Below are 57,294 nucleotides of genomic sequence, written 5' to 3'. Positions count from 1 at the left end.
TGGATATTTCTAGAGACCCGCGTTGGGGAAGAGTGATGGAAGGCGCTGGAGAAGATACTTATTTAGGATCCAAAATTGCGTATGCCAGAGTCAAAGGATTTCAAGGAAACTTGGGCGATGTGAATTCGGTTATGGCCTGTGTCAAACATTTTGCTGCTTATGGAGCAGCCGTTGGTGGACGAGATTACAACTCGGTAGATATGAGCAACAGAATGCTTTGGGAGACGTATTTGCCTCCTTTTAAAGCGGCTGTGGATGCAGGTGCTGCCACTTTCATGAATTCGTTCAACGACCTTAACGGAATACCAGCTACTGGAAATGTGTATCTGCTTAGAGATATATTGAAAGGGAAATGGAATTTTCAAGGATTCGTGGTTTCAGATTGGGGTTCAATTGGCGAAATGGTGAGTCACGGTTATGTAAAAGACAATAAAGACGCCGCTCTTTCTGCTATTACTGCTGGTAGCGATATGGATATGGAAAGCAATGCGTATCGCTACAATTTGGAACAATTGGTAAAAGAAAATAAAGTTCCAATTGCTTTAGTAGATGATGCTGTAAAAAGAATTTTGAAGAAGAAATTTGAATTGGGATTGTTTGATGATCCTTATAAATTTTGCAATCCTGAACGCGAACAAAAGGAACTCAATAACCCAGAACATACTAAAGCAGCCAGAGAAATAGCCACCAAGAGTATTGTGCTGCTGAAAAATGAAAGAGATGTTTTACCTCTTTCCAAAGGGTTAAAAACGATCGCTTTTATTGGACCAATGGTAAAATCCAAAAGAGACAATCACGGTTTTTGGGCTGTTGATTTAAAGGATGTGGATTCGACTTACATTGTTTCGCAATGGGAAGGATTGGAGAATAAAGTAGGGAAAAGAACCAAAATATTGTATGCCAAAGGATGTGGCGTAGAAAGCAAAAGCAAAGAAGGTTTTGCAGATGCTTTGCTTGTTGCGAGTCAAGCAGATGTAATCATTTTGAGTATTGGTGAAAACTGGAACAAAAGCGGTGAAGCCAAAAGCAAAAGCAATCTGCAATTGCCAGGAGTTCAGGAAGAATTGGTCAAAGAACTTCAAAAAACTGGTAAGCCTATTGTCATTTTGATTAATGCGGGAAGACCACTTGTTTTTAATTGGATTGCCGATAATATGCCAACTATCGTTTACACTTGGTGGTTGGGATCAGAGGGGGGTAATGCTATAGCCGATGTGCTTTTTGGAGATTACAACCCTTCTGGGAAATTGCCAATGACTTTCCCAAGAACAGAAGGTCAAATCCCAATTTATTACAATCACTTCAATACAGGAAGGCCTTCAGTAAATGAAGATAAAATTTATAAATCGAGCTATATTGATTTGCCAAATTCACCAAAATTTCCTTTTGGTTTTGGGTTGAGTTATACGACTTTTGAATATTCGGATTTGAAATTGTCTCAAAAAACGATGAAAAACAACGAATCCATTACGGTTTCAGTAAACATAAAAAATACAGGAAGTGTAAAAGGAGAAGAGGTGGTTCAATTGTATTTGAGAGATCAAGTTGGTTCGGTGGTACGCCCGATAATCGAGCTGAAAGATTTTCAAAAAATCAGTTTGAATCGTGGTGAAACCAAAACCATTCAGTTTACGATTGACAATCAAAAGTTGTCGTTTTACAACAATGCATTAGAGTTTGTATCAGAACCGGGTGATTTTGATCTGATGATTGGGTCGTCTTCTGCAGATATTCGTTTAAGGGATGGTTTTGAATTGGTAAAATAATTATAACATGAAATATATTTTAATGTTTTTTCTAGTGCCTTTTTTACTTTTGGCACAAACCAAAAAAGATACCATCAGAGTATTTTATTTGGGAGGTCAGTCGAATATGCAGGGATATGGGTATGTAAAAGAGCTTCCGGATTCTTTAAACAAAAAAAATAAAAATGTCTTTATTTACCAAGGAAATCCTGTTGGAGATAATGATGCAACTGGAGGATTAGGGAAGTGGGATGTGCTTCAGCCCGGGAACGGAACTGGTTTTACCTCGGATGGGAAGAGCAATACACTTTCGGATCGATTTGGTGTTGAGCTTTCGTTTGCCAAAAAACTGCAAGAATTTTATCCAAACCAAAAACTGGCCATTATAAAATATGCCAGAAATGGATCCTCGATAGATAGCAGTGGAACAGCTTATTTTGGTGCTTGGGAGCCTGATTTTAGAGGTGGGAAAGGAATCAATCAATATGATTATTTTCTAAAAACGGTAAATAATGCTATGGCAGTAAAAGACATAAACGGAGATGGAGTTGAAGATGTACTGATTCCGAGTGGTATTATTTGGATGCAAGGAGAAAGTGATTCTGATAAAACGGAACGAGTAGCCAATCAATATTATGCAAATTTGAAAAGGTTGATGGAACTCATGCGAGCGACTTTTAGGAACAATGATTTGCCCATTGTAATTGGAAAAATATCCGATTCTGGTGATGATGTCGATGGAAAAGTTTGGGGTTTTGGAGAATTGGTGCAATACGGACAAGAAAAATTTGCTGTATCCGAACGCAATACTGCCATTGTACGAACGACAAGTAGTTATAAATATTCAGATAAATACCATTATAAAAGTGACGGTTATATTGATTTGGGAAGAGAATTTGCAAAATCAGTTTTTCATCTGAACAATAAGAATAATTCTAAAGGAGAGTCTTTGAACCAGTAAACAAACCAATCCTATTAAGCATAAAAGCGATACGATTCTTCTGAATTGTATCGCTTTTTTTGTAAAAGTCACCATTGGCTTTTATAAAAGTTCACTATTTCTTTCTCTTTTTGAGAATAATATCAGGGAGATAATGTGTTATTTATGAGCTTTTTAATTTACAAATGGCTTGGGTTTATTTCTAGGATAATTGATTAATTTGTTTTTAACACTTTTTGTTTTAACCAAAGTCGTATCGGTTCATCATACAATTTCAAGCAAGTATAGGAAAGAACAATAGATCCAATTAGAGTAATCAAGCCAAATGGTAATGCTTCTTGAAAAGAGGGTTTGTTACTAACAGCCCATCCCGTATAAATATAAATTAAGGGATAATGAGTTATATAAATAGGATAGGATATGTCTCCTAGAAATTTACAGATTTGAGAGGAATATTTACCACTTACTTGGCCACTTGCACCCAAGAAAACGATTAATGGAAAGAGTACAATAATACTCAAAGAATCATACAAACCATTCAGCCATAGGTGCTCACTTCCGCCAATTCTAGGCATTGCTAGCACGGAAATCGTTAATAAACTGGCCCAAAAGAAACCATTTTTGATAGTAGTTAGTTTTACGATGCGATGCAATAATATTCCACCAAAGAACGGAAAAAGCAATCTGGAAAAACCAATGTGAAGTTGTGCGGGTTCTAGTGACCAACCGCCAATGACATCACCATTTGGACTTGATACCGCCAGATGAAGTAAGAGACAACCCGACAAAAACACCAATATGGCAAGGGCAGTATTCGAAAATTTACGCACAAATAATGCATAAAGAATATTGCCAATATATTCAAAGAACAACGACCATCCAGGGCCATTAAGCGGATGCATTTCCTGCCAACCTCTTATGTCCATTGATGCCGAAACAGGAATTAATGTAAAGCCTATGAGCATTACGATTAGCATTTTCCAAATTGGCACTTCGTGTATCGTTGGCCACAGAATTGAATCCTGAAAATAGAAACAAATAGCACCAATTATCATTCCCATAACCACCATAGGTTGCAGTCGGACAAGTCGAATCTTCAGGAAATCCGAAACACTCATTTTGCTCCAACGATCATCATAGGCATAACTTATAACAAAACCAGAAAGTAAGAAGAAAAAGTCAACTGCAAGATACCCGTGATTGATAATTTGGTCTAGATGACTAGTAGCATGTGCTTCAAAAATATGGAAAGCAACCACCATAATTGCCGCTACACCTCGTAAACCATCGAGTATTGGATAATGTTTTTTTGAAATCGATGAAGTAGTTTTTTCCATATAAACGAATTGTTTTATTTAATAATGAGGCTGTCCAATAGAGACAGCCTCAAATAGTAACAACTATTAATAATCAAATATACAGGTTCTTTTTTTAATTGTTATTGGCGCTTTTTAATATAGCTTGAAGGTTTTCTTCGGTGAATTTCCCTCCTGAAAGTAACATAAATTTGTTGATTGGCATGTCGCCCAACATGGCTTGCAAAAAGGATTCCGCTTTTTTCTCTTCTTCGGTTACGGCTTTTTTATTGCCACCAGTAAAACTTTTGGTTAGCTGTTCGAAGATCACGGCACTATTTGGAGTGTTTTTGAATTCTTTAAACAATGAGTTGCGGGTAAAAACAATTTTGGCTGTTTTGGTAGATTGAATTTCAATGGTTTGTTGCAATGGTAAATCTCTTGAAGAAGATCCTACGCGAATATCAAATTTTCCTGATTTTATAACCCAATCATGAGCAATTGTGCTGTAATAAGCAAAATCACGAGAGGTCAAATGAAAGCTAACTGTTTTTTCTTCTCCTGCATTTAAGGCTACTTTTTCAAAATGTTTTAATTCATTTTCTGGTCGTGACGTTTCGGTTGTTTGTTCATGGACATACAATTGGACTACTTCTTTTCCCGCTACTTTTCCGGTATTTTTTACTTTCAATGAAATAATAATGTCATCGGTATCTTTGGCAAGCGTTGTGTTTGCTTTAACATCAGAATACGCAAAAGTTGTATAACTCAATCCATATCCGAACGGAAAACTAGGTTCGATTTTTCTTTTGTCATAATAACGATATCCAATGAATATTCCCTCACCGTAATTGGCATAACCATCTTTCGAAGGAAAATCAATAGCAGTTGGAGTATCTTCCAAGCGCATTGGGAAAGTCTCGGATAATTTCCCAGAAGGATTTACTTTTCCGGTCAACACATCGGCAATTGCGCCACCACCGGCTTGACCACCAAGATAGGCTTCAACAATTGCCGAAACGTCTTTTTTCCAAGGCATAGCAACCGCCGAACCATTCATTAAGACCACAACCACATTTTTGTTGACTTTGGCAATAGCTTCTATCAATTGATTGTGTCCCGCAGGCATATCCAAGTTTGCGCGGTCATATCCTTCGGACTCATAAATATCTGGTAAACCTGCAAAAACGATAACAGTTTCAGCATTTTTTGAGTTTAGTATCGCTTCGGCAATCAAAGTTTCGTTTGTTGCTCCATCGGTTAAATATCCATCGGAATATGAAAAAGTAGTTCCTTTAGACAGTTTTTGCAATTCATCATAAGCGTTTTCTATTTGTGTTGGTTTTACTTGAGAGCTTCCGGAACCTTGGTAACGAGGTGTTTTTCCGAATGCACCGATAATTGCAATTTTCTTAACCGAAGTGGACAGCGGTAAAATACTGTTGTCATTTTTCAATAAAACAATACATTCGCCACTTACTTGTCTCGCCAATGCATTGTGTTTTAGTTTATCAACCACAATTCCTTGCTTGTGACTGTCTTTTGCTTTAAGCGTAACAGCCAGCGTTTCAATTACAATTTCATCTAATCTGGACTCTTTCAAAGTTCCGATTTTTACCGCTTCGACGATTTTTTTATTATTAAATCCACCACTGGCAGGCATTTCAAGGTTTAAACCCGCTTCAACTCCTAATGGTCTTTCGTTCACTGCTCCCCAATCGGAAACGACGAATCCTTTGAAACCCCATTTTTCTTTTAGAACATCATTCAACAAGTATTTATTTTCCGAGGCATAAATTCCATTCAGTTTGTTATAAGAACACATTACCGTCCAGGGTTGTGCCTCTTTTACTGCCATTTCAAAAGCAGGAAAATAGATTTCGTTCAAGGTACGTTCGTCTACATTGGAGCTGTTGGACATTCTTTCAAATTCTTGATTGTTGGCAGCAAAATGTTTCATTGAAGTGCCTACGCCTTGACTTTGCACTCCATTTATAAAAGCCGTAGCAATTCGACCTGCCAAAATTGGATCTTCAGAAAAATATTCAAAATTACGTCCACCCAATGGAGAACGTTTCATATTGACACCAGGTCCCAATAAAATCTGAACATCATTGGCTTGAGATTCTATCGCCAATGCTTCTCCCATTATTTGGGCTAAAGCAGGATTCCAGGAAGATGCCAAAGCAGAGGCAGTTGGAAAACAAGTCGCTGGAACGCTATTGGTAAAATCAAAACCTACAGCTTTGCGTAAACCGTGTGGACCATCTGTCATAAATATAGAAGGAATTCCCAATCTTGGGACGGCTTGTGTGGACCAAGCCGTTTCTCCAGAACACAAGGAAGCTTTTTCTTCCAAAGTCATTTGCGAAACTAATTTTTTGGCCTTTTCGCGATAATCCGTGGTTTGGGCAAATGCCGATATAGAAATCAAGAGTCCCATAATAAGCAAGAATGTGTTTTTCATAATTATAAGTAGTTGGTTTTTAATAGAGCGCTATGTGTTAATATGACGCAATGTACATTTAATTTTAATACAAAAAACAATTTTGGTAAAAAAAACAGATTTAATTGCTGCATTAGATGAACTTTCCAGTATTTTCAAGTAAATTATTGTTTTTCTCTAAATTGCATTTTATGCCATTACTATTTTATATGCAGTATTGGTATTTGCACATTTTATGAAAATTCAGATCTAGATTTTATTGGCTATATTCTGAAATAAACAGCACTTAATTTTAAACATATAAGTCATTTAAGTATAAAAATAGTTAGCTTCTCAAAACAGGGATTAAAAGTTAATATAAGTAGCCCAATTGATTTTTGCATAAATGAACTTTTAGTTTTACTATATTATATCCAAAGAATTAAAAACTTAAATGGCTCCTATGTTTGTAAATTCAAATATAATCCTTTTGGATTTATAAATTTACAGTATTAAAGTGAAAAAGGATGGGAGTAAATTATATAACAAATAGCTCCAAGAAGTATATTCGATATAAGAAATTGCCTCATTCTTTTTTATCTTTTAGAGTCTGAACAGAATGTAAGGAATTAAGCAAGACTTAATATCCAGAATATCCAACCAGGAGAAAAGACGAAGGGAGATTCATCACTTTATAAGTAATTTTAAAACTAAAAAGTAATGACAAAAAAAGTAGTAAAGCAAGTAGTAGGAATTGATGTAGCTCAAAAAGAATTGGTAGTGACTATAGGGCGTAAATTAGATAATTTTTCGATAGAGTTATTTGGTTATAAGGTTTTTAAGAATAGTGATTCAGGTATTTTGTCATTAGTTGAATGGGTAAAAAAAATAAGTGATAATGAAATTTCTGTTCGTTATGTAATGGAAGCTACGGGTGTATATCATCAAAAATTCGCTTATTATTTAAGTGAAAATGATTATGAAGTAAGTATTGTATTGCCTAATAAAATCAGCAATTATATGCGCACTTTGGAAACAAAAACGATTACTGACAAGAGTTGTTCACAAGCTATTGCTCAATTTGGATTAGAACGTAAATTAGACCGTTGGTGCAAACCAAATAATGTGTATAAAGAATTACAGCAATTAACTAGAGAAAGGGATCAAATTGTTCAAGAAAGAAGTATTGTAAAAAATCAAATACATGCTGAGAATAGTGAAGCTGAACCCAATTTAAAAAGTTTGAATCGAATGACATCAAGGGTAAAATTTTTAAATTCACAGGAAAAAGAAATTAAAGATGATATTGCTTTTATTGTAAAAGAGAACATTGATTTACAACAAATTATAAATAGAGTTACAACGATACCTGGGGTTGGAGCACTAACAGCAGTAATCGTTTTGGCAGAAACTAATGGTTTTGAATTGATTAGAAATAAATCACAATTAGCAAGTTATGCTGGTCTTGATGTTAAGGAAAAACAATCTGGAACGTCAGTTAAGGGAAAGCCCAGGATTTCTAAAAAAGGAAATCGAAATTTAAGGAAGTCAATGCATTTACCATCATTAACAGCTGTGAAATGGGATGAAAATTTTAAAGAAATATATGCAAGATTGATTTCCAAACACGGAATAAAAATGAAAGCGTTAGTGGCAATTCAAAGAAAATTATTAGAATTGATATATGTTTTGTTCAAAAATGAAACCATTTATGATAAACAATATATCACAAAAAATAGCGTGCAAACACAGATGGTTTAAACACGCTATAGAGACTGGCTCAATGACCGTCTTAAGGGGCAAAATTAGTGAAAATTTATATTTTTATTAGGGAATCAACACAGAATCTTATATGTTTAAAAAGATATTTAAAAAAAAAGCTCTTATGTTTATTAATGCTGATTGATAGCAATCCTTATTTAATTATTTTTCTATGCCAAAAATGCATTAAATTGCGTCTTAAATAATGAACATCAGAAACAATACCACAAGTCATGTTAAAAAAACAACTGAAAAGCAGTAACGAATACCAACCTGGATTGTCAATTGATTGTGTCATTTTTGGTTTTGATGACAATCAGCTCAAAGTCTTATTAATCAAAACAGGATATAGCGACAGTTGGTCTTTACCAGGAGGTTTTGTTGTAAATGATGAGGATATTGATACGGCTGCTGTTAGTGTTTTGCATGCTAGGACTGGGCTTAAAGGTATTTTTTTGAGACAGTTTGCTGCTTTTGGTGCAGTCAAAAGAAACCAAAATCATTTCAGTAGTAATGCTTTGATGTATTTTGGAATTTCTCCCGAAGAGGAAAAATGGTACACAAGCCGCTTTGTTACTATAGGGTATTATGCACTAGTTAATTTTTCGAAAGCTATTCCGCAACCCGATAATTCAAATGAAAAAGTGGAATGGATTGATCATCTTGAAGTACCCGAATTGATTTTGGATCACAGGGAAATTCTAGATAAAGCATTAGAAACACTAAGAACCGAACTGAATTTAATGCCCGTAGGGTATAATTTACTTCCCGAGAAGTTTACTATTCCTGAGCTTCAAAAATTATACGAAACCATATTAGGTAGAACATTAGACCGCAGAAATTTTCTCCGAAAAATAACTACCATCGGCATACTCACCAAGCTGGACGAAAAGAAAAGCAACGTAGCCCACAAAGCCCCTAATCTTTATAGTTTTGACAAAGACAAATACGAAGAAGTGTTGAAAAACGGTTTGACCCAAGGTTGGTAAAAATAGCATAATTACATTTTGGGCATAACCTCGTTGCAGAACATTTATTTTTACAACACTATTTTTTTGGCAACAAGGTCGGGCTGTACTCTATATCTTTTCTTTTCCTAAAGGAGGAAAAGAAAAGGATGCCGTTTCCATCCCTTATGCGATTTCGTTTTCAAAACAGTTTTTGATTTTTTCAAAGTTTTCAGTTTACAGCAAAAAAAAACTTCTCAATTTCTTGAGAAGTTTTGTGGGCGATGAGGGGTTCGAACCCCCGACCCCCTCGGTGTAAACGAGGTGCTCTGAACCAGCTGAGCTAATCGCCCTTTCGGGTTGCAATGTCTTGCGTTATTGCGAGTGCAAATATAGACTAGTTTTCCGTTTATGCAAAACATTTTTAAATAAATTTTACTTTTTATTTTAGAAAAATATTCAGTTTACTGGTATTTAGTGCTTTAAAATGCAAAGAATTTGTATTGAAAATGATTTTGATTCTGTTTAGATGTTTAATTGAGATGCTAAGAGCGTAATTTGCTACCATTCTAAGCTGAAAAATCGGTAAATGCCCCACGGATGTCACAGATTTTAAAGATTCTTACAGATTTTTTTTTAAATATTATTTTAGCAGGCGGTAAAAAATCCGTGAAAATCTGCCTGATCAGAATAATCCGTGGGCAATTGTGTAATCGGACTTACTCCTTTCTACTGTTTTTAGCTTCTATCCAGCGCGACATGTATTTTGTGCTGTTCAAAGTGTGATGCTGTAATAAGGAACCCATAAAGTTATCCAAACGATGTTGCGATAAGTTCGAACTCAAGAATTGAATTTTGGAAGCGAAATCTTTTTCAAAAAGTTCTTTTGAATACCGCTGATTTATAATAGCAATTCCGTTTTCTTGCCCTTTATGCCAAAGATTTTCATCTTGGTACAATTGAACGGAGGCTTTTACCAAATCGGTTACATCATCCGACACAAAACCGTTCCAAAGTAAATGCCCGTGCATCGACTCGGCACCAATAGTGGTTGTAATACTTGGAGTACCACATTGCATGGCTTCAATTAGTTTTCCTTTGATGCCCGCTCCAAAACGCAACGGAGCCAAAACAACTCTTGCGTTTTGAACAACTTCATTGGCGTCAATCGCTCGGCCTTTGATGTAAAAACCTTCTTTGGGTTGGTGTAATTGCATCACTTTTTGAGAAGGGTAGGCTCCATAAATATGAAGTTCCACTTCGGGCAGTTGTTTTCTCAAGAGAGGCCAAATCGTTTCTTTTAGATACTGAACAGCATTCCAATTGGGTTCGTGAAGAAAGTTGCCGATAAATATAAAATTTTTTCTGATCTCAAAGGAAGGGAATTTTTCAAAAGTAGCTTTTGAAATAGGTTCCAGTAGAAAAGGCAGATAATACAATAGTTTTTCGTCAATTTTAAAAGTCGTTTTCAATACATCCATTTCAAATTCGGATATCATTAAAGACAAATCACATCTCAAAATACTGGCGATTTCTCTTTTTGCAATATCTTCTTTAAGTAAATCCACTAGTTCAAATTCACGTTTTTTCTTAAAGGCTTTTTGTCTGGCCAACCGCAAACAATGCAAGTCTTCGGTGTCTAATATTCGTAGGGCGTCAGGACAATTTTCGGCAATGCGCCATCCAAATTGCTCTTCCATCATAAAACGGTCAAATAAAACAATGGTTGGATTTAGTTCTTTGATAAAAATATCAAAACTAGAACAATTTAAAGTAATGGATTCTTTGGTCACATGCAGCGTAATCAAATCAAACATAAAATCACTATCCATAGCAGGACTTGCAAATGTAATTTCGAAACCTTGATTTTGGAATGCAGCGATTAATTGCAGCATTCGTCCACCTGCTGCCGACGAATTGGGTTCGGGCCAAACGGTTCCAATGATTAAAAGTTTTTTGATTTCTGGCATTATATGATTGTTTTTGAACTACAAAATAATACAATTTAGATGGTTAAATCATTATTTGAACCTAAAATAAGCAATAAAAGACTAATTTTGTTAAAGCAATTTAAAATTGGAGAATTATGTTGGGATTAAAATTGGTGACAGACCCTCGTTGGGTCAATATAGTAGAAAGTAATATTGAAGAAATATTGACAGATCACGCTTGGTGCGAGCAAAAAGCAGCTTCAAATGCCATAAGTTTAATTACGTATAATTCTGAATTGGAAGAATTAGTGACAGAACTATTGGTAATTGCTAAAGAAGAACTAGATCATTTGCAATTGGTGCACAATTTAATAAAGAGCAAAGGTCTTACTTTGGGCAGAGAACGCAAAGACCACTACGTTAACGAGCTTTTCAAATTTATGAAAAAAGATGGCAGCCGTAAAGATGCTTTGGTTGATCGACTATTGTTTTCGGCTATGATTGAGGCTAGAAGCTGTGAGCGTTTCAAAGTGCTTTCAGAAAATATAAAAGATCCAGAATTGGCTAAATTTTATCGTGATTTAATGATTTCCGAAGCAGGTCATTATACTACTTTCCTTGGTTTTGCTAGAAAATATGTTGACAATTTTGATGTTGATAAACGTTGGCAAGAATGGATTGAGTTTGAAACTTCGATAATTATCAATTATGGTAAAAAAGAAACGGTTCATGGATAATACTTTTTATGCTTATCTGCAATTATACCTAACAAAAAGAAGCGACACAGATTACACAAATTAGCACAGATTTTTCATTTTAAGTTGACTTACAATTGGTGAATTCCAATAGTTATCGGGAGTGAAAACTGTGTCAGGAAAACAGAATAATTTTTAAATTTCACATTCTAACTTCTCATCCAATTCCTTTCAAAATATGGCGTCAATCAACTACAAATCAATTTTTTTTAAGTTTTTAAAATATACTGGAATTACTCTTGTAACAGTTTTGGCTTTGATGTTTATTGCGCCTTTTCTTTTTGCGGATAAAATAAAAGAACAAGTCAAAAAAACGGCTAACGAAAAATTAAACGGAGAACTGAATTATTCAGATGCCAATGTTTCTTTTTTTACGCATTTTCCATCCTTGACATTGACTTTAAATGATTTCAGTCTTAATGGATCGGCTCCTTTTCAAAAAGAAAAATTAGTTACTGCAGATGAGGTTGCTTTTGGAATTAATTTGAGCAGTCTTGTTTTTGGTAAAGAAATAAAAATAGATCAAATTTTTCTTTCCAACTCGTTGGTTAACATCAAAGTGAACGAAAAAGGAGAGGCCAATTATAATGTTTACATTTCCCAACCAGAAACGGCTCCCAAAGAAGAAAAATCAGAAACGGGATTAAAACTAGAGGAAATTGAAATCACCAACAGTAAAATCATATATAATGATCAATCCACAAAAGTGCATATCGATGCAATTGGATTTAATTATTTAGGAAATGGCGATTTGAGTCAAGCTATTTTTGCTTTGCATTCTAAAGCGAAGATTGAAAAGCTGAATATTATATATGAAAATGAGCCTTACTTGATGAACAAAAAAGTGGATGGGGATTTAATTACCAAAATAAATACCAATTCGCTATCATTTGTTTTTGAGCAAAATGACCTTTTTATCAATAAACTTTTGGTTGATTTTACTGGAAAATTCGATTTTTTAAAAGATGGTTATGATATTGATTTCAAAATAAAATCAAACAAAAGTAACCTAAACGATCTCTTTACTGCTTTTCCTCCAAAATACATTACTTGGCTGAAAGATACCGAATTGAAGGGGAATGTCGATTTGCTTTTTATACTTAAAGGAAAATTTATTGCTTCTCAAAACATAGCTCCCGATTTAAGTTTGGATTTTAAATTGAAAGACGGATTTGTAAATTATAAAAAAAGCGCATTTCCAGTTTCCAATTTAAATATGGATATCAGTACAAAAGTGGCTTCTTTGAATCCTGAACTTTTGGATTTGAATGCAAGGAATATTTCTTTAAGCGTAGAAAAAAGTCATTTGAAGACCCAATTAAAAATGAGCGGGTTGACCACTCCTGTGGTTGATTTGGTTTTGAATTCCAACATTGATTTAGAGAAACTGAATCGTGCACTAGGAGTTTCCGATGTAGAATTGAAAGGAATGCTAATTTCCGATCTAAAAGCCAAAGGGAAGTACGACCAAAAGCAAGGGCTTTTTCCAATTACAGATGGAAGATTGAATTTGAATAATGGTTTTGTAAAAACACCCTATTATCCAAATCCAATAACCAATATCAATGTCAATACTATGATTGCGGATAAAAAAGGAACTTACAAGGATCTTTCGGTGCTGTTGAAACCGGCAACTTTTACCTTTGAAGGAGAACCTTTTTTGGTCGAAGCCGATTTGAAAAACTTTGATGATTTGAATTATGATATCAAAGCCAAAGGAACATTAAATATTAGCAAAATCTACAAAGTATTTTCGCAAAAAGGATTGGATGTGGATGGTTTTATAAAAGCCGATTTAGCGCTAAAAGGGACACAAAGCGATGCCGAAAAAGGAAATTACAGCCGTTTGCAAAACAAAGGAACGCTTGAACTTAGAAATATTAATGTGGCTACGCAATATCTTCCAAAATCATTGTTGATCAAAGAAGGAATTTTTAGATTCAATCAAGACAAAATGTCTTTCAATACCTTTTTGGCTTCTTATGGTCAGTCGGATTTTAAATTGAATGGGTATCTGCAAAATGTTTTCAATTTTATGTCGAGTAAGAAGGGTGTTTTAAGAGGTTCATTTACTTTAAATTCAAAATACATCAATGTTGATGAATTCATGTCGAGTACTGCTAAAGTTTCAACTCCTTCAACAACAACTGTTCCCAATAATGCTCCTCAAGCTACAACTGGGGAAACAGGTGTGATTTTAATTCCATCCAATTTTGATTTGCAATTTTATGCTACAGCACACAAAATCAATTACCAAGGATTGAATTTGAAAGATGGTAAAGGGGCGATAAAAATGAAAAACGGAAAAATGCTAATGCAAAATGTGGGATTCAATTTAATTGGTTGTAATGTCGCTATGAATGCCGCTTATCAAGGAATTACTCCTAAAAAAGCAGTATTTGAATACAGTATAAAAGCTACTGATTTTGATGTCAAAAGAGCCTACAAAGAAGTAAAAATGTTCCGGGAAATGGCAAGTGCTGCCGAAAATGCCGAGGGAATTATCTCTGTGGATTACAAAATAAAAGGAAGGCTGAATCAACAAATGATGCCTGTTTATCCTTCTTTAATTGGCGGAGGGATTTTGTCTATAAAAGATGTGAAAGTAAAAGGAATGAAAATGTTTAATGCCGTGAGTAAAACTACAGATCATGAAGCCATTAAAAATCCGGAGTTGTCCAAAGTGGATGTCAAAACAACCGTAAAAAATAATGTTATCACTATTGAAAGATTCAAATTTAAATTTGCAGGATTCAGACCAAGGATAGAAGGGACCTCAAGTCTGGATGGTAAATTGAATATAAAGATGAGACTGGGATTACCACCATTGGGAATTCTGGGTATTCCACTAACGGTTACTGGAACTAAGGATAATCCAAAAGTGAAAGTGGGTAGAAAAGGCGATGAAATTGAGGAAACCGAAGATACTGAAAATTAAAAAATAAAAATATCCATAATCATTATGGCATTACCAAAAATTAAGATTTGTAATTTTTGGTAATGCCTTATTATTTTAAAAGAAATAAAAAGATATTTTTATAGGACTATCCGTAATGCAGACCATGATTAATTTTTCGACACAGATTACAAAAATTCTCACAAATTAATCTGTCAAGGCAAACGCATTAAAAAAAAAGTTGACACGAATTACACTAATTTTCACTAATTTTTGTTAGCCTAAAAAATAAAATTTCACTAATTTTTTATGTATTAGGCAGATTCGTGAAATAAAATGATATCCAAATTCGTGCTAATTCGTGCTAATTCGTATAAAAAATCTTAAAATACTTTTAATGCGTTTGCCCTGATTAATTTGTGAAAATTTTTGTAATCTGTGTCAAATAAACATATTTAAGTTTTTACATTTATTTAATAAATCGAGTGATAATCTTATTGGTATTAGTTACGACAGTCATGTATTTTTATAGGGTTAAAGAATTGACAATTCAGCAACAACAAAGGTGCTTCCGCCTACATAGATAAAATCGTTTTTCGAAGCATTTTTTTGAGCTGTGCTGAATGCTTCGTTTACCGATTCATATACTTTTCCAATTAATGAAAATCGCAAAGCATTTTCTTGTAATAAAGCAGCATCCAAACCGCGTGGAATATTAGGTTTGCAAAAATAATATGTTGCATTTTTAGGGAACAGTGGTAATACTTCATCCAATTCTTTGTCATTGACAACGCCCAGAACAATATGCAAGTGTTCAAAAGTCTCCTTTTGTATTTGTTTCAAAACAATTTCAAGGCCGTTTTTGTTGTGTGCTGTATCGCAAATCACTTTTGGATTTTCACCCAATTGTTGCCATCTGCCCAGTAATCCGGTGTTTTTCACTATTTGGAGTAAACCCGATTTTAGGTTTTCGTTACTCACTTTAAAATTGGTTTGTTCGTTCAAAATGGTTATCGTTTGAATAACCGTCTTTTTATTATGTGTCTGATAATCGCCCAATAAATCAGATGGAAAGGTTTCTGAAATTAAATCCGAAGCAAAATAGATTTCAGAACTATTTTCTTTGGCTTTCGCCAAAAAAACGGGTTGTGTTTCAGTAGTATATTCACCAACAACAACTGGAATTCCAGGTTTGATGATTCCTGCTTTTTCGGTTGCAATCAATTCTAAAGTGTTGCCTAGAAACTGTACGTGATCAATCCCGATGTTGGTGATTACCGAAACCAATGGTGTGATAATATTTGTGGCATCAAGTCTTCCGCCCAATCCCACCTCGATAATGGCAATATCTACTTGCTCTTTGGCAAAATAATCAAAAGCCAATCCAACCGACATTTCAAAGAAACTCATGTCGTTTTCTTCAAAAAAGGATTGGTGTTTCTCGATGAATTTACAAACAAAATCTTCGGAAATTTCAGTGCCATTAATTTTAATGCGTTCCCTGAAATCTTTCAAATGTGGCGATGTGTACAAACCCACTTTATATCCTGTTTCTTGAAGGATAGAGGCAAGCATGTGCGAAGTAGAACCTTTACCGTTCGTACCAGCAACGTGAATGCATTTTAATTTTTGTTGAGGATTATCAAGATGATCCGCCAATATATTAACATTGGTCAAGTCTTTTTTGTAAGCCGAAGCCCCTTGCAATTGATACATCGGAAGCTGATTAAACATCCAGTTTGTGGTTTCTTGATAGTTCATTATTTTTTGATAAAATAGTTGTAAATTGAAATAATTTTCGTTTTTTTTAGTTTAATATTACAGTGAAAAATACTTTATGCAAAATTGAAATATTTTTTAGAATTAATGACCAGGAACTGTGAAAAAATAACTGATACATTTTGACTTGCTCTTTTGTGCTTTTTCTTAGTTATAAATTTTTTAATAGCCCAACTATTAAAATAATTTGTGCCTTGTAAAAGAACAAAATAACATCACCAATTCTGTACCATTTATTTCCTCACCGTTCCTTTTAAACCCAGAATAATATATGTTTAGTTTTATACAATTACAAGCTGATACTCTTGCCAATGCTGCCTCGAATGTTGTTATCGAAAAAATAGCACCCAATACCGAAATCTCCGTTTTAGGTTTCATTCTAAAAGGAGGGTTTTTTTTAATTCCCATTGCCATTTTATTATTTTACACTTTTTATGTTATTATAGAACGGTATTTGTATATTAATAAAGTGTCCAAAGTCGATCCATTACTGATGCGTGACGTACGCGATCACCTAACTGCGGGGAATTTTGATTTGGCGCGTTCCATTACCGAGCGGACCAACACTGCTTCGGGAAATGTCATCAAAGAAGGAATTTTATTAATTGGCCGTCCCATTGCCGAAATAGAATCGAATATGGATCGTGCTGCCGATATCGAAATTGCCCAAATGGAGCAACATCTGGGACAACTCGGATTGATTGCTGGTATTGCACCTACACTTGGATTTATCGGTACAATTTCTGGGGTAATCAAGATTTTTTACAGCATCTCGGTGACCGAAAACATCAGTATTGGTAATATTTCGGGAGGTTTGTACGAGAAAATGATCAGTAGCGGTTCTGGCTTAATAGTCGGAATTATTGCATACAGTGCTTACCACTTGTTGAATGGAAAGATTGATAATTATGCCCTAAAAGTGCAAAAACAAATATTGGAATTCGTGAATATTATTCAAAAAGCATAAGTCATGTCAATCAAAAGAAAAAGAAGATTTCACGCTGAAGTGGCTACTTCCTCCTTGAGTGACATTATGTTTTTTTTGTTGCTGTTTTTCCTGATTATTTCTACGTTGTCCAATCCAAATGTGATTAAGATGACCTTACCAAAGTCAAAAACCAACGAGAAAACCAACAAACAATACATCAGTTTGTCGGTCACTGAGGACAAAAAATTCTACATCGACAAAGAGCCGGTTTCCTTTGAAGAACTAGAAGCGACTTTAATGTCCAAAATAAACACCCAAAAAGACCAAACCGTAATCGTACGAATTCCGTTCAACTTACAAGTGCAGGATTTGGTCGATGTACTGCAAATAGGGGTGAAGAACAACTTAAAGTTCGTTATTGCCACTAGTCCGAAGTAAAAGTATAAAAATCAGTTGGGCGTGACCACAATAAAAAATGGGGCTACTTTAGACAATCTAGAGTTGCCCCATTTTCTATTGCGGTCGGGCTATCCACGCTACAAGGTAGCTAGTTTCTATCCCAATGTCATTAAGTTAAGCTTTGTTTTTTCTCGCCAAGACGCAAAGTTAAGAGCTGATTTCTTGGCGTCTTCGCGTCTTTGCGAGAGTTATATTTTGAAAAAGCGGGGTGAGAAACCCTTAACCTTTAGATTTGTAATATGTTTTTTTAAGCAAAATAGAATTAATTTTAAAGTAACCAAACTGACAAAGTAAACCATCTCCTTAACAAAGTAATTGGACTTATATTAAGATTAGGACTTTGTCAGTTTTACTGAAATAGAATCAGATAGTAATTCAGGTTTACAGGCCTAGTAAAGGTTTCAATTTGATTCAGTAATTGGTTACTAATTTAAAAAAAAAATCTATGAACAAATTTAAACATTTTTTAGGAATTGATGTGTCTAAGGATTATTTCGATGCTTCTATTATTATGAACGGTATAAAAGAAGACCCTATTCATAATCAATTTGAGAACTCTTACAAAGGCATGATTTCGTTTCGTAAATGGTCAAAAGAAATGGGTGCTACAAAAGAAAACACCCTAGTTTGTTTTGAGCATACAGGCGTGTACGGAAAACTAATTACCAAGTACCTACTAGCTTTTGGCTTTTCATTTTGGATAGAAATGCCTATTAAAATCATTCGCAGTATTGGCCTTCAACGAGGCAAGAATGACAAGATTGATTCCGCTAGAATCGCTTTCTATGCATTAAAAAACCAAGAGAATGCAGTAATCTATTGTGCTCCAAGTAAAACCGTCGAATGTATTAGAACTCTTTTATCACTTCGAGATAAGCTTATAAAAAGTAAAACTTCCCTGAAAAACACCTCCAATGAACTTAAAACATTCGATTTAAAACTAGCTAAAATTACAGAAAAACATCAAAAAAACGCACTGAAAGGAATTGAGTTTGATTTGAAAAATATTGAAATAGAGTTGAATAACTTGATAAATAAAGATGAAAATATTGAACGAACATACAAATTAGCAAGTTCCGTAGTTGGGATTGGAAAGGTAACTGCTTTATATCTTATATGTTTTACAAATGAATTCACAATGTATTCGACACCTAGAGAGTTAGCATGTTACGTCGGAATAGCTCCTTTTGGCCACCGTTCAGGCAAGACTATAAGAGGAAAAACAAAGGTGCATCCTATGGCTAATAAAAAACTAAAGAAGGAGCTTTGTTTGTGTGCTATGTCTGCAATTCAGTGGGATCCGGAGATTAAAGAATATTTCGCAAGAAAAGTTGCCAGTGGAAAACAAAAAATGCTCGTGTTAAATAACGTCAAAAACAAATTGATACATCGAGTTTGCGCATGTGTTAGAGAAAACAAACTGTTTAAAGTTAAAGAAATGATAGAAGTAGCATAAAATGTTCTTTTTTTATAGCTTTGTCTTGCCAAGGCGAAGCGGAAATAGGCTCTGCTGAGGAGTAACCTATCAGGAATAAACCTTTGGTGCCGACGAATAAGTCTGTAAAAGGAAGACGTTAAAATCTTCCTTTTATTATTTATTCAGAGGCTTTCAATGCCTAAAAAAACCTAAAAGCATTTTTTGAAAAAAAAATGAAATTTCACTTGTTTAGGTCATAGTAATCTTAATGACATTGGTTTCTATCCCTCACGCAAATTCCTAAAACACGAGATATTTTGGGTTGTTAATTGAACTTTTTTGATGTTGATTGTAGCGTTTCGTTTGTTATCTATTATCAATAAGTGTTTTTTCAAGCAGTTTTTTCGCAATATTGTCATTACGAGGAGGAATCTCAGTTGCGAGATCGACAAAGATTGGTGCTTTTGAATGCGTAGCTACTTGATGAGATTTCTCGTACCTCGAAATGACAAGTTTGCCAATAATTAGGGTGCAAAAAAAGTATCGCAATGACAAAAAGTATGGCAATGACGAGCGAACCTTAATTATAGGCTGATGCTAAGGAAGGTCCCTTCTAAAAAATAAAACCCGTAAATGAGCCCCGATAGAAGGGAGAATCCTTTTTTGAGCCGATTTTTCTTCGGCTCAAAAAAGATTGGAACCCCGATAACTATCCTATCGTGTGGACACATCTAAAAATAGAACACAGATTTAACTGATTGGACGGATTTACACAGATATAAATTAGTTAATACATATTTGGCCTTATATATTATGTATATTTCATACTCAAACTCTTAATTTATAACCAAAGAATCAGTGCTAATCTGTCTAATCTGTTAAATCTGTGTCCCATTATGAATTAGAATATATTTGTGTCCACATGATAGGATAACTATCGGGGGCGGGACAAGAGTTGATTAAAATCCAAAAATTCGTGCTCCGAACCTGAGCTCGATTTATAAAGTGCAAAGCTTATTTACAATTAAATTATGTCTGATAATGTTCCTGCAAGGTTTTTTACAGAACCTTGTAGGTATCTTGTTGTCTGGATTTATACCTACAAGGTTAAAAAAAACCTTGCAGGATATGCAATGAAAACCAAATTATTGAATAATCGAACTCAGGTTCCTAATTATTTTAATTCAAATTGAAATTATAAACAATTTTGCCTACTTGTTTTTCGGGAGCGTCTGAGCTGGCGTCCCATTTGGTGTTCATGGCGGCAATTCGGGCTTGATCGAGTAGGCATTTTGCGGTATTGGTTGTGCCTTTTATTCCTGCGACAGCGTTGATGGTATTGCCGTTTCTATCAACAGAAACTTCTACAACCACTTTTCCTGATTCGTTGCAGGTGTATTTTGGAGCGGGTTTGGAGAGTGCTTTTCTGTTGCCGAGCGAATAGCCAGAACCGCCTCCTGATCCTCCTCCAGAGCCACCGCCACTTCCGGGGCCGTAACCGCTACCATTGCCAATTCCGTTTCCGGTACCATTGCCACCGCCGGTACCGCCACCCGAACCGCCTGTGCCGTAATAGCCAGTTGCGGCCAAACTTCCGTTGGATTTTCCTTTGTTACCAGCGGTTTTGTCGTCACCGTCACCACCTTTTTTGGAGCCTTTTAGAATGCTGGACAAAGCATCATTGGTAGAATTGGAAACTTTAGGTTTAACCACTTCAGGTTTGGGAGTTTCTTTGACAACGACTTCAGTTTTTTTAGGTTTCTCTTTTTGCGGAATAATTACACTTTCTTCGGTGCTGTTTTCTTGAGATAAAATAGCTTCTTCAGGAATGCTTTTGGCTGGAGTTTGCTTGACTTGGTTTTGTACATTCAACACTTCGCTTTGCGTATTTTTTCCGGATCCCAAATCGCTGTCACCAAAGTTTAGGGTAGCGCCACCTCCACCACCTCCACTAGCAAGTGCTACATTGTTTTCTGGATTATAGGGTGGCCAAAAGCGAATGAAAAATAACAGCAACAACAAGGATGCATAAATGAGTATGGATAGGACTAATGATTTCTTTTGATCGTTTGAAAGTGTAGAACTCATTGTGGAATTTGAATTAAAAAAGTGTACTTGTAAAAACGTTGAAAAGTAGTAAAAATTGTTAAGACTAAAAAGCGAGCTGCTTGTTTTAAAGTATTTATTAATCAGTACAATTGGATTTATAATAAATAAAAACGGATGAAACAATATGAAAATTGTTCCATCCGAGTTAAGTATTTTTGAATTATTTGGAGTGCTATGTCAATTGTTTTAAGGCAATTTCAAAAGCAGTTGCGCTAATGTTTTTCTTGGAGCTATTCAAGTCATTTGCTTTGGCAATGGCTTTTTTGATGGTTTCAGAAGTGTCTGTAAAAATAGCTTCATCTGTCATTTGAACTTTCTTTTCCATAAAATAGGCAAAAACTCTAGCCATACCACAATTAGAAATAAAATCTGGAATCAAACTTACTTTTTGGTCTACTTGTTCCATAATGGATCCAAAGAAAATTTCTTTGTCTGCAAAAGGAACATTGGCACCACAAGAGATTACTTCGAGTCCATTGGCAATTAAACTGTCAATTTGAGGTTGAGTTACCAAACGAGAAGCTGCGCAAGGAGTGAATATTTCGGCTCCAATGGTCCAGATTTTTTCGTTGATTTCGTCAAAAGGAATCATGTTTTTGGCGATTAATTTATTTCCGTATTTGTCTAGGAAAAGCGCTTTGATTTCTTCAAAAGTAAAACCTTCTTCGTTGATTAATCCACCATCTCTATCAATAATTCCGATAATTTTAGCTCCCATTTCGGCCAAATAAAAGGCTGCAGCTGAACCTACATTTCCAAATCCTTGAACAATTGCTTTCTTTCCTATTACAGAACCTCCGTAAATATCGTAGTAATGACGCACTGCTTCGGCAACTCCATAACCTGTAATCATATCGGCAATGGTGTATTTTCTAGTTACGTCTGGAGAGTATTTTGGGTTTTCAATCACTTTTATTACCCCTTGGCGCAATTGGCCTATCCTATTGATTTTGTCTGCTTCGGTAGGTTTGAAGTGGCCATTAAAAACACCTTCTTGCGGATGCCAAACGCCACATTCTTCGGTCATTGGAATTACTTCGTGTATTTCGTCTACATTCAAATCACCACCGGTACCATAATAACTTTTTAATAAAGGAGAGACTGCTTTGTACCAACGTTGCAAAACACCTTGTTTACGTGGATCATTCGGATCAAAATTTATACCAGATTTAGCACCACCGATAGCAGGGCCAGAAACCGAAAATTTTACTTCCATGGTTTTTGCCAATGATAAAACCTCATTCATATCGAGTCCTTTTCTCATTCGAGTTCCTCCACCTGCAGCACCTCCACGTAGGGAGTTAATTACTGTCCAGCCTTCGGCCTCGGTTTCAGGATCTTTCCAGTTGAAAACGATTTCGGGAGTTTTGTTTTCGAATTTCTTTAATAAATCTTTCATTGAAAATGGGTGTTATTTTGTTAAGCAAATTTACTTTATTCAGCATATAAAAAAAATAAATTGACATTATTTGAATTATTTGATACCAATCGGTATCTTTGTGCATGAAGTCGTCAGAAATTACTAAAAGCAAGGTTTTACAGGAAGCCATTACTCTCTTCAATACAAAAGGGTATCGGGCTACTTCGTTGAGCGATATTACTTTGGCTACTGGTCTCAGCAAAGGAGCGATCTATCGTCATTTCGAGAATAAGGAACAGTTAGAAATTGAAGCGTTTCAGAATATGATGCATTCAATATTTCAGAAACTACAAAATAGAATCAAAACACAAGCAAATACCCGAGACAAATTGTTTTGTGTCTTGGAGTTGTTTCAGGGATACATCAATGAGCCATTTTTTAGTGGTGGTTGTCCTTTGTTGAATGTCGCAACTGAAGTGGATGACACTACTATGGTGCTAAAAGATAAAGCTTTGCAAGCCTTAAACGTTTTTAGAAGTTCAATAGAGACTATTGTGATTAACGGTAAAACGCATAAGGAAGTAAACGCCATTGTGAATGAAAAATTAGTGGCTATTGTGGTCATTTCGTCCTTGGAAGGAGCTATTATGATGAGTAAACTACAAGATTCCAATACCGATATAGAAGCGGTGGTCAAGCATCTAAAAAATTGGATTGTAGCTGATGTTCTATTATAAAAAAATTTATCAAAAACGATACCGATTGGTATCAATAAACACAAGTTGTTATGAAAACAAAGAAAATGATTCAAAAAATTATAGGTTTTTACTTCAATTTATTGTCGTATGTTCACCCAAAAAAGCTCCAGAAAAAAGGTTTTGCTCTTTTCTGTAACCCATTTGCTCACAAAGTGAAACCACACCAAATGGATTTTTTACAAGAAGGTTTGGCTGAGGTGATGGATTTTGAAAACTATAAAATCCAAACCTACAAATGGGGTAGCGGTTCTAAGAAAATTCTAATGGTGCATGGTTGGGCAAGTCATTCTTTTCGTTGGAAAAAATATGTGGAGCATTTGCAGCAAGAGGATTTTACTGTTTATGCTCTTGATGCTCCTGCTCATGGATTGTCAACTGGTAAATTGATTCACATTGTTTTGTATGCCAAAGTGATTGATATGTTTTTACTGAATAAGCCAGAAGTGAACTCTATAGTAAGTCACTCGATCGGGGGATTTGCCACTACCTATTATCTAGATCATTTTAAATCACATTGCATTCAAAAAGTGATTATTATGGGTGCTCCAGGTGAGGCAGCTGATTTCTTTGTCTTTTATAAAAAAGCGTTGGGCTTAAGTACAAAGTCCTTGCATATCATTGTAAAGGAATTTCAACAACAGTTGGGGCAGTTACCCAGTTATTTTTCCACCGCTAAATTTGCAGAGCATCTTACAATTCCTGCATTAATAATTCATGACAAAGGGGATCTAGCCACTAATTATCATTATTCTATACGGTTAAATAAGCATTGGAAAAACAGCCAATTGCTCTTGACCGAAGGATTGGGCCATGATTTAAAAAGTAAGGAGGTAATACAAACGGTGGTCAACTTTGTGAAATAGTTTTTTTTTTTTTGAACTATACTCTTGATTACTACTGTATAGCCATCGTTTTCTTTATAAAATGAAATATGAATCGAAAAGATGTTTTTTGCAATGTTCTTAGAATATTCTAAAAAAAATGCCGTTACTGATCTAGGATCTGCAACGGCTTTATTTTTTTGAAAAAAAAGTGTGGACTTTAATATGCTTTTGTTTTAATATTATTTTCCTAAAAGTGCATCTTTAAGTTCAGCATCAACTGGATTGTCGCTTAACCAAATACCAAAAAATGCTTTTTTGAATTCAAACCCTGGAATCTTTCCTTCTAAAACATTGTTTTTGTATACCCAAATTGATTTGTCAGTAGGAGAATATATTAAATTAAAACCATCATTTACTTGAGTGTCTTCACGATTCAAAAGTTTTTCTAATAATTCTAATTGCGTAGTATATTTAGACACATTTTCTTCTCCAACTGATTTTACAATTCCTTTTTGTAATGATTTTGATAATTTTTTTGAAGTTACAAGCGAAGAGGTGATTTGCAAACGAATTGCCATAGCTGTATCGCTGTTTATAATTTCTTTTGCATCATCAGATAAAGTACTTAGATACAATGCTTGCAAATATACTTCTGTCCACATTTTTGTACGGGATCCAAATCCATTTAATTGAAGATTTTTGCCTTCAAATTCTATTGTTCTAGAAAGTGTTATTCCATCAACTACAAATTGTTTTTGAGCATAAGTATTTGTGAATACTGCAGAAACAAAAAATAATAAAACTAAAGTAATTTTTTTCATGGAGTAACTTTTATAGAGGTTAGTATTTGATTTAAGTACTTATCAATTGTTTAAGTTGATGTTTTTATCAATATTATATTGAAAATAGACTTGATTTTCTTAATATAATTTTCTATTTGCTTAAACGTTCAAAGATAAAAAGCATTGAAATAAAAAAAACATTAAATTCCTAACAAACTGGATTTTAGTTCTTCATCAACTGGTTTGTCGCCTAGCCAAATGCCAAAAAATATTTTTTTGAATTCAAAACCTTCTACTTTTCCTTTGAAGATTTTGTTTTTTATAACCCAAATAGATTTGTCAGCAGGATTATAAGTCAATTCAAAAACATCTCCTTTAGTAATTTCTTCTGCAAGAAAGCTTTTTAGTAATTCCATTTTTGGTTGTAATGCAGTAAACTTGTCCCCAGCTGATTTTTCAAATCCTGTATGCATAGCTCTAGTCAATTTTCCGGATGAAACCAATGCAGAAGTAATTTCAATTCGAATTGACATTGCCAAATCATCATTGATGATTTCTTTTGGATCTTGTGATAGTATAGACAAGTACAATGCTTGAATATAAACTTCTACCCACATTTTGGATCGAGAACCAGCACCATTAAGTTGTAATGTTTTATTCTCGAATGTCATTGTTCTAGGAATAGTCACTCCTTCAAATACGATTTGTTTTTGAGCATTTGCTTCTGAGAATAATACTGAAACAACAAGGGTTATTGCTAATAATAATTTTTTCATAGGTTATGATTATTTTTTTTCTGAGGGGCAAAAATAATGTTAAATCATTAATATTAGCTTGTTTAAAGCTCTTTTTTTTGTTAAATATATAAATTAAAACGTTGTAGTTGATTATTTCTTATAAAAAAATAAAATCTGGGTAAATAATCACTTACATTACAAGTTTGTTAAAAGCTGTATTTTTTTTAATAATTATATAATAACAACCGGTATAACGGCGCTTATTGTTAAATAAAAATAAAGAAACTGTTAATTAGTAGTTTATTTAAAAAAAACAACCCCAGAACTATGATCGTGATTTGCGCCCGTTACACTTTGTAGTGTATTGATTTCATTTCGAAGTTTTAAAACACCTAATAAAGCAAAAATTAAGGCTTCTTTGAATTCTAGAATTTTTTTTGAAGGAATAATAATTTGCATTTTTGGCAAATAAAATTGAATGCGTTCCATCAAGTAATCATTGTAAGCACCGCCACCAGTAGTTAACAATCTTCCATCTTTATTAGGCAAAGCCAAAGCTATTTGTTGGGCAATATGCTCACTAAAGGTATTTAATTTGTCTTCTATTGGAATAGAATATTTTTCAATTATTGGTAAAACAATTTCTTTTACAAACTCAAAACCCAACGATTTAGGATGTTTTTTTTGATAGAAATCCAAATTATTTAATTCTTTTAGCAAATTAAGATTGCAATGACCACTTTTGGATATTTGCCCTTTGTCATCATAATCCAATCCCAATTGATTGGCGTAAAAATTCAAAACAGTATTAACAGGTGAAATGTCAAAAGCAATTCTTTGATTGTTTTCTTCAAATGACACATTCGAAAAGCCCCCAAGATTGATACAATAATCATATTCAGAAAACAAAATTTGGTCACCAATTGGCACCAAAGGGGCGCCTTGTCCTCCTAATTGCACATCCTGTACCCTAAAATCGCAAACAACAGTTTGTTGTGTCAGTTTTGCAATTTCGGATACATTTCCAATTTGAAGTGTAAATCCGTTTTGAGGCTGGTGCAAAATAGTATGCCCATGAGAACAAACAGCATCTAAATTTTTTAAATCGTATTTGTTTATAAAATTTACAATAATAGAGGCTAAAAGTTGAGTGTAGTTTTTGTTTAATTCTTCTAGTTGATTTTCGGTATAATCAACAGCTGTTTTTAAGATCCCAATCCAATTTGAATCGTAAGAAATTGTCTCGCATTCAAGTATTTTAAATGCCCATTTATTGTTTTTTATTTCAAATTGAATATGAGCCAAATCAACTCCATCTAGCGAAGTACCTGACATTACTCCGATAACGTTATAGTAATCTTTTTTCATAGGCCAAATTTACGATTCAAAATTGAAAAATTCATAATTTAAAATTACCTTTGGCATTATTTTTTACACAAAAACCAACCTTTATTTTATATTATTATGGATTTTAATCTAACCGAAGAGCAATTAATGATTCAACAAGCAGCGCGAGATTTTGCACAAGCTGAATTATTAGAAGGAGTAATTGAAAGGGATGAATTCTCTAAATTTCCTACAGAACAAGTCAAAAAAATGGCAGAACTTGGTTTTATGGGTATGATGGTTGATCCAAAATATGGAGGTTCTGGTTTGGATAGCATTTCTTATGTTTTGGCAATGACTGAAATTGCAAAAGTAGATGCTTCGGCTGCAGTAATAATGTCTGTAAACAATTCATTGGTTTGTGCTGGAATGGAAAAATATTGCAGCGAAGAACAAAAAATGAAATATTTGGTTCCTTTGGCCAAAGGAGATGTAATAGGTGCGTTTTGTTTGTCTGAGCCAGAAGCAGGATCTGATGCTACTTCTCAAAAAACAACTGCTATCGATAAAGGGGATCATTATATATTAAATGGAACTAAAAACTGGATAACCAACGGAGGTACTGCTTCTACCTATTTAGTAATCGCTCAAACTGATGTTGAAAAAGGTCATAAAGGAATCAATGCCTTTATTGTAGAAAAAGGCTGGGCAGGATTTGAGATTGGTCCAAAAGAAAAGAAAATGGGAATTCGTGGAAGCGATACACATTCTTTGATGTTTACAGATGTCAAAGTACCTAAAGAAAATAGAATTGGAGCAGATGGATTTGGATTTGCTTTTGCGATGAACGTATTGAATGGAGGTCGAATCGGAATTGCTTCACAAGCTTTAGGAATTGCAACTGGTGCTTATGAATTGGCATTGAAATATTCTCAAGTGCGTAAAGCTTTTGGAAAAGAAATTTTCAAACATCAAGCCATTGCCTTTAAATTGGCAGATATGTATGTAAAAGTAACGGCTGCAAAGTTATTGGTGATGAAAGCAGCTTGTGAGAAAGATGCAGGACAAGATATTGCACACTCAGGAGCAATGGCCAAATTGTATGCTTCAGAAATTGCTTTAGAAGTAGCCAATGAAGCGGTTCAAATTCACGGTGGAAATGGTTATGTTGCAGAGTATCACGTAGAACGTATGATGCGTGATTCAAAAATAACTCAGATTTACGAAGGAACTTCAGAAATTCAGCGTATTGTGATTTCTAGAGGTTTGGTTTCTTAATTGTTTTTTATGAGTATCCGCGACTAATACCTACCGATAAAATTAGCCACAGATTAAAATGATTCACACAGATTTCTCTAATAATAGGTGTAAAATCTGTGCTAATCTGTGGCAAAAGAAAACAATTGGTACACTTTGCGGACTGTCATATTGTTTTTTTACTTATAAATTGATATAGTAATCCAAACTTGAATATTCGAGTTTGGATTTTTTATTTTGAGAATGTATTTTTTTAAAGAAGACTTTGTTTATTTTTACAGTAATTGAAAACACACTCATAAATTGTTATGTACGACGAATTAAAATATTGGTACTTGAGAGATCATAAGTTGTTTTGGACATTGAGTATGTCACAAATTAAGCAGTTGTGCATTATTACCGGTTTTAAAAAAGCCAAAAAAGGTGATATTATTTACTTTTCATCCTCGGATGTGCCTCGAGTATTTTTGCTCAAAAAAGGAAATATCAAGATTGTTGCTGTCGATGAAGATGGCAATGAAACCATCAAAGACATTATTCAAAAAGGCGATTTGTTTGGTGAATTGACCTTAGAAAGTGATGCCAATTCCAATGAATATGCAAAAGCATTGACAGATGAAATTATCATTTGTAGTTTCTTACTATCCGATTTTGAAGAATTATTACTCCAAAACCCAAGTTTGGCCTTGTCGTATACCAAGTTTGTAGGCTTGAAAATGAAACGGATTAAAAACAGTTACTCCAATTTGATTTCCAAAGATGCCAAAACTAGGCTGTATCAATTTCTTAAAGATTGGGCCGAAAAAGAAGGGAAACGCACCGAAAATAGAGTCGTTATTGAAAATTATCTTACCCAAAATGATATGGCTCAGGTGATTTGTACTTCCAGACAAACTGCCACACAATTGTTAAATGAAATGGAAATCAATGGCTTATTGCTTTACAATCGCAAAGAAATAATCATTGAGGATATTACCAAATTGTAGTTTCTCTATTTATTTTGTTTGAGTTGTAAAGTAGCTGACAAATTTGTCTGAATTCTAAATGTAGTTTTGTGTCAACTTAAATGATAGAAACTATGAAAAATTTGATATGTATTGCATTACTTGCTTTTGGATTTAGTGTTTGTGCACAAAGTGATTTGCCAAAATCACCGACCGATGTTAGTCCGTTATTAATTAGTGAAAAAATCCCAGCAGCATCTTTAAAATCAGTTGATGGTAACGCCGTAGACTTAACAAAAATGTTAGCTTCCCAAAAAACGATATTGGTTTTTTATCGTGGAGGCTGGTGTCCTTATTGTAATATGCATTTAGCAGCATTGAATAATGCGGAGAAAGATTTATTGAGTTTAGGGTATCAAATTATTGCAGTAAGTCCTGATTCTCCAAAAAGTTTGAAAGCAACTGATGATAAAGACAAAATTAATTATACCTTATTATCTGATAGTGATGGTGCATTGTCTAAAGCAGTTGGAATTGCATTTCAAGCTCCAGAAAATTACAAACCAATTATTACTGAAGGTTCAGAAGGTGTGAATACAACTTTTCTTCCAGTGCCTGCTGTTTTTATTGTGGATAAAGAAGGAACGATTCAATTTGAATATATAAGTCCTGACTTTAAGCACAGAATTTCAAATGAACTTCTTGTTGCGGCGGCTAAATCTTTAAAATAATATTCCTAAGGAAAATTGTCCATCACCTTGCGGAAATCATCCATTTTATAAACTGTAAAGGGGTCGCATCTTTGCAATGTCAATACCGACAATCAATTTTAAAGAAAAATAAAATGACAACATTTACAGTTCCAACAAGATCAGAAGTTTCAGAAAATAATCAAGTAATTTTTGACAACCTACAAAAAGCATTAGGATTTGTTCCTAACTTATATGCCACTATTGCCTATTCAAAAAATGGATTAGAGCGTTTCTTAGCGTATCAAAACGCAAAAACGTCTTTGACTGGTAAAGAGAAAGAAGCAGTTAACTTAGTGGTGAGCCAAGTAAACAATTGTGTGTATTGCCAAAGCGCTCACCTAGTATTAGGAAAAATGAATGGTTTCTCCGATGAGCAATTATCAGACATCAGAAATGCAAAAAGTACCAATCCTAAATTAAATGCTTTAGTGCAATTAGCTGCTGAAATTACAGAAACAAGAGGATATGCTAAGCCAGAATTGGTGGATGCATTTTTCAAAGAAGGATATACTAACGAAAATTTAGTAGACTTAATTCTTCAAGTAAGTGACAAAACGGCTATGAACTATTTGCATAACTTAACCAAAGTTACTGTCGATTTTCCTTTGGCTCCAGCTTTGTAATTAATACCAGAAATATTTATAAAACAGTCCAATTTGTCAGTTCTAGCGGAGTCGAGAACCTATGTTGCATCTCGACTTCGCTCGATGTGACAAAAATATGATTTGACTATATTGTGTAGGTATTTGGTATAAGGTCTGTTTTATAAAGCAAAACTTTGTAAAGGTTATTAAATAAATTCACACTACAAAAAGCTCCATAATTTATGAATTATGGGGCTTTTTGTATTTTGGATTGTTGCTCCAGTTGGCGCTCCAGCAATAGTTAATGGAGTATGCTTAAACTTGCGGTTAATGACTTTTATAGTTAATGAAGTTATAGTTTTCGGATAAAAGCATTAAAATAACACTACTATGGAAAATTGTCCATCAGCTGGCGTTCATTGTCCATTTTAAATCCTTTAGAGCTGTCGCATCTTTGTACTGTCAATATCGACAATCAATTTTAAAGAAAAATAAAATGACAACATTTACAGTTCCAACAAGAGAACAAGTTTCAGAAAACAATCAAGTAATTTTTGACAACCTACAAAAAGCATTAGGATTTGTTCCTAACTTATATGCCACTATTGCCTATTCCAAAAATGGATTAGAGCGATTCTTAGCGTATCAAAATGCTAAAACATCATTGTCAGGTAAAGAAAAAGAAGCCGTTAACTTAATTGTAAGCCAAGTGAACAATTGTGTGTATTGTCAAAGTGCGCATTTAGTTTTAGGAAAAATGAATGGTTTCTCAGACGAGCAATTATTAGACATCCGAAATGCAAAAAGTACCAATCCTAAATTAAATGCTTTAGTGCAATTGGCTGCAGAAATTACAAAAACAAGAGGATATGCCAATCCAGAATTGGTTGATGCATTTTTTAATGAAGGATATACTAACGAAAATTTGGTAGATTTAATTCTTCAAGTAAGTGATAAAACAGCAATGAACTATTTACACAATTTAACCAAAGTTGAAGTTGATTTTCCATTAGCTCCAGCATTGTAATAAGTAAAAGTAAAATTTTTAAGAAAAATAAATAAGATGAAAAATATAATTTATACAGCAATTTTCGGATTTCTGTTTACTATTCAAATTGCGAAGGGACAAAATAAAAATTCGACAACGTATCATACCATTAAAATAAATGGCACTGAGATATTTTATAGAGAAGCTGGTAATAAAAATGCACCAACATTGGTACTTCTTCACGGATATCCCACTTCTTCCTTTCAGTATCGAAATCTAATCGACAATCTATCGGATAAATATCATTTAATTGCTCCAGATTACCCAGGGTATGGGCGAAGTGAACAACCAGCAATGGCTAATTTTGCTTACACTTTTGAGAACATTTCTACTATTATGGAAAAGTTAATAGATACTTTAGGAGTGCAAAAATACAGCTTGTATCTAATGGATTATGGTGCACCAATTGGCTTTCGAATAGCTGAAAAAAATCCAACTAAAATTGAATCTTTAATCATCCAAAACGGGAATGCCTATGATGAAGGTTTGGAGACTTTTTGGGAACCTTTCAAGAAATATTGGAAGAATGTTAATGACAAAGAAACCGAAAAAACATTAGCAGGTTTTCATAGTATGGATGGATTAAAATGGCAATATATGCACGGAGTTCATAATGCAACTTTAATAAGTAATGACAACTGGGAAATGGATATGCGTCATTTATCACGTCCTGAGAACAATGCTATTCAGCTGGCTATGTTTTATGATTATCAAAGTAATGTAAAGCTTTATCCAAAATGGCAAGCTTATTTTAGAAAATATCAACCTAAAACATTAATTGTATGGGGTAAAAATGATTATATCTTTCCCGCAAGTGGAGCTGAAGCCTACAAAAAAGATTTAAAAAATATTGACTTTCATCTGTATGATACGGGACATTTTGCTCTAGAGAGTTACAGTGATGAAATGACAATAGCCATAAGAAGTTTTTTAAACAATATAAACCATAAATAATAAACAAATGAAAAATTTAAAATTAGTAGTAGCGTTGTTCTTAGTAAGTTTTGGAGCATTTGCTCAAGCAGAAAGTAAAGTTTATGCCGTAGTTACAAAGGCAGATTGGTGTCCAACTTGCAAGGAACATGGAACTCGGGTTATTACAGAAGTTCTACCGCTTTACAAAGAACCAGAAGTATCGATATTAGTTTATGATGCTACCGATAATGCAACAAAAAAAGCAAGTAGTGTAGCTTTGGAAACAATAGGAATTGACAAAGAAATCACCGATAGAAATGTTACCGGCGAAATTGCTTTTGTCGATGCCAATACCAAAAAAGTAATCTCTCGAATCAGTGTAGCAAAATCAAATGAACAAATTAAGAAAGCATTTGATCAGGCTATCATCAAGAGTAAATTAAACTAATTACATTACAAACAACTTTAAAAATTAACGAAAAATGGAAATAAAAATCAATTGGCAAAAAGCCATCATAGCAGGATTATTAGGAACAGTAGCATTCGACATTGTAGGTTTTGCCTTTACGGGACAATGGTGGGATATCGCTGGAATTATTGGAGCAAAAACAGAATTAGGTTTGGCCTACGGCGTTTTGGGACATTACTCAAACGGTATTTTACTAGCCGTACTTTATGCAGGAATCGCACCTTCGTTATGGGGACCAAGTTGGGCACGTGCTTTAACATTTGTAACCGCAGAAACGATTGCTTTAGTTTGGTTATTTATGTTCCCTCTTTTAGGAGGCGGAATTGCAGGAACTAAAATTGCAGCAATAATTCCTTTTGTTTCAATGGTGAGACACTGGGCATATGCAATTCCATTAATTTATTTTCTGCCAAAACAAAATAAATAAAAAATTTTTAATTCATTTTGGAACAATCGTTCCAAAATGAATTATATTTGCATTTTAATCTTAAAAATAGAAAGCAATGTCAAACAAATTAAAAGGAAAAATTGCTGTTATTACGGGTGGTAATAGCGGAATTGGATATGCAACTGCCAAAGAATTAGTTGCCGAAGGAGCTACAGTTGTAATAACTGGTAGAAATGAAGTAGCCGTAAAAAAGGCAGCAGCAGAATTAAACGTAATCGGAATTGTATCAGATCAAAGTCATTTGGTAGCCATAGATCAGTTGGTAAAACAAGTAGAAAGTACGGTTGGTAAAGTAGATATTTTATTTATAAATGCTGGAATCGCTGCTTTTATTCCAATTGAATCGGTGACCGAGGATCATTTTGATTCTATTATGAATATTAATTTTAAAGGGGCTTTTTTTACTTTACAAAAGTTTATTCCCATTTTGAATGAAGGTGCTGCGGTAACTTTTTTATCTTCATTAAATGCAACTACTGGTATGGCAAACAGTTCTGTATATGCCGCAAGTAAAGCCTCATTAAACTCTTTGGTAAGAGCTGCATCAATCGAACTTGCTGATCGTCAAATACGGGTAAACTCGGTTAGTCCAGGTCCAATAAATACACCTATTTTTGGTAAATTGGGATTGGATGAAGAAAGTGTAAACGGGTTGGCACAAACCATGCAAAATGCGATTCCATTGAAACGTTTTGGTACAGTAGAACAAGTGGCTAAAATTGTTGCTTTCTTATCCAGTGACGATGCTGCTTTCACTACAGGTTCAGATTACCCGATTGATGGTGGACTTGGTGTTAACGCCGTAGTATAACCTTTTTTTTATCATTTATTGGAACAATCGTTCCTTAATTAATTTTGTCATCGTATATTTGCGATGGCAAAATTTTTATAATTATAAATACTATGGCAAGAAATAAAGCATTTGATGAAATTGAAGTATTAGACAAAGCGGTGGAGCTTTTTTGGACTAAAGGCTATAATACCACATCGGCTAATGATTTGGTTGACGGTTTAGGTTTAAGTAGGTCGAGTCTTTATGACACCTATGGCGATAAGCGTTCTTTATTTATAAAGGCTTTAAAACGGTACAAGCATGAATTTGCGGATGCTGTTATTACAATGTTTCAAGAAACAGAGAATGTTAAAGAAACCATTTCAACAGTCTTGCAGTTAATTATTGACCAAGATTGTCATGCCGTAAATCCAAAAGGATGTTTTATAGTAAATACGGCAACTGAATTATCTGGAACCGACCCCGAAATTGCAATTATCATTGATTCCAACAGACAAGATTTTGAAAATGCCATAGAAAACGCTTTAAAACTGGGACAACAGAAAGGGCAAATTTCATCCAAACAAGATGCAAAAGCTTTGGCAAGATATTTTATCAATATCTTTTTTGGATTACGAGTATCGATAAAGGCCAATAATAATCCAAAAATATTGAAAGACATTATGACGGTTAGTCTTTCTATCTTGGATTAAAAATTTAATTAATAGTGTACATAAATTTCATTCATTGGGAAAATTGTCCATCTCATTGCGAACATACTCCATTTTAAATTAAAGCATACTGTTGCAACTTTGTACTCAACAAAACAAAGAATTATGATAACTGAAAATAGTGTTGCTTCAATAACAAATTTAGAGTACAAAGAATATTTTGACAACGGAATTTCTTATGCTGAATACAAGGAACAAATGGCCGATGATTTGGCTACTAATTCCGATATCAAAATAAAAGAATACATCAGTTTGAATCAGCACCGCATGCATCGTGTAGAAAAAACTTTTGCAATCTCGGATACCTTAACACAAGAAGTTCAACTCTTAAAAAATAAAACCTATTGGTTGGTTTTGACCGAACATTGGTGTGGTGATGCTTCACAAATTCTTCCAGCATTGCACAAAATTGAAAGTGTGAGTGAAGGGAAAATAGAAATGAAATTGGTCTATCGCGATCAAAATCTACCATTAATGGATCAGTATTTAACCAATAACGGTCGGTCCATTCCAAAGTTAATCCAATTAGATTCTAATTTTAATGTTACTGGAGTTTGGGGACCAAGACCTGCATTTGCTCAAAAACTAGTTAAGGAGTTAAAGTCAAATCCAGCTACAGCAGCAAATTATGCAAACCAACTTCATTTATGGTATGCCAAAGACAAACAAAAATCATTAGAAATTGAAATTTCAGAACTTTTATTACAGTCTAATTTATTGTCTATAAACTCTTTATCATAATTTAAAAAATATAATTATCATGGAACAAAAACATCCACTTCCGCCATTTACTATGGAAACTGCTTTGCAAAAAGTACAACTTGCCGAAGATGCTTGGAACAGCAAAGATCCAGAACGCATTGCTTTGGCTTATACCATCGACACCGAATGGCGCAACAGAACGGATTTTATCAACGGTCGTGAAGCCGTAAAAGAATTCCTGAAAGGAAAATGGGAAAGAGAACTTGATTACAAACTCAAAAAAGAATTATGGGGCTTTCGTGAAAACCGAATGGCAGTTCGTTTTGAGTATGAATATAGAAATGCAGCGGGACAATGGTTTCGTGCCTACGGGAACGAAAACTGGGAATTTGACGAAAACGGTTTAATGCGTAAGCGTTTTGCTAGCATCAATGATTTGCCAATTGACGAGAAAGACAGAAGACTATAATTAACTCGTTGGGTGTAATTATTTTTTAAACACATAGAATCATAGAATTTATAGTGTTTGAAAAGAACTTGATAGATGTTTCACTTTTCACATAGTCAAACTATGTGAAAAATAGCACTATTTCTATTCGCCCTTTAATCATTAATTATAAATCTATGTGTCTATGTGGTTTATTTTTTTTAAAACTGAATTACATCCAACGGGTTATAATTAGTTTTAATTTAAAAAAAAAATAGAAATGAATATTCAAAACATCAGCGCTTTTTTTGTTCGTGATTTAGACAAATTGAAAACAGAAATTGAATCCTATAAGGACGAAAGGAATCTGTGGAGAATTGATAAAGGAATCTCCAATTCAGCGGGAAACCTTTGCTTGCATTTGATAGGAAATCTCAATACATATGTTGGTTTAGGTTTGGGAAAAATTGAATATGTTAGAGATCGGGATTTAGAGTTTTCTAGTAAAAATATCTCTAAAACGGAATTGCTATCTAAAATTGAAGCGACCAAAAAGGTGGTGCAAGCGAGTTTGCTTCAATTACAAGCGAGTGATTTAGAGAAAGAATTTCCAATGCATGTTTCTGATAAACCGACCACTACCGAGTATTATTTGATTCATTTAACGTCACATTTAGCCTATCATTTGGGACAAATCAATTATCATAGACGACTTTTAGAAGAGTAATTTTACAATTATTATCATGGCTAAAAATTTTGCAGAAATAGCTTTTACCAATGCTGTCAAAGAATTACAGGAAAAAAACGGCAGTCGCAAAGGATATGAACGTATGGAGAAATTCAATATCGTTGATGGACTTTCCGAAAATGAAAAAAGGTTTATCGAAGATCGAGATAGTTTTTATTTAGCGTCAATTGGCGTGAAAAACTTCCCATATATTCAACATCGTGGCGGTCCAAAAGGCTTTGTAAAAGTCATTGACAAGAACACTATCGGTTTTATAGATTTCACAGGAAACAAACAATACATCTCCGTTGGAAATGTTGCAACCAATAATAATGTCGCACTCATCATGATGGATTATCCAGCGAGAGCAAGACTGAAAATTTTTGCCAGAGCGGAAATTGTTGAATTGAAAGACAGTCCGGAATTACTTGATTCTTTTGATTTAGGCGAATATCAATACCGACCAGAACGCATAATGTTGTTTCATATAGAAGCCTACGATTGGAACTGTCCGCAACACATTACACCACGCTTTACGGTTGGTGAAATTGAAAAAGCACTAAAGCCACAACTCGAAAAAATTACCCAATTGGAAAATGAGAATCAATTGCTTAGACAAAAATTACAAGACGCAGGTTTATAAATAATTATTTAAAAAAGCGATCAATAAAATCATGTTAAAAGAACTAAAAAGAGTAGTAGTAACCGGAATGGGAGCTATTACACCAATCGGAAATTCTGTAGATGAATTCTGGAAAAATAGTATTGCAGGTAAAAGCGGAGTTGATTTGATAACCAAATTTGACACCACTCATTTTAAAACCAAATTTGCAGCCGAAGTAAAAGGATTTAATGCAAGTGATTATTTCGAAAAAAACGAAGCTCGTAAATACGATTTGTTTACCCAATATGCCGTTGCAGCTTCCGAAGAAGCGATATTGAACGCCAACATCAACTTTGAACAAGTAAACAAAGACAAAATTGGTGTCATTTGGGGTTCCGGAAACGGCGGTATTCAAACCTTTCAAGATCAAGTAGAAGAATTTGTAAATGGAGGTAAAATTCCTCGTTTCAATCCCTATTTTATACCAAAAATTATTGCCGATATTCCAAGTGGTATTATTTCAATTCGTCACGGTTTTCGTGGACTTAATTTTTCTACCATTTCAGCCTGTGCTTCTTCCAATAATGCTATTATCGACGCATACAATTATATCCGATTAGGAAAAGCAGCTATCATCATCACTGGAGGTTCTGAAGCTCCCATAAATGAAAGTGGCTTGGGTGGATTTAATGCCTCAAAAGCATTATCAACAAATAATGAACAAGCTGCAGCTGCTTCAAGACCTTTTGATGTTTCCAGAGATGGATTTGTTATGGGTGAAGGAGCTGGAGCCTTGGTTTTAGAAAGTCTCGAATCCGCACAAAAAAGAGGTGCATTTATCTATGCAGAAATCGTTGGTGGCGGAATGGCTGCCGATGCCTATCATTTAACAGGAACGCATCCCGAAGGAGAAGGAGCCTATTTAGGAATGATGGATGCGCTTGAAGATGCCGAAATTGACGCTTCAAAAATCAATTATGTTAATGCGCATGCAACATCTACGCACATGGGTGACGAAAGCGAATTGAAAGCGATGTACAGAGTTTTTGGAGACAGAAACGATTTAAATATCAGTGGGACGAAATCTATGACGGGACATTTGCTCGGAGCTGCAGGAGCTATCGAAGCAATTCTATCGATCAAAGCCATTCAAGAAAATACCATTCCGCCAACAATTAATACCAAGGAAGTCGAGCCTGAATTTGTAAATAAACTAAATTTGACTTTAGGAAAAGCACAATTCAAAGAAGTAAACTATGCCATGAGTAATACTTTTGGTTTTGGAGGTCATATTGCCACCACTATTTTTAAGAAATTTGTTGCATAATTGGGGTGTTACCCGCAAGAAAAATGCGGGTCGGGCTTTTCGCACTCGCTTTTTTGATTCATTACGTTTCACAAAAAGAGCTCACCCGAGGCTATGCCGAACTGAGCAAAGCTAAACAATGCTACAATCCCTAACACAACCTTGAACCAGAAATTATGAATCCATACAAAATTGACATACTCGCTTTTGGAGCCCATCCCGATGATGTAGAATGCGCCACAGCTGGAGTGCTTGTTAAACACATTGGCATGGGAAAAACAGTTGCCATAATCGATTTAACAGCTGGCGAAATGGGAAGTTATGGTACACCCGAAAGCAGAAAGACAGAATCAGCAACAGCTTCAAAAATCCTTGGAATTCAATATCGAGAACAACTCAATTTACCCGACGGAAGTATCGAAAACAATGAGGAAAGTCGGATCAAGATTATCCAAATGATAAGAAAGTACCAACCTGATATTGTATTGTGTAATGCCATTCATGACCGTCATCCCGATCATGCAAATGCTGCAAAACTAGTAGCAGATGCTTGTTTTCTTTCGGGTTTGAAAATGAAAGAGACTTTTGCTAATGGTATCTCACAAAATGCTTGGAGACCCAAAGCCGTTTATCATTATATCCAAGATTATTACGTAGAACCCGATTTTGTAATTGATATTTCTTTAGAAATGGACACAAAATTGAAAGCAATTCGAGCCTTTGAGTCGCAATTTGTTACAGCAAATAGTAATGACGCCAATGGAATATCTGGGTTAATCGATCAAATAAAAAGCACCAATAGTATTTTTGGGAGACCCATAAACGCAAAATTTGCAGAAGGTTTTACGGTTAACAGGTATATTGGAGTCACTGATTTTTATAACCTCATTTAAATTAAATTTGTAATAAAATAATACTATGTTAGATCGATCTACACTCACTTTAGTCAATCCGCAAAATGGAAACCTCGCCTTTAAATTATCAATATTTGAAGACAATTGCCAGTTTAAAGAGATTCAAAGACTCAACTATTTTTCTTTAATCTGGATTAAAAAAGGAAACGGTAAAGTCAACGTCGATTTTTCTGAATATGATTTTACAGAAAATCAATTATTGGCTTTTTCACCGTATCAACCATTTATGTTAAAGTCGGATGTAAAATTAGAAGGAGTTGTTATCAATTTTCATCCAGAGTTTTTTTGTATTCACAGGCATCAAGAAGAGATTTCCTGTAATGGTATTTTATTCAATAACATTTACAAGCCTCCTTATGTGACTGTTGATGAGCAATCTGGAAATATTTTGGATATGGTAGTGAATCAAATGATAACCGAAATGCAAAATACAGAGTTGGCACAATATGAATTGCTGGTTTCCTATCTTAAAATATTTTTAATAACTACTACACGATTAAAAAATCAACAGCAACCCGATGAGGAGCAAATAAATAATGATAATACAACACCATTCATCCTACAAAATTTAAAAAATTTCATCGAAACCAATTTCAAAACCAAACATTCTGCTAGCGATTATGCAGACTTGCTAAACATTTCCCCAAAAGCTTTGGCCAAGATTACCAAAAATCATTTCAACAAGACCTTAACCGATTTAATCTCGGAACGTATTATTATCGAAGCCAAAAGAGAATTGTATCTCACCAACAAAGCAGTAAAAGAAATTGCTTTTGAATTGGGATATGATGACGAACATTATTTTAGTCGCTTCTTTAAAAATAACGCTGCCGTTTCGCCTCAGATGTATCGTGATACTGTTGGTTTTAATCGCGCAAATGGTTAGTTTTAAAACTATTTTATTGGTAATGTAAACTAGCCGACAAAAACCAAACTACATAGTTATTACGTTTGTATAAATATAAATAACTATTACCATGAAAAAAACATTCCTACTTTTGATGTTCTCAACATTGATTTTGTCCTGTGAGGTAGAAGGCGATTTGACTCGTGACTTAATGCCTGTAAATGTTGATCAACAAAGCACAATTCCTAAATTACTAGGCACATTTACTTCCACTTCAGGGATTAACGCAAAAGGCAAAGTGAGTATCTTTTTAGAAAATAATCAATATAAATTACAATTAGTTGATTTTAGTATTTCTAGCGGTCCAGATTTAAAAGTGTATTTATCGAAAACCAATACCCCATCGGATTTTGTTAATTTAGGAAATTTAAATCCTACAATGGTTTATTCTGTCCCGCAAAACATTGAAATAAAGGATTACAAATTTGTTCTTATTCATTGTCAACAATACAATCACTTGTTCGCTGTTGCAGAATTAATTAAAAATTAATAGAGATGAAAAATACATTTTTAATACTTGTACTAGTTTTTATAACAACATTCTCGTTTGCCCAAGGTTGTAGCGATGCCGGAATATGTTCCATTGGAAATAGTTTCCCATCATCAGAGAAGGAGTTTAAAAACAATATTGAAATAGCAGCCATTTTTGGAGCTGGTGAAGCCGATGTGACTTATTTTTCTCCATATATATCCTATGGTAGAAAAGTCAACGAACGTTTTTCTTGGAGTAGTAAAGTTACATTTTCAGCAGCCAATGGGAGTTTTGGAACACGAGCCGCCTTTGGTGATGCTTTCTTGGTTGGAAATTATACTTTTATTGCAAAAAATAATACCCAATGGAGCGTCTTGTTGGGAAGTAAAATACCTTTTACGAGCTCTAACTTAAAGATAAATGGTTTTTCTCTTCCGTTAGATTATCAATCGAGTTTAGGAACTTTCGATTTGTTTTTAGGAACAAATTTAAATTACAAAAAATGGGATTTTAATGCAGCCATTCAAATTCCTGTTTTCAACAACAATAAAAACTCCTATTTTGCTGAATATTCTGGAACCGATGATTTCCCAAGTACAAATTTATTCGAACGTAAATCTGATGCATTATTCAGAACAACGTACACCATTAAAACGCCAAATCAAAAATTTACTTTTAAACCCAATGTTTTGTTCATTTATCATCTTGGCGAAGATAGCTTCGAAAACATTTTTGGTAAACGAGAAACCATAAAAGGTTCAGATGGTTTAACGTTAAATGGAAACTTAATCACAAATTATAAAATCAATAAACAAAACAGTATCGAATTATCATTAGCCGCTCCTTTTGTAGTTAGAGATGTTCGTCCTGATGGTTTAACAAGAAGTTTTGTTCTAGGTATTCAATATCAACATTCATTTTAGATATATGACAATAGCTATCCTCAGATCTATTTTTGAAAAATTGATTTTGCAAGAGAGATATTTTTGTATTGAAAATCAGTATTTTAGCAGTAGCTTTAACAGTCTGATAATTGCTTAATGAATACTAATCAACCTTTAATTGACCACATTTCATCAAGAATTTCATTTTCCGAGGAAGAAATTCAAGAGTTTGTGTCTTGCTTTAAAGTTACTAAAGTTAAAAAAAGACAGTTTATCATTCAACCTGATTTTGTTGCAAAATACCGAAATTATGTGGTTAAAGGAGCATTTAGAGCTTATGTTGTGGCCGATTAAGGCGAAGAACATACTATCCAATTTGCCATTGAAGATTGGTGGATTTCAGATTATAACAGTTATATCTACCAACAACCTGCCTCAATGTTTGTGATTGCCATTGAAGAGAGTATCATCTTGCAAATCGATTTTGAAAGCGAGCAAAAACTTAAAGCAAGCAATCCTAAATTCGAAACTTTTTTCAGAATAATGGCGGAACGTTCCTTTGCCGGAATGCAACGAAGATTGATCAGTAATTTGACTAAAACAGCTGAAGAACGCTTCACCGAATTTGAACAAAATTATCCTAAAATTGCCAATCGCGTTCCGCAGTATGCTTTGGCTTCTTTTTTAGGAATGACTACCCAGTATTTGTCAAAGCTTAGAAACACTAGAGTTTACAAAAAAAGTTAATCTAGTTTCACTTTTTTTATTCAACTAGTTGCTTCTAATTTACTAATCTAGTTGATTGTAAATCGGTGGATCACGGTCGCATCTTTGTAATGTCAATAACGGCAAAAAAAACTTAAATACAAAGTATCATGATCACAACAGCAAACCGAACTTTTACAGTTCCAACTCGTGAAGAAGTATCTTCAAACAATCAACAAATTTTTGATAGCTTACATAAAATGATTGGTTTTGTTCCCAATCTTTATGCGTACTATGCCAAAAGCGAAACAGCTCTTGCCGACTATTTGGCTTTGCAAAATCGTAAAAACAGTTTAAGTGGTAAACAAAGAGAGATCATCAATTTAGTAACGAGTCAAATCAATGAATGTCGCTATTGCCAATCGGCACATTCAGTTTTTGGAAAATTCAGCGGACTAACCGAAGAGCAAATTTTTGAAATCAGAAAAGGTTCTGCTTCTTTCGATGCAAAACTAGATGCATTGGTAAAATTCACAACATCAGTTGTTAAAAACAGAGGAAGAGCTTCGATAGATGCTAAAGATGCTTTCTTTAATGCCGGTTACTCAGAAGCTAATTTGATAGATGTAGTAATCGTAATTGGAGATAAAACCATCAGTAACTATATGCACAATTTGACAAATATAGAAATTGATTGGCCAATAGCAGAACAAATTTAATTTAAAAAAGTGCCTTTATTTAGGCACTTTTTTATTTTTTATGCCTAAAGTAAACTACACGACAAAACTGCTTTTCAAATCAACATAGATTTGCAGTATAAAACTAAAAACACAAAAAATAAATAAAATGAAAAAATCAATTATAATCTTATATGTTGCATTTTTATCAGCAACAACATTTGCTCAAACAGCAAAACACATCAATCTTAAAAACGGAATAGCAATTCAAGGGTATGATCCAGTTGCTTATTTTGAAAGTACCAAAGCTATTGAAGGTAAAAAAGAAATCACTGCAAAATTTAACGATGCAACCTACCAATTCGCCTCAGAAAACAATAAAGATTTATTCTTAAAAAATCCAACGCATTACGAACCACAATTTGGTGGCTTTTGTGCTTTTGGAATGTCCGAAGGGTATGAAGCTTCCATTAAACCCGAAGCGTTTACTGTTGTAGAAGACAAACTCTATTTAAATTATAATTTGAAAGTTAGAGAAGATTGGTCCAAAAACAAGGAGGCACGTATTGTTAAAGCAACTGTTAATTGGGGGAAAATAAAAAAATAAAGAATTTGTCATCAAATGTAAACTAACTGACAAAAGGTAAATAGTCATCTCAATACATTTGTACTGTTAGAAAACAACAATTAAACAAAAAACAAAATGAAAAAGATAATTGTACTACTGTTACTAGCCTTTACAACGGCTACGACTTTTGCCCAAAGCGCTACTAAACGTGCAGCAGAATATAATTTAGAAAAAAAAGTAGCAATTCAGGGCTATGATCCTGTGGGGTACCTCAAACAAAACAAAGCAGTAAAAGGCAAAGCAGCTTTGGCTACTACTTACGAAGGGGTTACGTATTACTTTTCCTCACCAGCCAATAAAGATAGTTTTGCTAAAAATCCAGCGGGTTTTGAACCACAATATGGAGGTTGGTGCGCTTATGCAATGGGAAGCGCAGGAGAAAAAGTCGAAATTAATCCCGAAACATTTAAAATTATTGATGGGAAGCTGTATTTGTTTTATAATGCTTTTTTCAACAATACGCTAAAAAGTTGGAATAAAGACGAAGCAAGTCTGAAAACAAAAGCAGAGATCAATTGGAAAAAAATAACTAAATAAAAACGATTATGAAAACATCAATCTTTATGTGGGTTTTGCGTTTAACTGCAGCCATAATTTTATTGCAAACCTTGTATTTTAAATTTACTGGGGCAGAGGAAAGTGTCTATATTTTCTCGACTTTAGGAATCGAACCGTATGGCAGAATTGGATCGGGAATAGGGGAATTGATTGCTGCTATTTTAATTCTGATTCCTAGAACAACATTGTTCGGGGCTTTAATAGGAGCAGGTGTAATGCTAGGGGCTATATTTTCTCATCTTTTTGTGTTGGGAATCGAAGTGAAAAATGATGGTGGTGAACTGTTTACTTTGGCAATAATTACCTTTCTTTGTTGTATTGCATTAATTTATTGGAATAAAAGTAAAATTGTCAACCTCTTAAAATTGAAACTATAATATGCTAATTCCATCCATAAATAATAGTCTGGACGAATTGACTGAACTACTCAGGCAATTGTCTGATGAGGAATATTCGGAACCTTGTTTTGAATTGAGTGGCTCTAGTATTGGGGAACATACTCGACATATCGTTGAAATGTTTCAGTGTTTGAACAGAAATTATGATTATGGAATTATAAATTATGATAAAAGAGACCGTAACTTCTTGATTCAAACCGATACCAAATATGCAATTCAAATGATTTTGGATATAAAGAGTAGTATTCAAAAAGAAAATAAAGATCTTGAGATTCAACAATTAATTGACGGCGATGCTATTCAAATTCAAACCAATTATTATAGAGAATTATTGTATAATATGGAACATTGTATTCATCATCAGGCATTGATTAAAGTTGCAATTTTAAAATCTGAAAAAATAACCGTAGATTCCAATTTTGGAGTGGCGCGTTCTACAATCGAATATAGAAAACAATGTGTACAGTAAGTTTTGTTTGCTCCAATGACACCATTATAATAACCTCCAATCGCGATGAAAAAATAATCCGACCGAGTGCTATTCCTCCAAGAAATTACAAACTAAATGGAAAAAACATAATCTATCCAAAAGACCCAAAAGCTGGAGGTACCTGGTATGTGGTTGATGAAAACGGAACCGTTTTGGTTCTACTAAACGGAGCTGACAAAAAGCATCAAGTCCATTTACCCTATAGTAAAAGTCGAGGTTTGATTGTGCTTGAAATGATTAGTAGCACTTCGCCAAAGCTATTCTGGAATGAAATTGATTTAGAAAACATCGAGCCATTTACCTTAGTTTTGTATCAACAAAAACAGCTTTTTCAATTGCGTTGGAATGGAGTCGAAAAATCAATCACAGCTTTGGAGATTGATAAAAATTATGTTTGGTCTTCGTCAACTTTATATTCGAAAGAAGTCCGGGAGCAACGTTCCAATTGGTTTTATTCTTTTCTAGATGCCAATCCTGAAATTACAGAAGAAAAAATGCTGCATTTTCATCGCTATACAGAAACGGATAACAACGAACATGGCTTGGTGATTAATCGAAACAATGAACTGAAAACCTTGAGTATTACACAAGCTATAATCGAGAAAAACAAAGTGGTTCTAAGACATCTTGACTTGATTGCAAACGAGGAATATTCCAAAACATTTATTTCTATTTAATAGCTTTGTCAAAGTTTTAAACTTTGACAAAGCTCATAAAACAATTACAAAATTGAAACTATTCATTCATAAACTAACCCATTGGGAATACTGGCCTTTTCAAATTGTTTATATTCCGATTTATTTTCTATGGGCCTATTATTCGATCAAGGCTAAATCTATTTTCTTTTTTAGTGCTTCCAATCCAACCATCAAAAATGGTGGTTTTATGATGGAAAGTAAAAAACAGATTTACAATTTGATTCCACAAAATTATTATCCGAAAACCGAATTGGTGAAAGCTAAAACTTCTATTGAAGCAATAAATAAAGTATTAGAAAATGCAGGAATTCAATATCCTTTTATAGCCAAACCCGATATTGGATTACGGGGTTCAGGCGTAAGAAAAATTGAGACAGAAACAGATTTAAAACTGTATTCCGAAAAAGCCAATTTTGATTTTATTGTACAAGATTTAATTCCGTTTCAAAATGAAGTAGGAGTGTTTTATGTACGCTATCCAAATCAAAAAGAAGGTAGAATTACGGGAATTGTTTCCAAAGAATTTTTAATCATTACTGGAAATGGACAATCAACGCTTGAGGAATTAATTAAGGAAAATCCAAGATACGAGCTGCAGTTGAAAGTATTGAAACAAGAATATGGATCAAAACTTAAAGATGTTTTGCCTTTCGGCGAAAAAATAAATCTGGTACCCTATGGAAATCACGCTCGAGGTGCCAAGTTTATCGATGGAAGTCATTGGATAACAGCAAAACTTACTGACACTTTGAACGAAATGTGTTTGCAAATACCCGGTTTTTATTTTGGAAGGTTGGATATAATGTACAACACACTGGAAGAATTAGAACAAGGGAAAAATTTTTCGGTGGTCGAGTTAAATGGAGCCGCAAGTGAGCCAACACATATTTATGACCCCAAAAATTCTTTGCTTTTTGCCTGGAAAGAACTCGCACGCCACATCACTTATATGTACGAAATAAGCGTAGCTAACAATAAAAAAGGACACCCGTATTTGCCTCACAAAGTTGGGATGAAAGAATTCAACTTGCATCAAAAACAGAACAAAAAAATCATCAATTTCTAAAAGATGAAAGCCTTAAAGAACATAATTATTGGATTCATAGTAAGCTTTGTAGGTTCGCTTCCTCTTGGATATTTGAATATTATTGGGGTCGAAATATTGTCAAAATTAGGAATAAACGCTTTGGTTTCTTATTTGTTTGGAGTGATTGTAATCGAAGCAGTTGTCATTTATTTTACTGTAATTTTCTCTACTCAATTGGCTCAAAACAGAAAGTTGATGAAAAGTATCGATTTCTTCGCTGTCTTTTTTCTATTGTTGATTGCTTTTGCTTTTTATACCTATTCGAATCAAACGACTCAAGAACATAATTTTTTAGAAGCTTATATTCAATATTCTCCTTTTTTAATCGGAATGGTTTTGTGCGGATTAAATTTTCTGCAAATTCCTTTTTGGATGGGCTGGAATTTATATTTGATGAATGCCAAATACATAACTTTATCCAAGAAACTTAAATTTCATTATATCTTAGGGACATTGTTAGGAACCTTTTCGGGTATGCTTTCCGTAATAGTTTTGTTGGATTCGTTATCCCAAAAAATATTGGATTATTCCAAAATTATTATACCAATTGTAATTCCGCTCTTTTTTATTGGGTTGGCTTGTTTTCAGGCTCGCAAAGTCTACAAAAAATATTTAAAGAAAACTATCCAATAGCTGGTTGGCTCATGTCATAACCCAAAATAAAATAGTTGTTATTGTTGAATTCAAAATCGCCAATAACAACCCATTTCAGTTTTTCAATATGTGCTTTTTGAGAAGGCATATTGGTTTTGTTAATGAAAGTTATACTTACTGGAAAACGTTTCAAAAGATGTGTTCTCATAAAATCAAAGAAAGGATTGATCAAACCTTTTCCTCGGTATTTTTTGTCAATGCAAATTGGGCCATACTGAAAAGTATTGCGGTCAGTCATCTCAAAATGTTTGAAAGTTAAACCCGGAAGCATTGGAGTCATGTGGTTAAAAATAGCCCACTGACTGAAATATTGCCAACTTGCAGCAAAAATATAAGCTATGATTTTGTTGTTGTCTTTTGCAATAAACAAGCCTTCTTGTAGAATGACTTCTTGCAATTGTTCTATCGAAAACGGAGTAGTTACAAATCCTGAAGCCTTTTCTTCTTCAGTCATATTCGATACTAAATAAATGCTTTGTAAAGCTATTACTCCTTCTATATCTGAGTTTTTTGCTACTTCAAATTGTATGTTTTCAATCATGTTGATAGTTCTAGTTTTTTTGCAAAAATAAGAAAAACTCTAGTGTCGTTTTTTAAAAATTTCAGTATTATTTCAGGTCAATATCTTTTTTTAGGATTTGAATTTCTTCTTTTGGCTCTTTGATTCGGACAATGATTTTGTTGTACTTCCATTCGGTGCCATTTCTATCGGCTAAAATGTCCATTTTTCCTGTTCCTTTTGAACCTTTAATTCGTGTTGACAAAGCAACTGTATTGTTGTTATTGGAATAAATTATGTTTCCTTCAAGAATCGCGAATTGATCAATTGGTTCAATATCTCCAATTAATTCTTGCACTCTTTTGTTTGAATTTGCTGACTCAATAGCTTTTTCATAAAGGGAATGATCGGAATATCCTTGAGTAATATCAGTCATAACCCCAGCTATATTTGAACTCATAAGGAATCCAAACAAAAATAAAAAAAGCAAGATCGAAAAGGGTAAAAACCATTTCCAGTTATTGGTCCACCAACTTTTTTTTACAATTAATTCATTACTCATATTTGTTGTTTCTATTTAATAATTTTTGATTTCTTTTTTTAGCCAATATTTTTCGACTCCTAAAATGTAAAGCGCTATCAAAACTTCAATAATAAAGGTCAGAATTGCAAATCCAAAATAGTTTTTGTTGAATGTTATCATAAAGGAGGTGAGCTTGGGGGAAAAGATTGTGCTTTAAGTAAGCAAAAGTTAGATTTTTATCAAAGGATAAAAATATATTTTTTAAATTTTAAAATTACAGTTTTTTAACTGTTTTGACTATTTTTGTTCTATGAAATCGCCATGACAAATTTTGTCGCAATTGAAAATCATCGAAATCTAAATTAAAGTAGTAACAGATGAGATAAACACCAATGAAGATCTAGGGATACCATATTCCAACAAAAACAATATTATCTACATATGAAAAATATTATTATTACAGGAACCAGCAGAGGAATTGGTTTGGAGTTGGCTTTACAATTTGCCAATGCAGGACATCAGGTACTAGCAATTTCAAGAAAAACAAATGAAGCTCTGCTTTTGCATAAAAATGTAAGTTGTCTTTCAGTAGATTTATCGAGTGAGGCAGAGTTGGAGCAAGTAACCAATTTTTTGTCTACTACATGGAAAACCATTGATGCTGTAGTTCATAATGCTGGGAGTTTATTGTTGCGCCCATTTTCAGAAACAACTCAATGTGATTTTGAAAATATATATAAAGTAAACGTTTTTGGTGTTGCAAATTTGACCCGTATTTGTTTGCCGTTCTTGCAAAAAGGAAGTCACGTCGTTACTATAAGTTCAATGGGTGGTGTACAAGGAAGTCTCAAATTTGCTGGTTTGGCAGCTTATAGTTCGAGTAAAGGTGCTGTAATTACCTTGTCGGAATTATTGGCTGAGGAGTACAAAGATCAAGGAATTTCGTTCAATGTTTTGGCATTGGGTTCGGTTCAAACCGAAATGCTGCAAGAAGCATTTCCAGGATACCAAGCGCCACTTTCGGCTAGCGAAATGGCCAATTATATTTATGATTTTACACTTACGGGTAATAAATATTTTAACGGTAAAGTATTACCGGTTTCTTCTACAAATCCTTAATTAAACAAATCCCAAGTTCCAAAACTCATAACGGACAACCCATAACCCATAACTCAATTTGTCAGAGACTCTTTTAAAATATTTGCCGGAACATTCCGTAAAGCCAGTTTTTGAACTGATTGTTACGCATCAAGTGCATCTCAAAATTGTCAACGAGAGACAAACCCGTCACGGGGATTATCGAAAAGGAATGAATGGTAAACATGAAATTACCGTTAATGCAAGTCTAAACAAATACCGTTTTTTGATTACATTGATTCATGAAATCTCGCATTTGGTAGCTTTTGAGAAATATGGACGAAATATAAAACCACATGGAGGAGAATGGAAACTCTCTTTTCAACGAATGATGGTTCCTTTTATTCGTCCCGAAATTTTTCCTAATAATTTATTGCCTTTGTTGGCAAGACATTTTAGAAATCCTACGGCTAGTAGTGACACAGACGCTACTTTGGCTTTGGCTTTAAAACAGTATGACCAACAGAATGATAAAAACTATATCTTTGAGATTCCTTATGGTAGTATTTTTAGAATTTCAAACGGAAAGATATTTAAAAAAATTGCAGTTAGGACCAAACGTTTCGAATGTCTTGAAGTAAGTTCCGGGCGTTTGTATTTATTTAACCCAAATGCTGAGGTAGAGTTGTTACCAGGGTAGTTGAAAATTAAATTTATGTTGACTTTATTCGCAAACCAAAAACCATAGAAAATGAACAAAAATTATTACGCAATATTGATGGCGGGAGGAATCGGATCTCGATTTTGGCCAGTAAGTACCAGAGAATTTCCAAAACAGTTTCATGATATGTTGGGATCTGGAGAAACTTTAATTCAGAAAACATTTAGTAGGCTTTCTCAAATTATTCCTAAAGAAAATATTTTGATTTTAACCCATGAAAGCTACAATGATTTGATTTTGGAACAATTGCCAATGGTCAAACAAGAGCAAATTGTTTTGGAACCAGCCATGCGAAATACTGCTCCTTGTATTTTGTATGCCTCCTTGAAAATAAAAAAAATAAATCCCAATGCGGTAATGGTTGTCGCGCCTAGCGATCATTGGATTGAAGATGAAATGCAATTCGTCGCCAATTTGCAGCGTTCTTTTGATTTATGCGAAAGAGAAGAATCATTGATGACTTTGGGGATTTTGCCAACTGCACCAAATACAGGTTATGGTTATATTGAATTTGATAAATTGGATAGCCGTTCGATAAAGAAAGTAATACAGTTTCGAGAAAAGCCAGATTTTAAAACTGCCAGAAAATTTATTCAAAGCAGAAATTATTTATGGAATGCTGGTATTTTTATGTGGAGTGTTCAATCTATTTTGGATTCATTTGAGGAGTTTCAGCCAGAGATGTACGCACTTTTTATGAAAGGGTATGATTCTTATAATACAGAAAAAGAAAGTGCTTTTATTCTTGAAAATTATTCAAGTGCAGAAAACATTTCAATAGATTATGCTATTATGGAAAACGCGAAAAATGTGTATGTTCTTCCAGCAACTTTTGATTGGAACGACCTTGGTACGTGGGGTTCACTGCATGAAAAATTACCAAAAGACGACAACAATAATGCAGTGGTAAACGCAGTTGTTTTATTGCAAAACGCTTCAAATAATATTATTAGAACAGCAATAGGTAAACAAGTAATTGTGGATGGGCTTGATGATTATATAATAGTAGATAAAGATTCTGTCTTGTTAATTTATCCCAAAAGTAAGGAACAAGAAATTAAAGGAATTGTTTCTCAATTGAAATAGTTTATAGAAAGTAAGTAGAAAAGGGTAGAAATAATTTATACAAATTATTTCTACCCTTTTCTGTTCTGTATAAATTTCTTTTATTCTTTCAAATACGCTTCTCGTACTTTTTTAAATAATTTTGATGAATAAACAAAATCTACTATAGCTTCATTTTCAGTAAGGAATATTTCTTCTTTGGTTCCTTCCTAAGCTTTTACGCCGTTTTTCAGAAATAGAATATTTTCTTCAACTTTACAGTCAAAAACTAAATAGGTTTTCACAAAAAATTCTTAGTTAACATTCTAAAATAATAATTTTTTAATTCATATTAACTTTTATTTAACCTGAATAAGCTTTAAATTTTATATTTTTAAAAGAATTATCTAATACAGTTGCGTAAAATATTAAAGTTCCTCTTATATTTTTTTAATTCTAATTTTTAAGGAGTTACAAGATGTTTTACACTAAATGTCAAATTTATGATTACAAAATAACCATAACTATGAAAAACCTGTTTTTTTTACTCATTGCAATTGCGCTATTAACCTCATGCGACAAAGACGGACAAATTTTTGCAGGCAATGACCAACTCCCTCCCGAAACCCAAACTGGGGCATACACCGTAGGTTGCCTTGTAAATAGTAAAGTTTTTTTGCCTCATGATTAGGGATTAAATTCTGGGGTAAATTGCTTCTATCAATTGATAAATGGAGAATATTATTTTAATATTACTTGTGCAGATTTTAGAGGAACAACACCCGTCGGATTTAGTGTCCAGACAAGAAAAATAAATTTAAAAGTTGGGCAAACTTATATTTTAAATAAAAATTCAATTGATTATGGAGATTTTTCAGGGGGGGAGCAATTATGATATAGGAGCTAATAATCGATATTTCACTAACGAATTGAAAACATGAGAGCTCAAAATAACACGAATCGATGTTTCTAAATCAATCATATCAGGTGTTTTCTGGTTTGATGCAGTAAACTCCAAAGGCGAAAAAACAGAAATAAGAGAAGGAAGATTTGATATGAATTACTAACACTATAAAAAAACTATATAATGAACCACAAAAACATTAGATTACTTATTCTATGCTTGCTATTTTTAAACTTTCTATTTGCACAGCAAGTAAACAATACCGAGTTTAAAACAAAAACACTCCAAGTTTTTCAGAATTTAGACAAAAATAGAATCCCACACGGTATTTTGCTGGATTTTGGGATGGAATTTACCAATCTGCAAGCCTTTAACGGCACACTTACTGATTCTACCTATACGACCTCACAAACCGTAAACGATATTTACAAAACACTCTTGATGTATAGAGTAAGAGAAGCCAACATTAGCATTAACACTATTTAAAAAACTATTAGCCAATGAAAAAACTATTTTTTTTACTCACTGCAATTACACTATTAACCTCTTGCGACAAAGACGGACAAATTTTTGCGAGCAAAGACCAACTACCTCCCGAAACCCAAACAGGCGCCAATACCGTGGGTTGCCTTGTGAATGGCAAAGTATTTTTGCCTCATCAAGAGGGTATTGACTCTCCCGTTAATTGCTTTTATCAATTTGTTAAAGGTGAATACTATTTTACTATGGCCTTTGCTGATTATAGGGGAGCTAGTATTGAATCAGTAAATATTTATACGGCAAAAACAGTATTGACAGTAGGGCAAACTTACTCCTTAAATCAAGGATATGGTCCAGATACTGGGGGTGGGGTAGAATATTATACTGACCTAAACAATAAATTTAGTACCAACTTGATAAATGTTGGAGAACTAAAAATTACACGAATTGATGTCTCAAAATCGATAGTTTCAGGGACTTTTTGGTTTGATGCGATAAACTCCAAAGGCGAAAAAGTAGAAATAAGAGAAGGAAGATTTGATTGGAATTATTAAAAAAATAGGTTGATAAACTAAAAATTACACTCTTTCGTTTTTACATTCTTGTTTTTGTATTTACAAATGCCATAATAAGACTTCAATACAAGTTTTCTCAAAACCATTTTATTTTAAATGCTATCCTTTCAAGTACGCTTCTCTAACTTTCTTGAACAATTCAGAAGAATAAACAAATTCAACAATAGCTTCATTTTCGGTAAGGAAAATTTCTTCTTTGGTACCTTCCCAAGCTTTTACACCATTTTTTAGAAATAGAATATTTCCTTCAACTTTACAGTCAAAAACTAAATAGATGTTTACAAAAAATTCTTAGTTAACATTCTAAAACAATAATTTTCCAATATATATTGACTTTTATTTAACCTGAATAAGCTTTAAATTTTATATTTTTGAAAGAATTATCTAATGCAGCTACGTAAAATGTTAACGCTACTCTTATGTTTTTTTAATTCTAATTTTTAAGGAGTTACAAGATATTTTACACTAAATTTCAAATTTATGAATGCAAAATAACTATAACTATGAAAAACCTATTTTTTTTGCTCACTGCAATTGCGCTATTAACCTCTTGCGACAAAGACGGACAAATTTTTGCAGGCAAAGACCAACTCCCGACCGAAACCCAAACAGGCGCAAATACCGTAGGATGCCTCGTAAATGGCAAAGTTTTTTTACCACATCAAGAGGGTATTTCATCTCCAGTTAATTGTTATTATCAATTTGACAAAGGGGAATACTATTTTTCAATGTCTTTCTCGGATGATAGAAAATCAAGTATAGAAACTGTAAGTGTATTTACTGCAAAAATAGAATTAAAAGCAGGACAGACCTATCCATTAAATCAAGGATACAATCCCGAAAGAGGAGGGGGGGGTGGTATTTAATTGCCGTAAATGATATTTTTAGTACTAGTTTGATAAATATTGGAGAACTAAAAATTACGAGAATAGATGTTTCAAAATCAATAGTTTCAGGGACTTTCTGGTTTGATACAGTAAACTCCAAAGGCGAAAAAGTAGAAATAAGAGAAGGAAGATTTGATTGGAATTATTAACACTATAAAAAACTATATAATGAACGAATCCTTACGCTCTAAAAACCAATTAATTACATCAAAGTTAGCTTTTAATTAACAGGTAAATAAACATAATATTTTATTTTTAATAAAAAAAATTAACCAATGAAAAACCTTTTTTTTTTTACTTACTGCAATTGTATTATTAACCTCTTGCGACAAAGACGGACAAATTTTTGGAGGTAAAGACCAACTTCCTCCCGAAACCCAAACTGGGGCAAACACCGTAGGTTGCCTTGTGAATGGTAAAGTGTTTTTGCCCCATAAAGAGGGTATTAATCCAGCATTAGAATGTAATTACGAATTTTTAAATGGTAAATTTTACTTTAATTTATATTATTCAGATTTGAGAAATGGTGGAGTCAGAACAGTTGGAGCTGAAACAAGGCAAAGTACTCTACAAGTTGGACAAACATATACTCTAAATAAAAATGTGATAAAAGATGGTGATTTTATAGGGGGGGGGGGACAATACTATATATCCTCTATTCTAACAAATAATTTTTACACAAATACAATAAATAATGGTGAATTAAGAATCACTCATTTAGACCTTCAAAACTCAATAATATCAGGTACTTTCTGGTTTGATGCAGTAAACTCCAAAGGCGAAAAAACAGAAATAAGAGAAGGAAGATTTGATATGAATTACTAACACTATAAAAAAACTATATAATGAACCACAAAAACATTAGATTGCTTATTCTATGCTTGCTATTTTCAAGCTTTCTATTTGCACTGCAAGTAAACAATACCGAGTTTAAAACTAAAACACTCCAAGTTTTTCAAAATTTAGACAAGAACAGAATTCCGCACGGTATTTTGTTGGATTTTGGAATGGAATTTACCAATCTGCAAGCCTTTAACGGCACATTTACTGATTCTACCTATACTACCTCACAAACGATAACCGATATTTACAAAACACTACTGATGTGTAGAGTAAGACAAGTCAATACAGGTTTTATTACACCTCAAGAATATGCAACCCGATGGTACACCCAACGGGTAAGTGGCGTGATGACTTTGAGCGGTTTGTATTTTAAATACAATAAATTTAATGATACCGCGTACCCATCTAAACTGAATTATAGCAACAATCAATTCTCGGATAAATTCGTAAGCAGCGTTTGGCAAAATCCGTATGACGAAAAACAACTATTTGCTATGACCCCTGCAGTAACTAGTTTTAAAGGATTGGATTTAAAAGTAAAACTACCTGCCAATCTATTTTTGTCCAACTATCCCGCTGCTGTTCAAAGCATTCAAGTTGATTTTTCGGACGGTTTAGGTTTCCGCGCAGTGCCGTATGACCAATTAATCAATGTGAGCTACAGTGTTGCCAATACCTATACTTGGCAATACAAAATTACATTAACCAGCGGTCAAACCCTTTTGAGCCATTCGAAAGTAGCGATAGAGGCAGGGTTGGATGACTTAACATCCTCTATAGGGTCTTCTACAGCCCGAATAAATCCTAGTGCCAGAACCTCAATAACAGGTTTCGAAAAAGTAAAAATTACCGCAACAACCCAATACAATAATGGCTATGGCAGTGCTACACTATACATCCGTTATGCTAATGGTGGCACAACAATAAGGAAACCACTTATTGTTGCCGAAGGTTTTGACACTGGAGTTATTCTAAACCCAGAAAATGAAGGAGGAGATAATAATATTGAACAATTTTTAAGAAATATAAATTTTTCTCAATCTTCCGTTTTACCACTAGAAATAAATTCATACGACATTATCTACGTCGATTGGAATGTTGGGGTCGATTTTATTCAAAAAAATGCTTATGTTTTAGAAGAAGTTATCAAATATGTAAATACAAAAAAAGCACAAGCGGGCAGTACCACACCCAATGTAGTTATAGGGCAAAGCATGGGTGGTTTAGTTGCCCGCTATGCTTTGCGGGACATAGAACTCAACAGGAATTTTAACCACGACACAAAATTGTATATTTCACACGATGCACCACATCTAGGAGCAAATACACCTTTGAGTGTTCAGTATTCGGCTAGACACCTGCGTAATCTGTATATAAACACCTATACCACTTATAGCTGGAGAGGTTATTATGCCAATGATCTTTAATTTTGCCGAGGGTTTTTCCAATACTATAAATGCTTTTGGTGGAAATACTAACGTTGATGTTCCCATTACTCCATTAAGAGCATTTTCCCTAGCCGATGTACCCGCTGCAAGACAAATGCAATATACTTGGGTGAGTAATACTGGATCAATCGATAACACAATTCACAGTTCGTGGCAACAAGAATTATCAAATTTAGGATATCCGCAGGGTTATGTTGGCAAGCCTATTCGTAACATAGCTATTGCAAATGGTAGCGAATGTGGCATTACACAAATTGATAATGGCAACATTATGAGCTATATAAAAGATGCTGGGAGAGATGCTTTTTTGTCCAATTATATAGGGATAATGGATGCTGTTTATGGAACTTTAATTACTCGT

The 57,294-nt window shown here is 33.9% G+C and carries 60 protein-coding genes, 1 tRNA gene and 4 pseudogenes (2 of these 65 only partly in view); 51 read left to right on the top strand and 14 right to left on the bottom strand.

What is annotated here, in order from left to right:
• Positions 1-1,766: the 3' portion of a beta-glucosidase BglX gene (bglX, locus tag AC8GF4_RS14925; RefSeq protein WP_506595712.1), read on the top strand. 454 nt of this gene lie to the left of the window's left edge; the window shows 1,766 of its 2,220 coding nt (coding positions 455-2,220); its start codon lies off the left edge, out of view; the stop codon is at positions 1,764-1,766.
• A 7-nt stretch (positions 1,767-1,773) separates the two neighbouring features.
• Complete coding sequence (locus AC8GF4_RS14920; protein ID WP_506595711.1) at positions 1,774-2,706, top strand: sialate O-acetylesterase; 933 nt, start codon at positions 1,774-1,776, stop codon at positions 2,704-2,706.
• 194 nt (positions 2,707-2,900) lie between these two features.
• On the opposite strand, the gene AC8GF4_RS14915 is transcribed toward AC8GF4_RS14920, so the two are convergent.
• Complete coding sequence (locus AC8GF4_RS14915; protein ID WP_506595710.1) at positions 2,901-4,022, bottom strand: acyltransferase family protein; 1,122 nt, start codon at positions 4,020-4,022, stop codon at positions 2,901-2,903.
• Between the two features lie 94 nt (positions 4,023-4,116).
• The gene (locus AC8GF4_RS14910) at positions 4,117-6,447 is read right to left on the bottom strand and encodes a glycoside hydrolase family 3 C-terminal domain-containing protein (RefSeq protein WP_506595709.1); all 2,331 of its coding nucleotides are present in this window, start codon (positions 6,445-6,447) and stop codon (positions 4,117-4,119) included.
• A 678-nt stretch (positions 6,448-7,125) separates the two neighbouring features.
• On the opposite strand from AC8GF4_RS14910, the gene AC8GF4_RS14905 reads away from it, so the two are divergent.
• Together AC8GF4_RS14905 and AC8GF4_RS14900 are read left to right on the top strand one after the other, a co-directional pair.
• Positions 7,126-8,166: an IS110 family RNA-guided transposase gene (locus tag AC8GF4_RS14905; protein WP_506595708.1), complete on the top strand. Its 1,041-nt coding sequence runs from the start codon at positions 7,126-7,128 to the stop codon at positions 8,164-8,166.
• A gap of 233 nt (positions 8,167-8,399) precedes the next feature.
• On the top strand, positions 8,400-9,155 hold the full coding sequence (locus tag AC8GF4_RS14900) for an NUDIX hydrolase (RefSeq protein ID WP_506595707.1): 756 nt from the start codon (positions 8,400-8,402) through the stop codon (positions 9,153-9,155).
• Positions 9,156-9,391: 236 nt separating this feature from the next.
• Here the strand turns inward: AC8GF4_RS14900 and AC8GF4_RS14895 are convergent.
• Positions 9,392-9,466, bottom strand: a tRNA-Val gene (locus AC8GF4_RS14895).
• Positions 9,467-9,832: 366 nt separating this feature from the next.
• A complete protein-coding gene (locus AC8GF4_RS14890) occupies positions 9,833-11,083 on the bottom strand; it encodes a glycosyltransferase (RefSeq protein WP_506595706.1) in 1,251 nt (416 codons plus the stop codon).
• Between the two features lie 116 nt (positions 11,084-11,199).
• On the opposite strand from AC8GF4_RS14890, the gene AC8GF4_RS14885 reads away from it, so the two are divergent.
• Both AC8GF4_RS14885 and AC8GF4_RS14880 read left to right on the top strand, forming a co-directional pair.
• On the top strand, positions 11,200-11,781 hold the full coding sequence (locus AC8GF4_RS14885; protein WP_506595705.1) for a MiaE family protein: 582 nt from the start codon (positions 11,200-11,202) through the stop codon (positions 11,779-11,781).
• Positions 11,782-11,977: 196 nt separating this feature from the next.
• Positions 11,978-14,737 carry a hypothetical protein gene (locus AC8GF4_RS14880; RefSeq protein ID WP_506595704.1) on the top strand — a complete coding sequence of 920 codons (2,760 nt, stop codon included), beginning with the start codon at positions 11,978-11,980 and terminating at the stop codon, positions 14,735-14,737.
• Positions 14,738-15,229: 492 nt separating this feature from the next.
• Here the strand turns inward: AC8GF4_RS14880 and AC8GF4_RS14875 are convergent, their stop codons facing one another.
• Positions 15,230-16,456, bottom strand: coding sequence for a bifunctional folylpolyglutamate synthase/dihydrofolate synthase (locus AC8GF4_RS14875; RefSeq protein WP_506595703.1), 1,227 nt, complete (start codon positions 16,454-16,456; stop codon positions 15,230-15,232).
• 289 nt (positions 16,457-16,745) lie between these two features.
• On the opposite strand from AC8GF4_RS14875, the gene AC8GF4_RS14870 reads away from it, so the two are divergent.
• The 3 genes from AC8GF4_RS14870 (at position 16,746) to AC8GF4_RS14860 (ending at position 19,317) form a co-directional block, all read left to right on the top strand.
• Positions 16,746-17,441 carry a MotA/TolQ/ExbB proton channel family protein gene (locus AC8GF4_RS14870; RefSeq protein WP_506595702.1) on the top strand — a complete coding sequence of 232 codons (696 nt, stop codon included), beginning with the start codon at positions 16,746-16,748 and terminating at the stop codon, positions 17,439-17,441.
• A 3-nt stretch (positions 17,442-17,444) separates the two neighbouring features.
• Complete coding sequence (locus AC8GF4_RS14865) at positions 17,445-17,840, top strand: ExbD/TolR family protein (protein WP_506595701.1); 396 nt, start codon at positions 17,445-17,447, stop codon at positions 17,838-17,840.
• Between the two features lie 466 nt (positions 17,841-18,306).
• Positions 18,307-19,317: an IS110 family RNA-guided transposase gene (locus AC8GF4_RS14860; protein WP_506595700.1), complete on the top strand. Its 1,011-nt coding sequence runs from the start codon at positions 18,307-18,309 to the stop codon at positions 19,315-19,317.
• A 1,140-nt stretch (positions 19,318-20,457) separates the two neighbouring features.
• On the opposite strand, the gene AC8GF4_RS14855 is transcribed toward AC8GF4_RS14860, so the two are convergent.
• Both AC8GF4_RS14855 and AC8GF4_RS14850 read right to left on the bottom strand, forming a co-directional pair.
• Positions 20,458-21,366 (bottom strand): energy transducer TonB, encoded by a 909-nt coding sequence (locus tag AC8GF4_RS14855; protein ID WP_506595699.1) that lies wholly within the window; start codon positions 21,364-21,366, stop codon positions 20,458-20,460.
• Positions 21,367-21,559: 193 nt separating this feature from the next.
• The gene (locus AC8GF4_RS14850) at positions 21,560-22,786 is read right to left on the bottom strand and encodes a Glu/Leu/Phe/Val dehydrogenase dimerization domain-containing protein (protein WP_506595698.1); all 1,227 of its coding nucleotides are present in this window, start codon (positions 22,784-22,786) and stop codon (positions 21,560-21,562) included.
• A gap of 104 nt (positions 22,787-22,890) precedes the next feature.
• Between AC8GF4_RS14850 and AC8GF4_RS14845 the strand changes: the two genes are divergently transcribed.
• Both AC8GF4_RS14845 and AC8GF4_RS14840 read left to right on the top strand, forming a co-directional pair.
• Positions 22,891-23,484, top strand: coding sequence for a TetR/AcrR family transcriptional regulator (locus tag AC8GF4_RS14845; RefSeq protein WP_506595697.1), 594 nt, complete (start codon positions 22,891-22,893; stop codon positions 23,482-23,484).
• A gap of 50 nt (positions 23,485-23,534) precedes the next feature.
• Positions 23,535-24,368, top strand: a complete 834-nt coding sequence (locus AC8GF4_RS14840) for an alpha/beta hydrolase (protein WP_506595696.1) — start codon at positions 23,535-23,537, stop codon at positions 24,366-24,368.
• A 200-nt stretch (positions 24,369-24,568) separates the two neighbouring features.
• Here the strand turns inward: AC8GF4_RS14840 and AC8GF4_RS14835 are convergent, their stop codons facing one another.
• From AC8GF4_RS14835 to AC8GF4_RS14825, 3 genes are all read right to left on the bottom strand, one after another.
• Complete coding sequence (locus tag AC8GF4_RS14835) at positions 24,569-25,150, bottom strand: chalcone isomerase family protein (protein WP_506595695.1); 582 nt, start codon at positions 25,148-25,150, stop codon at positions 24,569-24,571.
• Between the two features lie 161 nt (positions 25,151-25,311).
• Positions 25,312-25,887 carry a chalcone isomerase family protein gene (locus AC8GF4_RS14830; RefSeq protein ID WP_506595694.1) on the bottom strand — a complete coding sequence of 192 codons (576 nt, stop codon included), beginning with the start codon at positions 25,885-25,887 and terminating at the stop codon, positions 25,312-25,314.
• A gap of 261 nt (positions 25,888-26,148) precedes the next feature.
• Positions 26,149-27,216, bottom strand: coding sequence for an anhydro-N-acetylmuramic acid kinase (locus AC8GF4_RS14825; RefSeq protein WP_506595693.1), 1,068 nt, complete (start codon positions 27,214-27,216; stop codon positions 26,149-26,151).
• A gap of 96 nt (positions 27,217-27,312) precedes the next feature.
• Here AC8GF4_RS14825 and AC8GF4_RS14820 point away from each other — a divergent pair, with 96 nt between their 5' ends.
• From AC8GF4_RS14820 to AC8GF4_RS14680, 29 genes are all read left to right on the top strand, one after another.
• Positions 27,313-28,452: an acyl-CoA dehydrogenase family protein gene (locus AC8GF4_RS14820; RefSeq protein ID WP_506595692.1), complete on the top strand. Its 1,140-nt coding sequence runs from the start codon at positions 27,313-27,315 to the stop codon at positions 28,450-28,452.
• A gap of 287 nt (positions 28,453-28,739) precedes the next feature.
• The gene (locus AC8GF4_RS14815) at positions 28,740-29,417 is read left to right on the top strand and encodes a Crp/Fnr family transcriptional regulator (protein ID WP_506595691.1); all 678 of its coding nucleotides are present in this window, start codon (positions 28,740-28,742) and stop codon (positions 29,415-29,417) included.
• 92 nt (positions 29,418-29,509) lie between these two features.
• Entirely contained in the window at positions 29,510-30,106 is a 597-nt protein-coding gene (locus AC8GF4_RS14810; protein WP_506595690.1) for a peroxiredoxin-like family protein, read from the top strand.
• Between the two features lie 113 nt (positions 30,107-30,219).
• Positions 30,220-30,750, top strand: coding sequence for a carboxymuconolactone decarboxylase family protein (locus AC8GF4_RS14805; RefSeq protein WP_506595689.1), 531 nt, complete (start codon positions 30,220-30,222; stop codon positions 30,748-30,750).
• Between the two features lie 457 nt (positions 30,751-31,207).
• Positions 31,208-31,738: a carboxymuconolactone decarboxylase family protein gene (locus AC8GF4_RS14800; RefSeq protein WP_506595688.1), complete on the top strand. Its 531-nt coding sequence runs from the start codon at positions 31,208-31,210 to the stop codon at positions 31,736-31,738.
• Between the two features lie 36 nt (positions 31,739-31,774).
• Entirely contained in the window at positions 31,775-32,713 is a 939-nt protein-coding gene (locus tag AC8GF4_RS14795; RefSeq protein WP_506595687.1) for an alpha/beta fold hydrolase, read from the top strand.
• A gap of 7 nt (positions 32,714-32,720) precedes the next feature.
• On the top strand, positions 32,721-33,122 hold the full coding sequence (locus tag AC8GF4_RS14790; RefSeq protein ID WP_506595686.1) for a hypothetical protein: 402 nt from the start codon (positions 32,721-32,723) through the stop codon (positions 33,120-33,122).
• 34 nt (positions 33,123-33,156) lie between these two features.
• Complete coding sequence (locus AC8GF4_RS14785; protein ID WP_506595685.1) at positions 33,157-33,570, top strand: hypothetical protein; 414 nt, start codon at positions 33,157-33,159, stop codon at positions 33,568-33,570.
• 76 nt (positions 33,571-33,646) lie between these two features.
• On the top strand, positions 33,647-34,402 hold the full coding sequence (locus AC8GF4_RS14780) for an SDR family oxidoreductase (RefSeq protein WP_506595684.1): 756 nt from the start codon (positions 33,647-33,649) through the stop codon (positions 34,400-34,402).
• 92 nt (positions 34,403-34,494) lie between these two features.
• Positions 34,495-35,076, top strand: a complete 582-nt coding sequence (locus tag AC8GF4_RS14775) for a TetR/AcrR family transcriptional regulator (RefSeq protein ID WP_506595683.1) — start codon at positions 34,495-34,497, stop codon at positions 35,074-35,076.
• A 123-nt stretch (positions 35,077-35,199) separates the two neighbouring features.
• The gene (locus AC8GF4_RS14770; RefSeq protein WP_506595682.1) at positions 35,200-35,835 is read left to right on the top strand and encodes a thioredoxin family protein; all 636 of its coding nucleotides are present in this window, start codon (positions 35,200-35,202) and stop codon (positions 35,833-35,835) included.
• A 19-nt stretch (positions 35,836-35,854) separates the two neighbouring features.
• Positions 35,855-36,265: a nuclear transport factor 2 family protein gene (locus tag AC8GF4_RS14765; protein WP_506595681.1), complete on the top strand. Its 411-nt coding sequence runs from the start codon at positions 35,855-35,857 to the stop codon at positions 36,263-36,265.
• 238 nt (positions 36,266-36,503) lie between these two features.
• Positions 36,504-36,950, top strand: a complete 447-nt coding sequence (locus AC8GF4_RS14760; protein WP_506595680.1) for a DinB family protein — start codon at positions 36,504-36,506, stop codon at positions 36,948-36,950.
• Between the two features lie 16 nt (positions 36,951-36,966).
• Entirely contained in the window at positions 36,967-37,593 is a 627-nt protein-coding gene (locus AC8GF4_RS14755; RefSeq protein WP_506595679.1) for a pyridoxamine 5'-phosphate oxidase family protein, read from the top strand.
• A gap of 31 nt (positions 37,594-37,624) precedes the next feature.
• Entirely contained in the window at positions 37,625-38,881 is a 1,257-nt protein-coding gene (gene fabF / locus AC8GF4_RS14750; protein ID WP_506595678.1) for a beta-ketoacyl-ACP synthase II, read from the top strand.
• A 155-nt stretch (positions 38,882-39,036) separates the two neighbouring features.
• A complete protein-coding gene (bshB1, locus tag AC8GF4_RS14745; protein ID WP_506595677.1) occupies positions 39,037-39,753 on the top strand; it encodes a bacillithiol biosynthesis deacetylase BshB1 in 717 nt (238 codons plus the stop codon).
• Between the two features lie 25 nt (positions 39,754-39,778).
• The gene (locus AC8GF4_RS14740; RefSeq protein ID WP_506595676.1) at positions 39,779-40,660 is read left to right on the top strand and encodes a helix-turn-helix domain-containing protein; all 882 of its coding nucleotides are present in this window, start codon (positions 39,779-39,781) and stop codon (positions 40,658-40,660) included.
• A 91-nt stretch (positions 40,661-40,751) separates the two neighbouring features.
• Positions 40,752-41,171: a DM13 domain-containing protein gene (locus tag AC8GF4_RS14735; protein WP_506595675.1), complete on the top strand. Its 420-nt coding sequence runs from the start codon at positions 40,752-40,754 to the stop codon at positions 41,169-41,171.
• Positions 41,172-41,176: 5 nt separating this feature from the next.
• Positions 41,177-42,076, top strand: a complete 900-nt coding sequence (locus tag AC8GF4_RS14730; protein ID WP_506595674.1) for a hypothetical protein — start codon at positions 41,177-41,179, stop codon at positions 42,074-42,076.
• Positions 42,077-42,193: 117 nt separating this feature from the next.
• Positions 42,194-42,391, top strand: coding sequence for a hypothetical protein (locus tag AC8GF4_RS14725; RefSeq protein WP_506595673.1), 198 nt, complete (start codon positions 42,194-42,196; stop codon positions 42,389-42,391).
• An 84-nt stretch (positions 42,392-42,475) separates the two neighbouring features.
• Positions 42,476-42,784 (top strand): Crp/Fnr family transcriptional regulator, encoded by a 309-nt coding sequence (locus tag AC8GF4_RS14720; protein WP_506595672.1) that lies wholly within the window; start codon positions 42,476-42,478, stop codon positions 42,782-42,784.
• Positions 42,785-42,912: 128 nt separating this feature from the next.
• Entirely contained in the window at positions 42,913-43,461 is a 549-nt protein-coding gene (locus AC8GF4_RS14715; RefSeq protein WP_506595671.1) for a carboxymuconolactone decarboxylase family protein, read from the top strand.
• A 127-nt stretch (positions 43,462-43,588) separates the two neighbouring features.
• The gene (locus tag AC8GF4_RS14710; protein WP_506595670.1) at positions 43,589-44,026 is read left to right on the top strand and encodes a YHS domain-containing (seleno)protein; all 438 of its coding nucleotides are present in this window, start codon (positions 43,589-43,591) and stop codon (positions 44,024-44,026) included.
• Between the two features lie 96 nt (positions 44,027-44,122).
• Positions 44,123-44,584, top strand: coding sequence for a YHS domain-containing (seleno)protein (locus tag AC8GF4_RS14705; RefSeq protein ID WP_506595669.1), 462 nt, complete (start codon positions 44,123-44,125; stop codon positions 44,582-44,584).
• 8 nt (positions 44,585-44,592) lie between these two features.
• Positions 44,593-44,982 (top strand): DoxX family protein, encoded by a 390-nt coding sequence (locus AC8GF4_RS14700; RefSeq protein WP_506595668.1) that lies wholly within the window; start codon positions 44,593-44,595, stop codon positions 44,980-44,982.
• A gap of 1 nt (position 44,983) precedes the next feature.
• The gene (locus AC8GF4_RS14695; RefSeq protein WP_506595667.1) at positions 44,984-45,472 is read left to right on the top strand and encodes a DinB family protein; all 489 of its coding nucleotides are present in this window, start codon (positions 44,984-44,986) and stop codon (positions 45,470-45,472) included.
• A complete protein-coding gene (locus AC8GF4_RS14690) occupies positions 45,460-46,170 on the top strand; it encodes an NRDE family protein (RefSeq protein WP_506595666.1) in 711 nt (236 codons plus the stop codon). The genes AC8GF4_RS14695 and AC8GF4_RS14690 overlap by 13 nt, the downstream gene beginning before the upstream one ends.
• Positions 46,171-46,222: 52 nt before the next feature.
• Positions 46,223-47,257 (top strand): D-alanine--D-alanine ligase, encoded by a 1,035-nt coding sequence (locus tag AC8GF4_RS14685; RefSeq protein ID WP_506595665.1) that lies wholly within the window; start codon positions 46,223-46,225, stop codon positions 47,255-47,257.
• A gap of 3 nt (positions 47,258-47,260) precedes the next feature.
• The gene (locus AC8GF4_RS14680; RefSeq protein WP_506595664.1) at positions 47,261-47,911 is read left to right on the top strand and encodes a hypothetical protein; all 651 of its coding nucleotides are present in this window, start codon (positions 47,261-47,263) and stop codon (positions 47,909-47,911) included.
• On the opposite strand, the gene AC8GF4_RS14675 is transcribed toward AC8GF4_RS14680, so the two are convergent.
• Positions 47,901-48,473: a GNAT family N-acetyltransferase gene (locus AC8GF4_RS14675; RefSeq protein WP_506595663.1), complete on the bottom strand. Its 573-nt coding sequence runs from the start codon at positions 48,471-48,473 to the stop codon at positions 47,901-47,903. The two genes, AC8GF4_RS14680 and AC8GF4_RS14675, sit on opposite strands and share 11 nt — an antisense overlap.
• 67 nt (positions 48,474-48,540) lie before the next feature.
• Positions 48,541-48,993 (bottom strand): cytochrome c oxidase assembly factor Coa1 family protein, encoded by a 453-nt coding sequence (locus AC8GF4_RS14670; protein WP_506595662.1) that lies wholly within the window; start codon positions 48,991-48,993, stop codon positions 48,541-48,543.
• Between the two features lie 402 nt (positions 48,994-49,395).
• Between AC8GF4_RS14670 and AC8GF4_RS14665 the strand changes: the two genes are divergently transcribed.
• Genes AC8GF4_RS14665 through AC8GF4_RS14655 form a run of 3 tightly spaced genes read left to right on the top strand, consistent with a single transcriptional unit; the run spans position 49,396 to position 51,838 of the window.
• On the top strand, positions 49,396-50,073 hold the full coding sequence (locus tag AC8GF4_RS14665; RefSeq protein WP_506595661.1) for an SDR family NAD(P)-dependent oxidoreductase: 678 nt from the start codon (positions 49,396-49,398) through the stop codon (positions 50,071-50,073).
• Between the two features lie 58 nt (positions 50,074-50,131).
• On the top strand, positions 50,132-50,731 hold the full coding sequence (locus AC8GF4_RS14660; protein WP_506595660.1) for a SprT-like domain-containing protein: 600 nt from the start codon (positions 50,132-50,134) through the stop codon (positions 50,729-50,731).
• 51 nt (positions 50,732-50,782) lie between these two features.
• Complete coding sequence (locus tag AC8GF4_RS14655) at positions 50,783-51,838, top strand: mannose-1-phosphate guanylyltransferase (protein ID WP_506595659.1); 1,056 nt, start codon at positions 50,783-50,785, stop codon at positions 51,836-51,838.
• Positions 51,839-51,918: 80 nt separating this feature from the next.
• On the opposite strand, the pseudogene AC8GF4_RS14650 reads toward AC8GF4_RS14655, so the two are convergent.
• A pseudogene (locus tag AC8GF4_RS14650) lies at positions 51,919-52,059 on the bottom strand (ABC transporter ATP-binding protein); the annotation flags it as partial.
• 263 nt (positions 52,060-52,322) lie between these two features.
• Here AC8GF4_RS14650 and AC8GF4_RS14645 point away from each other — a divergent pair.
• The 4 genes from AC8GF4_RS14645 (at position 52,323) to AC8GF4_RS14630 (ending at position 53,734) form a co-directional block, all read left to right on the top strand.
• Positions 52,323-52,487: a Riean_0653 family protein gene (locus tag AC8GF4_RS14645; protein ID WP_506595658.1), complete on the top strand. Its 165-nt coding sequence runs from the start codon at positions 52,323-52,325 to the stop codon at positions 52,485-52,487.
• Positions 52,488-52,746: 259 nt separating this feature from the next.
• Positions 52,747-52,863: a hypothetical protein gene (locus AC8GF4_RS14640; RefSeq protein WP_506595735.1), complete on the top strand. Its 117-nt coding sequence runs from the start codon at positions 52,747-52,749 to the stop codon at positions 52,861-52,863.
• Between the two features lie 20 nt (positions 52,864-52,883).
• On the top strand, positions 52,884-53,186 hold the full coding sequence (locus tag AC8GF4_RS14635; RefSeq protein ID WP_506595657.1) for a hypothetical protein: 303 nt from the start codon (positions 52,884-52,886) through the stop codon (positions 53,184-53,186).
• 14 nt (positions 53,187-53,200) lie between these two features.
• On the top strand, positions 53,201-53,734 hold the full coding sequence (locus AC8GF4_RS14630) for a Riean_0653 family protein (RefSeq protein WP_506595656.1): 534 nt from the start codon (positions 53,201-53,203) through the stop codon (positions 53,732-53,734).
• A gap of 120 nt (positions 53,735-53,854) precedes the next feature.
• On the opposite strand, the pseudogene AC8GF4_RS14625 reads toward AC8GF4_RS14630, so the two are convergent.
• Positions 53,855-53,995 (bottom strand): annotated as a pseudogene (locus AC8GF4_RS14625) (ABC transporter ATP-binding protein); the annotation flags it as partial.
• Between the two features lie 263 nt (positions 53,996-54,258).
• On the opposite strand from AC8GF4_RS14625, the pseudogene AC8GF4_RS14620 reads away from it, so the two are divergent.
• From AC8GF4_RS14620 to AC8GF4_RS14605, 4 genes and pseudogenes are all read left to right on the top strand, one after another.
• Positions 54,259-54,791, top strand: a pseudogene (locus AC8GF4_RS14620) (Riean_0653 family protein).
• A 142-nt stretch (positions 54,792-54,933) separates the two neighbouring features.
• Positions 54,934-55,467, top strand: a pseudogene (locus AC8GF4_RS14615) (Riean_0653 family protein); the annotation flags it as partial.
• A gap of 20 nt (positions 55,468-55,487) precedes the next feature.
• Positions 55,488-56,912 carry an alpha/beta hydrolase gene (locus AC8GF4_RS14610; protein ID WP_506595655.1) on the top strand — a complete coding sequence of 475 codons (1,425 nt, stop codon included), beginning with the start codon at positions 55,488-55,490 and terminating at the stop codon, positions 56,910-56,912.
• Positions 56,902-57,294, top strand: partial view of a T9SS type A sorting domain-containing protein gene (locus AC8GF4_RS14605; RefSeq protein ID WP_506595654.1) — the beginning only. Its footprint extends 1,389 nt past the window's final position; only the first 393 of its 1,782 coding nucleotides appear in the window; it begins with the start codon at positions 56,902-56,904; its stop codon lies beyond the right edge, outside the window. Before AC8GF4_RS14610 ends, AC8GF4_RS14605 begins: the two co-directional genes overlap by 11 nt.

It is taken from the genome of Flavobacterium rarum (SeqCode), from assembly GCF_965234445.1.
Classification (GTDB): Bacteria; Bacteroidota; Bacteroidia; order Flavobacteriales; family Flavobacteriaceae; genus Flavobacterium; species Flavobacterium rarum.
This window is presented reverse-complemented; position numbering and strand designations above follow the sequence as displayed.

Bases quoted from the DNA above. Each gene is read 5' to 3' on its own strand.
- AC8GF4_RS14920 (WP_506595711.1), top strand. From the start codon at position 1,774: ATGAAATATATTTTAATGTTTTTTCTAGTGCCTTTTTTACTTTTGGCA.
- AC8GF4_RS14915 (WP_506595710.1), bottom strand. From the start codon at position 4,022: ATGGAAAAAACTACTTCATCGATTTCAAAAAAACATTATCCAATACTC.
- AC8GF4_RS14910 (WP_506595709.1), bottom strand. From the start codon at position 6,447: ATGAAAAACACATTCTTGCTTATTATGGGACTCTTGATTTCTATATCG.
- AC8GF4_RS14905 (WP_506595708.1), top strand. From the start codon at position 7,126: ATGACAAAAAAAGTAGTAAAGCAAGTAGTAGGAATTGATGTAGCTCAA.
- AC8GF4_RS14900 (WP_506595707.1), top strand. From the start codon at position 8,400: ATGTTAAAAAAACAACTGAAAAGCAGTAACGAATACCAACCTGGATTG.
- AC8GF4_RS14890 (WP_506595706.1), bottom strand. From the start codon at position 11,083: ATGCCAGAAATCAAAAAACTTTTAATCATTGGAACCGTTTGGCCCGAA.
- AC8GF4_RS14885 (WP_506595705.1), top strand. From the start codon at position 11,200: ATGTTGGGATTAAAATTGGTGACAGACCCTCGTTGGGTCAATATAGTA.
- AC8GF4_RS14880 (WP_506595704.1), top strand. From the start codon at position 11,978: ATGGCGTCAATCAACTACAAATCAATTTTTTTTAAGTTTTTAAAATAT.
- AC8GF4_RS14875 (WP_506595703.1), bottom strand. From the start codon at position 16,456: ATGAACTATCAAGAAACCACAAACTGGATGTTTAATCAGCTTCCGATG.
- AC8GF4_RS14870 (WP_506595702.1), top strand. From the start codon at position 16,746: ATGTTTAGTTTTATACAATTACAAGCTGATACTCTTGCCAATGCTGCC.
- AC8GF4_RS14865 (WP_506595701.1), top strand. From the start codon at position 17,445: ATGTCAATCAAAAGAAAAAGAAGATTTCACGCTGAAGTGGCTACTTCC.
- AC8GF4_RS14860 (WP_506595700.1), top strand. From the start codon at position 18,307: ATGAACAAATTTAAACATTTTTTAGGAATTGATGTGTCTAAGGATTAT.
- AC8GF4_RS14855 (WP_506595699.1), bottom strand. From the start codon at position 21,366: ATGAGTTCTACACTTTCAAACGATCAAAAGAAATCATTAGTCCTATCC.
- AC8GF4_RS14850 (WP_506595698.1), bottom strand. From the start codon at position 22,786: ATGAAAGATTTATTAAAGAAATTCGAAAACAAAACTCCCGAAATCGTT.
- AC8GF4_RS14845 (WP_506595697.1), top strand. From the start codon at position 22,891: ATGAAGTCGTCAGAAATTACTAAAAGCAAGGTTTTACAGGAAGCCATT.
- AC8GF4_RS14840 (WP_506595696.1), top strand. From the start codon at position 23,535: ATGAAAACAAAGAAAATGATTCAAAAAATTATAGGTTTTTACTTCAAT.
- AC8GF4_RS14835 (WP_506595695.1), bottom strand. From the start codon at position 25,150: ATGAAAAAAATTACTTTAGTTTTATTATTTTTTGTTTCTGCAGTATTC.
- AC8GF4_RS14830 (WP_506595694.1), bottom strand. From the start codon at position 25,887: ATGAAAAAATTATTATTAGCAATAACCCTTGTTGTTTCAGTATTATTC.
- AC8GF4_RS14825 (WP_506595693.1), bottom strand. From the start codon at position 27,216: ATGAAAAAAGATTACTATAACGTTATCGGAGTAATGTCAGGTACTTCG.
- AC8GF4_RS14820 (WP_506595692.1), top strand. From the start codon at position 27,313: ATGGATTTTAATCTAACCGAAGAGCAATTAATGATTCAACAAGCAGCG.
- AC8GF4_RS14815 (WP_506595691.1), top strand. From the start codon at position 28,740: ATGTACGACGAATTAAAATATTGGTACTTGAGAGATCATAAGTTGTTT.
- AC8GF4_RS14810 (WP_506595690.1), top strand. From the start codon at position 29,510: ATGAAAAATTTGATATGTATTGCATTACTTGCTTTTGGATTTAGTGTT.
- AC8GF4_RS14805 (WP_506595689.1), top strand. From the start codon at position 30,220: ATGACAACATTTACAGTTCCAACAAGATCAGAAGTTTCAGAAAATAAT.
- AC8GF4_RS14800 (WP_506595688.1), top strand. From the start codon at position 31,208: ATGACAACATTTACAGTTCCAACAAGAGAACAAGTTTCAGAAAACAAT.
- AC8GF4_RS14795 (WP_506595687.1), top strand. From the start codon at position 31,775: ATGAAAAATATAATTTATACAGCAATTTTCGGATTTCTGTTTACTATT.
- AC8GF4_RS14790 (WP_506595686.1), top strand. From the start codon at position 32,721: ATGAAAAATTTAAAATTAGTAGTAGCGTTGTTCTTAGTAAGTTTTGGA.
- AC8GF4_RS14785 (WP_506595685.1), top strand. From the start codon at position 33,157: ATGGAAATAAAAATCAATTGGCAAAAAGCCATCATAGCAGGATTATTA.
- AC8GF4_RS14780 (WP_506595684.1), top strand. From the start codon at position 33,647: ATGTCAAACAAATTAAAAGGAAAAATTGCTGTTATTACGGGTGGTAAT.
- AC8GF4_RS14775 (WP_506595683.1), top strand. From the start codon at position 34,495: ATGGCAAGAAATAAAGCATTTGATGAAATTGAAGTATTAGACAAAGCG.
- AC8GF4_RS14770 (WP_506595682.1), top strand. From the start codon at position 35,200: ATGATAACTGAAAATAGTGTTGCTTCAATAACAAATTTAGAGTACAAA.
- AC8GF4_RS14765 (WP_506595681.1), top strand. From the start codon at position 35,855: ATGGAACAAAAACATCCACTTCCGCCATTTACTATGGAAACTGCTTTG.
- AC8GF4_RS14760 (WP_506595680.1), top strand. From the start codon at position 36,504: ATGAATATTCAAAACATCAGCGCTTTTTTTGTTCGTGATTTAGACAAA.
- AC8GF4_RS14755 (WP_506595679.1), top strand. From the start codon at position 36,967: ATGGCTAAAAATTTTGCAGAAATAGCTTTTACCAATGCTGTCAAAGAA.
- fabF (WP_506595678.1), top strand. From the start codon at position 37,625: ATGTTAAAAGAACTAAAAAGAGTAGTAGTAACCGGAATGGGAGCTATT.
- bshB1 (WP_506595677.1), top strand. From the start codon at position 39,037: ATGAATCCATACAAAATTGACATACTCGCTTTTGGAGCCCATCCCGAT.
- AC8GF4_RS14740 (WP_506595676.1), top strand. From the start codon at position 39,779: ATGTTAGATCGATCTACACTCACTTTAGTCAATCCGCAAAATGGAAAC.
- AC8GF4_RS14735 (WP_506595675.1), top strand. From the start codon at position 40,752: ATGAAAAAAACATTCCTACTTTTGATGTTCTCAACATTGATTTTGTCC.
- AC8GF4_RS14730 (WP_506595674.1), top strand. From the start codon at position 41,177: ATGAAAAATACATTTTTAATACTTGTACTAGTTTTTATAACAACATTC.
- AC8GF4_RS14725 (WP_506595673.1), top strand. From the start codon at position 42,194: ATGAATACTAATCAACCTTTAATTGACCACATTTCATCAAGAATTTCA.
- AC8GF4_RS14720 (WP_506595672.1), top strand. From the start codon at position 42,476: ATGTTTGTGATTGCCATTGAAGAGAGTATCATCTTGCAAATCGATTTT.
- AC8GF4_RS14715 (WP_506595671.1), top strand. From the start codon at position 42,913: ATGATCACAACAGCAAACCGAACTTTTACAGTTCCAACTCGTGAAGAA.
- AC8GF4_RS14710 (WP_506595670.1), top strand. From the start codon at position 43,589: ATGAAAAAATCAATTATAATCTTATATGTTGCATTTTTATCAGCAACA.
- AC8GF4_RS14705 (WP_506595669.1), top strand. From the start codon at position 44,123: ATGAAAAAGATAATTGTACTACTGTTACTAGCCTTTACAACGGCTACG.
- AC8GF4_RS14700 (WP_506595668.1), top strand. From the start codon at position 44,593: ATGAAAACATCAATCTTTATGTGGGTTTTGCGTTTAACTGCAGCCATA.
- AC8GF4_RS14695 (WP_506595667.1), top strand. From the start codon at position 44,984: ATGCTAATTCCATCCATAAATAATAGTCTGGACGAATTGACTGAACTA.
- AC8GF4_RS14690 (WP_506595666.1), top strand. From the start codon at position 45,460: ATGTGTACAGTAAGTTTTGTTTGCTCCAATGACACCATTATAATAACC.
- AC8GF4_RS14680 (WP_506595664.1), top strand. From the start codon at position 47,261: ATGAAAGCCTTAAAGAACATAATTATTGGATTCATAGTAAGCTTTGTA.
- AC8GF4_RS14675 (WP_506595663.1), bottom strand. From the start codon at position 48,473: ATGATTGAAAACATACAATTTGAAGTAGCAAAAAACTCAGATATAGAA.
- AC8GF4_RS14670 (WP_506595662.1), bottom strand. From the start codon at position 48,993: ATGAGTAATGAATTAATTGTAAAAAAAAGTTGGTGGACCAATAACTGG.
- AC8GF4_RS14665 (WP_506595661.1), top strand. From the start codon at position 49,396: ATGAAAAATATTATTATTACAGGAACCAGCAGAGGAATTGGTTTGGAG.
- AC8GF4_RS14655 (WP_506595659.1), top strand. From the start codon at position 50,783: ATGAACAAAAATTATTACGCAATATTGATGGCGGGAGGAATCGGATCT.
- AC8GF4_RS14645 (WP_506595658.1), top strand. From the start codon at position 52,323: ATGAAAAACCTGTTTTTTTTACTCATTGCAATTGCGCTATTAACCTCA.
- AC8GF4_RS14635 (WP_506595657.1), top strand. From the start codon at position 52,884: ATGAACCACAAAAACATTAGATTACTTATTCTATGCTTGCTATTTTTA.
- AC8GF4_RS14630 (WP_506595656.1), top strand. From the start codon at position 53,201: ATGAAAAAACTATTTTTTTTACTCACTGCAATTACACTATTAACCTCT.
- AC8GF4_RS14610 (WP_506595655.1), top strand. From the start codon at position 55,488: ATGAACCACAAAAACATTAGATTGCTTATTCTATGCTTGCTATTTTCA.